A 55,668-nucleotide genomic window follows, 5' to 3' on the forward strand; every position below is an offset into this window, starting at 1 on the left:
CGGCGCTCTTCGCTTACCGTTACAACCTCGATTGTTTGCTTGTTCCTAGTCATATGCACAGTCCTATTCCTATCCGTAAGAATAGCGCATAGGCCGTGTACGGTGAATCAGGGGGCTATCTCATCCCGTAGCTTCATTATTTCGCTCTTGAGACGTCGTTAGCCCAGATTGGAATCTCGGTCGCAGGCGTACTTTGGAGCAGATGCCGGAGCGAGGAAAGTGTCAATGGCGGATGTAATCCGGCTCTTCAGTTGTTCGCTGCCTTCATCTTGCATATCGTTGTGGCGCGAGCCTTCAATGTGAACCACGCAGCTGCCATATCGGCTCCGCTCTTCCTCGGTTGGCAAAACGCCCGAGTCCGCCGTGGTATCGCTGGCGCGGATCGTGAGGACGTGGGTCTTGGACGAACGGGGAAGCGCGAGCCGCCGGTTATCCAGTGTGATCAAACCGAAAACGCGTTCGGTGTTCTCGGTAGCGAACAAGGCCGAGCTATCGCCCCCGAGCGAGTGACCGACAAGCAGCAACTGCCGCCAATTAAATTGCGGATATCTCACCGAGGTTGCATCGAGCGCGGTCGCGAGAGACTGGGCCCCCAATCGGGCCAGCGCGTGCAGTTGCGTCACGCGATCGGCATCCGGATCCATCATCTTGCCGCCACCGGATTGCTCCAACGCGACGACCATGTAACCCATTGCGGTCAGTCGGGTAGTGATGAAAGAATAGTCGGCGCCCTTGAGTCCATACCCAGGACTGAGGACCGCGACTGGGCAGGGCGCGGCGCTGGTGCAGGTCCTGTCATTGGCTGGAAGGTGAATATCGACCGGGACTGCTGCAATCGCCATAGGCATAGCCAGGAGCAGTGACGACAGGGCGAGCAGGCGGCGCATGGTATCGGTCTGGTGATTGAAAACCTGTTAATTATATTACTGTTGAGACTGGATAATGGTGGCTATAGTGCGTATCTCATCGAGACCTATCACCTCAGCCACTTTGGCCCGGCCAAACCGTACGTTTTCGCCTGTGTTGGTCGCTTCAGATTCCAATATGAGAATGTCGTCAGGTATGCCCAGCCTCACTAATTCCTCTGCTATGACGTCTGCCTCAGATCGAGAAAGGTTCGCCGTTTGACCACCAGACACTAGCAGGTGCCGGAACATACCTTCCTGCCAGAGCTTATATGTCGCCTCGCAGAACCTTTTACGCCATGCCTTACTTTAATGTCTCTCGTTCTTACAGCGAACGGCAGCTACTGGTCTGTTGGCGTCTAAACCAAAGAGCGAACCGAAGGCTTCACGCCCTCTGCTTCGCACCGGAATCGATATAGACTCTGGACAAGGGAATGTTCCCCAACGGGATTGAACAATTCCAAGCGGCGCTTACCATATCGAGCATCAACAACTGCCAAGCCACGAATCACAGGATTTCGATGTTCTAGCATTTCCTCAATGGTTTGACTTAAGCTGCAAAACAGGTCCTTGTTGATTTCTTCCAGCAGCATGACGCCCTTATTTTCCAAGACCGGCCAAGCTTGTTTGTATGCTTCGGCTAACGGTGCACCAGTTGCACGATTGTCGCTTACTACTTGTCCTAGTGTGGACAGGTAAGTCAGCGATCCTGCGCTAAAAATGCGCTCCTTGCCGAAGGTGATCCAGAACTCGCCTTCCTGATCATGCGAATGACGATATCGCGTCTGATTTATTTCGATGCGACTAGCAAGGCTTTCGGCGATACGATCCTTGACATGCTTTTTAAGCTTTGACCATTGCATACATTTCTCAAAATTCTCTTAGTACAAGCGACGGCTTATGGCCGAACTCTGGCAGCGTTATTCAGGATAACATCTCGTCAAAGAGGAAGACTCACTCTTTGTAACGACAGCGCTACCAATGATAGTGGAAGTTGAGACAGACAACGCGCTTAGACTCGCTTGGTCGCGCAGAGTTTTTCAGCGACAGCAGAATCTGCTGGTAAAAATTTAAGGCACGGTTATAATCGACGGGCTGCCGCAAGGCGGCAAACGCTAGGGGTCCTGCAAGTCGCAACGCGATGCGCGGGTGAGAAATACCCTCCGAACCTGATCTGGATAATGCCAGCGAAGGGAAGCTTAGGATAACGCCGCCGCCCATCCATTCCGGGCGCGGTGCCGTCCAACCTCCTTTGCTGGCTCCTGTAGCCACCCAAGGAGCCAAAATGAACGCCAACCCGAAATTCCTGTCCGCCACCGCCACCGTGGACGAGGCAGCGATCAAGCCACTACCCAATTCCCGCAAGGTCTACGTCGAAGGCAGCCGCCCCGATATCCGCGTGCCGATGCGCGAAATCACGCAGTCCGACACGCCGGCGTCGTTCGGCTTCGAAGCCAATCCGCCGATCTACGTCTACGACACCTCCGGCCCATACACCGACCCGGACGCCGAGATCGACATCCGCTCCGGCCTGGCCGCAACGCCGCGCCTGCCGTGGATCCTGGAGCGCGACGACACCGAGGAACTCGACGGCCCGACCTCCGACTACGGCAAGCAACGCCTGGCCGATCCAGCCCTGGCCGAGCTGCGTTTCAACCTGCACCGCAAGCCACGCCGCGCCCGCGCCGGCAAGAACGTCACCCAGATGCACTACGCCCGCCAGGGCATCATCACGCCGGAAATGGAATTCGTCGCGATCCGCGAAAACCTGCGCCGCCAGGAATACCTGGAAAACCTGAAGACCTCCGGCCCGATGGGCCAGCGCCTGGCCGAGCTGATGGGCCGCCAACATCCAGGCCAATCGTTCGGCGCCAGCATCCCCGCCACCATCACGGCCGAATTTGTGCGCGAGGAAATCGCCCGTGGCCGCGCCATCATCCCGGCCAACATCAACCACCCGGAAATCGAACCGATGATCATCGGCCGCAACTTCCTGGTCAAGATCAACGCCAACATCGGCAACTCCGCCGTCACCTCGTCGATCGGCGAAGAGGTCGAGAAGATGACCTGGGCCATCCGCTGGGGCGGCGACAACGTCATGGACCTGTCGACCGGCAAGCATATCCACGAAACCCGCGAATGGATCATCCGCAACAGCCCCGTACCTATCGGCACCGTGCCGATCTACCAGGCGCTGGAAAAGGTCAACGGCAAGGCCGAGGACCTGACCTGGGAAATCTACCGCGACACGCTGATCGAACAGGCGGAGCAGGGCGTCGACTACTTCACCATCCACGCCGGCGTGCTGCTGCGCTACGTGCCGCTGACGGCCAAGCGGCTGACCGGCATCGTCTCGCGCGGCGGCTCGATCATGGCCAAGTGGTGCCTGGCGCATCACAAGGAATCGTTCCTGTACACGCACTTCGAAGAGATCTGCCAGATCATGAAGGCCTACGACGTCTCGTTCTCGCTGGGCGACGGCCTGCGCCCCGGCTCGATCTACGACGCCAACGACGAGGCGCAGCTGGGCGAACTGAAGACCCTCGGCGAACTGACCCAGATCGCCTGGAAGCACGACGTGCAGGTGATGATCGAAGGCCCCGGCCACGTGCCGATGCAGCTCATCAAAGAGAACATGGACCTGCAACTGGAACAATGCCACGAAGCGCCGTTCTACACGCTGGGCCCTTTGACCACCGACATCGCCCCCGGCTACGACCACATCACCTCCGGCATCGGCGCGGCGCAGATCGGCTGGTACGGCACCGCGATGCTGTGCTACGTGACGCCGAAGGAGCACCTCGGCCTGCCGGACAAGAACGACGTCAAGGACGGCATCATCACGTACAAGATCGCCGCCCACGCGGCCGACCTGGCCAAGGGCCATCCCGGCGCGCAGATCCGCGACAACGCACTGTCCAAGGCGCGCTTCGAGTTCCGCTGGGACGACCAGTTCAACATCGGCCTCGATCCCGATAAGGCGCGCGAGTTCCACGACGAGACCCTGCCCAAGGACTCGGCCAAGGTGGCGCATTTCTGTTCGATGTGCGGCCCGCATTTCTGCTCGATGAAGATCACGCAGGAGGTGCGCGAGTACGCGGCGGCCAACGGCATGTCGGACGGCGCGGCGCTGCAGCAGGGCATGCAGGTCAAGGCGGTGGAGTTCATCAAGAACGGCGCCGAGCTGTATCGCAAGCTGTGAGGCCGGCATGATCAGCATCGAATTGAACGGCGCGCCGCACCAGGTGCCGCCGCAGCAAACGCTGGATCAGCTGGTGGACGCGCTGGCGTTGACGGGGCAGGCGCTGGCGCTGGCGGTCAACCGCTCGGTGGTGCCGCGCCAGCAGTGGCCGCAGCGCGTGCTGCAGCCGCAGGACAAGGTCGACATCGTGCGCGCCATCGGCGGCGGTTAAACATATCAGGAGACATTATGAGCAATACGGATTTACTCACCATCGCGGGCAAGAGCTACACATCGCGGCTGCTGGTCGGCAGCGGCAAGTACAAGGACTTGCCGCAAACGCGCGAGGCCACCGATGCCGCCGAGGCGGAGATCATCACGGTGGCGATCCGCCGCGTCAACATCGGCCAGGATCCGAAGGCGCCAAGCCTGCTGGACTTCCTGCCGCCGTCGCAGTACACCATCCTGCCCAACACGGCCGGCTGCTACACCGCCAAGGACGCGGTCTACACCTTGCAGATGGCGCGCGAGCTGTTGAACGGCCATAAGCTGGTCAAGCTGGAGGTGCTGGGCGACGAGAGGACGCTGTTCCCGCACATGCCGGAAACGCTGGTCGCGGCCGAGGCGCTGGTCAAGGATGGCTTCGACGTCATGGTGTATTGCAGCGACGATCCGATCCAGGCCAAGATTTTGGAGGACATCGGTTGCGTCGCGGTGATGCCGCTGGCGTCGCTGATCGGCTCCGGCATGGGCATCCTCAATCCGTGGAACCTGTCGCTGATCATCGAGCAGGCCAGGGTGCCGGTGCTGGTGGATGCCGGCGTCGGCACCGCGTCGGATGCGGCCATCGCGATGGAGCTGGGCTGCGACGGCGTGCTGATGAACACCGCCATCGCCGGCGCGCGCGATCCGGTGCGCATGGCGCGCGCCATGAAGCTGGGCGTGCAAGCCGGCAGGGAGGCATACCTGGCCGGCCGCATCGCCCGCAAGTTCGCCGCCTCGCCATCGTCGCCGATGGCGGGCCGGTTGGCATGACGGCGCCGGCCACAAGCTCGCGTCCCTGCGTGCTGGTGTTCGCCGGGCTGGATCCGTCGGGCGGCGCCGGCATCGTCGCCGATGCGCAGGCGGTGGCGGCGCAGGGCGCGCATGCGCTCACCGTCGCCACCGCGTTGACGGCGCAGGACAACGATCGCGTCTACGGCGTGTGGCCGGTCGATCCCGAGCTGCTGCTGCGGCAGGCGCAGGCGCTGATCGACAAGATGCACATCGGCGCGGTCAAGATCGGCATCACCGGCAGCGCCGCCAACGCGCAGATGATCGCACAGGTGATCGCCGGTTTGCGCCGGCGCCAGCCGGAGCTGCCGGTGGTGCTGGACCCGGTGCTGGCCAGCGGCCACGGCGACCTGCTGTCGCGCGACGACGCGGCGCAAGCCCTGTCGCCGCTGCTACCGCTGACGACCGTGCTGACGCCCAACGGCCCCGAAGCGCTGGCACTCGCCGGCGCTCGGCCGCACGCCGCGCCGTCCGACGCCCAGGCGCAAATCCTGCGCGCGCGCGGCTGCCGCCATGTGCTGATCACCGGCGGCCATGGCGACGGCAACGAGGTGGTCAACCGCTGGTTCGGCCCCGGCGCCGGCCCCGCCTTTGCCGACCCGGCGGCGTCCGGCCAGCGCGTCTGGCGCTGGATGCGGCTGGACGGTGCCTTCCACGGCAGCGGCTGCACGTTGGCGTCCGCCATCGCCGGCCAACTGGCCCTGGGCCTGCCGACCGCCGCCGCGCTTGAGCAGGCGCAGCACTACGTCTACGCCGCCTTGCGCGACGCCTACACCGTCGCGCCGGGACAACGCATCCCGCTGCGCTAACCGTTAGAAAAGGAGCACACCATGCAAGGACTCTACCTGGTCACCCCCAACTGGGACGACACCGCCCGCCTGCTCGACCTGAGCGAACAGGCGCTGGCCGCCGGTCCCGGCATCGCCATGCTGCAATACCGCCACAAGGAAGCCGCGCCGGCGCTGCGCGAGGAACAAGCCGGCGCGCTGCTGGCCTTGTGCCGGCGCTACCGCGTCCCCTTCATCGTCAACGACCACCTCGACCTGTGCGCGCAGCTCGACGCCGACGGCGTCCACGTCGGCGGCACCGGCACCGACGTCGCCGAAGTGCGCGCCCGCCTCGGCCCGGACAAGATCGTCGGCGCCTCCTGCTACGGCGACCTGCAACTGGCGCTGGACGCCCAGGCCGCCGGCGCCAGCTACGTCGCCTTCGGCGGCTTCTACCCGTCGCGGGTGAAAAAATACGCAGTGACTACCAAGTTGGAACTCCTCGACCACGCCCGCGCCGCGATCCGCGTCCCGAGCGTGGCGATCGGCGGCATGACCCCGGACAACGCCGCCCCGCTGGTGGCGCGGGGCGTGGACATGGTGGCCGCGATCAGCAGTGTCTATCAGGCTGAAAGTGTGGCGGCCGCGGTGCGGCGTTTTCAGGCTCTTTTTGCAAAGCAATAAAACGCTTGAAGTGCGGAGGGTTTTCCGCTTTATAATTGGGGCGTTAGTAATAGCCAAAGGTTGCCGCCCCCATGCCCTTAACTTCCAGCCCGAAGCGTCTGATCCTTATCGTCGACGACGATCAACTGCTGCTCGACTTCCTCGGTGAAGTCCTCGGCCACGCCGGTTACGACGTGCTCAAAGCCGCATCGGCGGAACAAGCGCTGCAACTGATCGCGCAGCGCGAGCCCGACCTGGCCCTGCTGGACATCCACATGCCGGGCATGACCGGCCTGGAACTGGCCAAGCAACTGCACGCCACCAGCTCGGTGCCGTTCATGTTCCTGTCCGGCCGCGGCGACGCCGACGCCGGCAAGCAAGCCGCCTCCTATGGCGCGGTCGGCTTCCTGGTCAAACCGGTCGACGAAAAGCACCTGATGCCGGCGTTCGCCGCCGGTCTGGCGCGCGCCGACGAAATCCGCCAGCTGCGCCGCACCGAACTGAATCTGAACGCCGCGCTGGCCGCCGGCCGCGAGACCAGCCTGGCCGTCGGCCTATTGATGTGCAAGTTCCAAACCGACCGCAACACCGCCTTCGAGGTGCTGCGCGACCACGCCCGTTCCAACCGGCGCAAGGTCAACGAAGTGGCCGATCAGCTGCTGGCCGCCGAGGAAACCCTGAACAGTTTGCACACCGCGTTCAGCCAGCGTCTCAAAAAGTAAACGCCGTCGGCAATTTTTCTTGTTCTCCGGCATTTTTGTTATACACTTCTCTCTGTCGGCGGCGGATACACAATATCCGCCGGCCCGATAAAGCGGCGGGGCCTCCAACCTGCACCTGCCGCCTCCCGGCTGCCTTTCCCCTGCGCCACCCCCGATTCCTTCGGCCCAACTCCGCCGAGCTTGTATTTTGTGCGGAGAGCTCCCATGACCAATGATTTCACCACTAGCACCTATCGTCCCTTCAGCGACCAAGAAGGCGGCGCCATCGGATTTTCCATCTTCGCGGCCGCGCCGCGCGTGTTGCACATCGATAGCGACCACGACGCGGCGCTGGTGCTGGCCGCGCTGCTGGTGCCGGAAACCCAGGTGACCCACGTGCCGACCATGGCCGCCGCGCTGGAACTGCTGGAAAAAGAGCAGTTCGCGCTGGTGGTGATGGACCCCGACCTGCCCGATGGCGACGGCGCCGAGCTGCTGCCGCAGCTGCGCACCCAGCAGTCCGAGGCCCGCTTGCTGGTGTATTCGGCGCGTCATCCGGACCAGCACAACGCCGGCAGCGCTTTCCTGCCGAAGCCGTGGACTTCGCCGCGCCAGCTGTGGCGCACCGTGTCCGAGCTGCTGGGCATCGGCCCGACCATGCCGCTGGAACCGCAGTAACCGCGCAGGGCCGACACGCCCACAGATCGTCCCCGGCTTGCTATCATGGCGGATCACCGGAACGGCCCGCCGTTCCGGATTCCCCGAATAACGCAGCCACAGGACGAACAATGAAAACCAAAGCAGCCGTAGCATGGCAGGCGGGCAAGCCGCTGACGATCGAAGAAGTCGAGCTGGGCGGTCCGCGCGAAGGCGAAGTGCTGGTCGAGATCAAGGCCACCGGCATTTGCCACACCGATTACTACACGCTGTCCGGCGCCGATCCGGAAGGCATCTTCCCGGCCATTCTCGGCCATGAAGGCGCGGGCGTCGTGGTCGACGTCGGTCCCGGCGTCAAGACGCTGAAGAAGGACGACCACGTCATTCCGCTGTACACGCCGGAATGCCGGCAGTGCAAATTCTGCCTGTCGCAAAAGACCAACCTGTGCCAGTCGATCCGCTCGACCCAGGGACGCGGCCTGATGCCGGACGCCACCAGCCGCTTCTCCATCGACGGCAAGCCGATCTTCCACTACATGGGCACGTCGACCTTTTCGAACTATATCGTCGTGCCGGAGATCGCGCTGGCCAAGATCCGCGAGGATGCGCCGTTCGACAAGGTTTGCTACATCGGTTGCGGCGTCACCACCGGCGTCGGCGCGGTGCTGTTCACCGCCAAGGTGGAGGCGGGCGCCAACGTGGTCGTGTTCGGCCTGGGCGGTATCGGCCTGAACGTGATTCAGGCGGCCAAGATGGTCGGCGCCGACAAGATCATCGGCGTCGACATCAACCCGGCGCGCCAGGAAATGGCGCGCAAGTTCGGCATGACCCACTTCATCAACCCGAACGAAGTGGAAAACGTGGTCGACACCATCATCCAGCTGACCGACGGCGGCGCCGATTACTCGTTCGAGTGTGTCGGCAACACCACACTGATGCGCCAGGCGCTGGAGTGCTGCCACAAAGGGTGGGGCAAGTCGATCATCATCGGCGTGGCGGCGGCCGGGCAGGAAATCTCCACCCGTCCGTTCCAGCTGGTGACCGGGCGCGAGTGGAAGGGTTCGGCCTTCGGCGGCGCGCGCGGCCGCACCGACGTGCCGAAGATCGTCGACTGGTACATGGAGGGCAAGCTCAACATCGACGACCTGATCACCCATCGCCTGAAGCTGGAAGACATCAACCAGGGCTTCGATCTGATGAAGAGCGGCGAGTCGATCCGCTCCGTGGTCCTTTACTAACGGTCCGTCGCGACGACCTGCGCTTTGGTGCGCCAAAGCTGCAGTTCGTCGCAATCCGCGCGCGTTGCGCGGGGTGTTTGTCTACAGTGGAGTCATCGAAACAAGGCCCACCACTGAAGGAGAAACATCATGAACGTACTGAAAAACATGGAAGTCATCTTCATCGCCAGCGCCGTCATCCTGTGCGCCACCAGCTACGCCAGCGCCGCGGTGCGCGCCACTCCGGCCATCGATGCCGGCTCGGTCAAGATGGCGGTGGTCGACGGTGTCAAGATGCCGGTCGTGACCATCAGCGCCAAGCGCCCGCGTTAAACCATGATCGCCGCCGCCGCATGGATGTAGAAAAAAAGTTCTAGACAACGCAATCTAGATAATTTATTCTACATCCATCGACTGGGAGTGCGGCATGAAACCACCACGCATCAACAACAACACACGGCGGGCGGGCGCTCATGAGTAGCCTGCTATCCGCCCTGGTGCCCGCCATCGGCTGGGCGCTGTTGCACTTCGTCTGGCAAGGTCTGCTGATCGGCTGGGGCGTGACGCTGGCGATGTACCTGCTGCGCGGCGCCCGTCCGCAGACGCGCTACGCCGTCTGCTGCGCCGCCATGCTGCTGTGCGCCGCGCTGCCGCTGAGCGCGATCCTGATGTCGCTGGCCGACACCGGCGGCGGCGCCGCCGCGAGCGCCGCCAACGCCGCCGGAGTTGCCGGCAGCGCCGCCAACGCCGCCAACGCCGCCAGCAATGCCGCCAACGCCAACGCCGCCGTCGGCGCTTCCGCCGCCGGGCAAGGCATCGCCGCCTCGCTGTGGCAAGGCGCGGCCGCGATCATCCCCGTCATGTTCGACGACGACACGCTGGCCGCCGCCGAAAGCGTGCTGCGCCGCCAATTGCCGTGGGTGGTCGGCCTGTGGCTGGCCGGCGCCGCGCTGATGTCGCTGCGGCTGGCGATCGGCCTGAAGTGGGTGGCCGAGCGCACCCGTCCCGACGAATACACGGTCAATCATTACTGGCAGCGCCGTTTGTCCGAACTGGCGCGCCGTTTCGACATCGAGACCCACGTGCGGCTCGGCGTGGCAGACAAGCTGGACAGCCCGATCACCGCCGGCTGCTGGCGCCCGATCGTGCTGGTGCCGACCGCGCTGGTGACCGGCATGCCGCCGGAGCTGCTGGAAGCGCTGCTGGCGCACGAGCTGGCGCACATCAAGCGGAACGACTATCTGGTCAATCTCATACAAAGCGCGATCGAGATCGTGCTGTTCTATCACCCTAGTGTTTGGGCCTTGTCGCGCAGGATACGGATCGAGCGGGAACAAATCGCCGACGACCTCGCAGTCGCCAAGCTGGGCCAGCCGCAAAGGCTGGCGCAAGCCCTGTCGGAACTGGATCGTTTCCAGTTCGCCACCACACAACTAGCCCACGCGGCTCATGGAGGAAATCTCATGTCACGAATCAAACGCCTGCTGCGTCCCGATGTCGAACCGGTGAGCTGGAAGATGGCGATGCCGCTGCTCGGCCTGTTCGCCGCCGGCGCCGTGTTCTACGCCCACGCCGCGCCGCCACCGCCGGCCGTGCCCGAGCCGCCCGAAGCGCCGGCCATGATGGAAGTCGCCGAACCGCCGGCGCCACCGGCCGCACCCGAAGCGGCCGAAATGCGCGCCATGCCCGAACCGCCCGCCGCACCGGCACCCGTTGCACCAGTCGCACCGGCTGCTCCGGCCGCTCCGGCCGCCGCATCCGCAGCCATCGCCCCGGCCGCGCCAGCCGCCCCAGTGGCCGCCGAAGCCGCACCGGCGGCCCCCGCAGCCCCGGCCGCCCCGGCGGTGCCTGCGCTCCCCGCCGTCCCGTCCACCCCGGCCGCTCCCGCGATTGCCGCCGCCCCTGCCATGCCAGCGATATCCCCCGCGCCGACGGTGCGCGTGATCTCGACGGTCAGCGCCACGCCGGCCATTCCCGCCAGCCGCACCATGCGTTTCGAACGCTTGAGCGTGAATCAGCGCGATGCCGGCCTGACCTACGCGCTGGTGCCGCACGACAGCGACCGCATGATCGTCTCCGTCAACCACAAAGACCTGCCGGTGATCGAAGACATGCGCCGCACGCTGAAGAGCGACTTCATCTGGTTCCGCGAAGGCGAAAAGTCCTACGTCATCCGCGACCCGGCGGTGCTGGCCAAGGCCAACGAAGCGTGGGCCGAATCGAACCGCATCAGCGCGGCGATGGACGAGCAGGGCAAGAAAATGGACGTGCACGGCAAAGTGATGGAAGCGATCGGCGCCGAGATGGAAGCCAAAACCCGCGTCACCGACATCGGCCAGAACCGCGAAATCGAGCGCGTGCAGCGCAAGATGGAGGAAGTGGGGCGCCAGCAGGAATCGATCGGCCGCCGCATCGAGCAAGCGGTGCGCGAGATGGAGCGTGACGGTAGTCAAGAGCGCATCGCCAAATTCCGCGAAAAGCAAGAAAAGCTGATGGCCGACATGGAGCCGCTGAAGCAGCAGATGGCGCAATACAGCCGCGAGATGTCGGCGCAGCACGCGCAACTGGCGGCGGCGCAAGGCCCGCTGCGCGAGCTGAGCGCCAGGATGTCCGAAGCCAGCAAGCCGATGGCCGAGCTCAGCAAGCGGATGCAAGAGCTGGGCCGCGAGCAGGGCCGCGCCAGCCGCGAAGCCGAGCGCGCCCTCAAAGAGCTGATCCGCGACTCGGTCAAAAACGGCAAAGCCACCCCGGCCCCGGCCCCCGCCTAAGTCCTAAACTCCGGGGTCAGAGCTAAAAACTGGACACGGGCTCAACCGTAGCGGCCGCTACGGTTGAGCCCGTGTCCAGTTTTTAGCTCTGACCCCGGAGTGCGTATAATCACGGGATGCAAAATCTTCTTCATAATCTCAACGACGAACAACTCGCTGCCGTGACCCTGCCGGCCCAGAGCGCCCTGATTCTCGCCGGCGCCGGCTCCGGCAAAACCCGCGTTCTGACCACCCGCATCGCTTGGCTGATCCAGACCGGCCAGGTGTCGCCGTCCGGCATCCTGGCGGTGACCTTCACCAATAAAGCCGCCAAGGAAATGCTGACGCGTTTGTCGGCGATGTTGCCGATTAATACGCGCGGCATGTGGATCGGTACCTTCCACGGCCTGTGCAATCGCTTGCTGCGCACCCACCATCGCGACGCGGCCCTGCCGCAAACCTTCCAGATCCTCGATTCGCAGGATCAGTTGTCGGCGATTAAGCGCTTGCTGAAGGCGAACAATGTCGATGATGAGAAGTTTCCGCCGAAAGAGGTGATGTACTTCATCAACGGCGCCAAGGACCAGGGCCTGCGCGCCAACAAGATCGAGCCCTACAACGCTGATGAGCGCAAGAAGTGCGAGCTGTACCAGATGTACGACGATCAGTGCCAGCGCGAAGGCGTGGTCGATTTCGCCGAGCTGCTGCTGCGCACCTATGAATTGTTGAGCCGTAACCAGCCGCTGCGCGAACACTACCAGCAACGCTTCCAGCACATCCTGGTCGACGAGTTCCAGGACACCAACGATCTGCAATACAAGTGGCTGAAGCTGCTGGCCGGCCACGGCGAACGCGGCGGCGGCGTGCTGTTCGCGGTCGGCGACGATGACCAGAGCATCTACGCCTTCCGTGGCGCCAACGTCGGCAACATGAGCGCCTTCGAGCGCGAGTTCAACGTCAAGAATCTGATCAAGCTGGAGCAGAACTACCGCTCGCACGGCCACATCCTCGACGCCGCCAACGTGCTGATCGCCAACAACAGCAAGCGCCTGGGCAAGAACCTGCGCACCGACGCCGGCCACGGCGAGCCGGTCCGCATCTTCGAGGCCAGCTCCGACCTGGCCGAGGCGCAGTGGATCATCGAGGAAACCAAGAACCTGATCGCCGACGGCGCCGCCCGCAGCGAGATCGCGGTGCTGTACCGTTCCAACGCGCAATCCCGCGTGATCGAGCATGCGCTGTTCTCGGCCGGCATTCCGTACCACGTCTACGGCGGCCTGCGCTACTTCCAGCGCGCCGAGGTCAAGCATGCGATCGCCTATCTCCAGTTGATGGACAATCCGCACAACGATTCGGCCTTCCTGCGCGTGGTCAATTTCCCGACCCGTGGCATCGGCCTGCGTTCGATCGAGGCCTTGCAGGCGGCCGCCGACCAGCACCGCATCTCGCTGTACGCGGCGGTGCCGTATGTGGCCGGCAAAGCCGGCTCGTCGCTGGGCGGCTTCGTCAAGCTGATCGAGGGTGCGCGTTTCGAGACCCAGCAGATGGCCTTGCCGGAACTGGTGCGCGTGGTGCTGGAATCCAGCGGCCTGCTGACGCATTATCAAACCGAAAAAGAAGGCGCCGACCGCATCGAGAACTTGGAGCAGATGGTCAGCGCGGCCACCCAGTTCGTCTCGGAGGAGGGCTTCGGCCATGGCGCGCCGGCGCATCTGGGACCGCAGTCGCAGGCCCAGTCCGGCGTGCCGATCGTCAACGAGGATGGCTTCGAGATCATCGACGCCGACGCGCCGCTGGCCACCGTGATGTCGCCGCTGTCGGCCTTCCTGTCGCACGCGTCGCTGGAGGCGGGCGACAACCAGGCCACCGTCGGCCAGCAGGCGGTGCAGATGATGACGGTGCACTCGGCCAAGGGGCTGGAGTTCAACAATGTCTTCATCACCGGGCTGGAGGAGGGCTTGTTCCCGCACGAGTCGAGCTCGCGCGAGCATGACGGCGTCGAAGAGGAGCGCCGCCTGATGTACGTGGCGATCACCCGCGCGCGCCAGCGCCTGTACATGTGCTTCGCGCAGACCCGCATGCTGCACGGCCAGACCCGCTACAACATGAAGTCGCGCTTCTTCGATGAGTTGCCGGAGGAGTCGCTGAAGTGGCTGTCGCCGAAGGTGCAGTCGCACTGGTCCGGCAACAAGAAGTCGGCCTGGGACGCGGCGCCGCTGGTCGGCTCGGACAACGCCATCGCGCAGAAGATCGCGCAAAAGTCGCCGGCCGGCGCCGGCTGGCGCATCGGCGAGTCGGTCGAGCACGGCAAGTTCGGCGAGGGCGTGATCGTCAATATCGAGGGCAGCGGCAGCAACGCCCGCGCCCAGATCAACTTCGGCAGCGCCGGCATGAAGGTGCTCGACCTGAGCATCGCCAAGCTGGAGCGGCTGGGCCGCTAACGCTTATTCGGGTTTGCTCAGATCCACCGCCGCCGGCTGCTCCGCCTGCGGCGGTCCGAAGATCTGGCGGTAGCTGGCGTACAGCGTGCAGTGCATCAGCACGATCATCATCAGGAAGATGGTGAAGATGGCCGTCACTTCGATCTGCGGCGAGTCGAACAGCAGCACCGGGATTGCGGTCAACACCTGGAACATCAGGAACAGCAGCACCGCCGTGGTCAGGAAGGCCTTCAGGTCGCGCGTCACCGTGACCACGCTAAAGAACAGCGCCTTGGCCAGCGTCATCTTCTGCCAGTAGATCAGCGGTGCGGCCAGGCAGGTCAGCATCCACCCCACCATGTACACCGCCGACGAGACGAACAGCGCGCTGCGCGAGTTCTCCAGCATGCCCTGGTCCATCGGGATCTGGCGTGTGGCCATCTGCACCAGCACGCCGCCGTCCAGCATGCTCAGCACAGCGACCGACACCATCATCACCAGCAGGTACAGCACGCCCAGCAGCAGCAACGGCTTGCGCACCGGCTTGCGGAAGCCGATGAACACCAGCCCCGGCATGGCGCGCTTGCCCTGGTCGATGTCGGCGCAGGCCTGCAGCAGCGCGACGCTGAACATCGGCGCCATCAGCAGCGGCGCCATGCCGCCGACCAGCGGGATGAACAGGGAAAACAGCGACAGGAACATGCAGCTGAAGAACAGCGCCATCAGCGCGCCCGGCTGCTTGCGGAACACCTCCAGCCCTTGCTTGACCCAGTGCCAGCCGACGCGTGCGGGAATATTGGCCATCAGAACAGCTCCGGCGCCGGCTTGGCGATGCGTTCGCGCAGGATGCGCTCAAAGTGGGTGGGATCGTGCGGCGTCAGCATTTCGGCCTCGCGCGGCAGGTAGAAGTCGTACAGCCGCGACAGCCAGAAGCGCAGCGCGCCGGCGCGCAGCATCGGTTGCCAGGCGGTCTGCTCGGCGGCGGTGAACGGCCGCACCGCGTGGTAGGCGTCCAGCAGCGCGCGCACACGGGCCTCGTCCAGCACGCCGGTGTCGACGTCGATGCACCAGTCGTTGACGGTGACGGCGACGTCGAACAGCCAGGTGTCGCAGCCGGCGAAGTAGAAGTCGAAGAAGCCGGTCAGGCGCTCGCCGTCGAACATCACGTTGTTGCGGAACAGGTCGGCGTGCACCGGGCCGCTTTGCAGCTGCTGGTAGGTGTCGCAACCGGCGAAGGTTTCCTGGAAGTGCATCTCGGCCCGCAGCAAATGCGCCTTGTCGTCGGACAGGAAGGGCAGCACCAGCGGCGTGGTCTGGTTCCACCACGCCAGGCCGCGCAGGTTCGGCTGCTCCAGTTCGTAGTCGACGCCGGCCAGGTGCATGCGCGCCAGCATCGCGCCCACTTCGGCGCAGTGCGCCGGCCGCGGCGACATTTGCGAACTGCCTTCCAGCTTGGTGACGATGGACGCCGGCTTGCCGTGCAGGGCGACGATCAGCTCGCCCTGGTCGTTGGCGACCGGCGCCGGCACCGCCACGCCGCGATCGGCGAGGTGGCGCATCAGGTTGAGGTAAAACGGCAGCTGCTCGAAGGACAGGTTCTCGAAGATCGTCAGCACGAACTCGCCGCGTTCGGTCGTCAGGAAGAAGTTGCTGTTCTCGATGCCGGAACTGATGCCTTTGAGCTCCAGCGCTGATCCGAGGGGGAATTGCTTGATCCACTGGGTGACATCGTCCAGGGTGACCGGGGTAAAGACTGCCATGTGCAAGCTTGAATGGGTTCGGTGGGCCGGCGCCGCCTTCAGTCAGGCGCGCGCCGCAGGTGCCTGCCGGAGCAGGCGCGTTTGGGTTACTTCGCGGTCGGCGGTGGCGGCGTATTGGTGTCCGGCGCGCTGTCCTCGTCCACGGTCTTCTTTTTCTTCTTGCCGAGGTCGAATTCCATCACCGTCCATTGCGGACCGCGGTTGTTACCGCTGGTCATATCGCCCGGCAGCGAGGTGCCCGGCGGCCGGTTCGGCTTCAGGGTGTAGGTGCTGGGACCGCTTTTGACGGTCGCTTCGGTCACATTGCCGCTGTTGTCGCGCTTTTCGGTGATTTTGCTTTCCGGCGCCGGCTTGGCCGTGACGGTGATCGGATCGTCGGCGACTTCCTCGATCCGCTCCAGTTTCGGCGGCGCCTGGCTCGGGGTCGACTGCGCGAACGCGGTATGCGACACCAGCGTCAGCAGGAGGGCGGGCCAGAGGGGGGAAAGACGCGTCATGATGGATCACCTAAGAGGTAAGTAGCCGTGAAATTTTTATGTATGATCCATTGTAACAAACAGACACCCATCGCTGTGTTTAATGGGCTGTTTCCTTAGGGAGAGTGTGGGAATTGTCATTTTGAAAATGCTCCCCGGCCAGGCGGACGCGGGGTCAAAACCTGCGATAATGCGGCATTCGTGGCAAAGCGGTCACTGTTTTGTCCTCACCATTATTTCGTTCCTATGCAAAATACCCTGTTGTTAGTAGACGGCTCCAGCTACCTTTACCGCGCCTTCCACGCGCTGCCCGACCTGCGCAGCCCGGACGGCCATCCGACCGGCGCCATGCACGGCATGGTCAACATGCTGCGCCGCTTGCGCATGGATTACCCGGCCGCCTACATCGCCTGCGTGTTCGACGCCAAGGGCAAGACCTTCCGCGACGACATGTATCCCGAATACAAGGCCACCCGCGCCTCGATGCCGGACGACCTGCGCCTGCAGATCGAGCCCATCCATGAGGCGGTCAAGGCCATGGGCTGGCCGATCCTGATGGTCGACGGCGTCGAGGCCGACGATGTGATCGGCACGCTGTCGCTGTCGGCGGCGCAGGCCGGCATGAACGTGGTGGTGTCGACCGGCGACAAGGATCTGGCGCAGCTGGTCAACCCGCAGGTCATGCTGATCAACACCATGACCAACGAGAAGATGGACGAGGCCGGCGTGCTGGCCAAGTTCGGCGTGCCGCCGAACCGCATCATCGATTACCTGACTCTGATCGGCGATACCGTCGACAATGTGCCGGGCGTGTCCAAGTGCGGCCCGAAGACGGCGCTGAAGTGGCTGACCCAGTACGATACGCTGGACGGCGTGATGGCCAACGCCGACAAGATCACCGGCGCGGTCGGCCAGAACCTGCGCGATGCGCTGGAATGGCTGCCGAAGGGCCGCGAGCTGATCACCGTGAAGCTCGATTGCGACCTGACCGAACACATGGCGTCGATCGGCGAATCGCTGGTGGCGCGCGCCGAGGACAAGGAGACCTTGCAGGCCTTCTTCGCCAAGTACGGCTTCAAGACGCTGCTGCGCGAGCTGGGCGCGACCACGCCGCAGGCGCCGGTCGGTTTCAAGGCGCCTGCCGCCGAGCCTGCCGCCGGCGGCGCGGTCTCCGCCAACGGCGACCTGTTCGGCGAGCCGGCCAAGGTCAGCACCAACTACGAAACCGTGCTCACCGACGAACAGCTGGACAAGTGGATCGCGCTGATCAGCGCCGCGCCGTTGACCGCCGTCGACACCGAAACCACTTCGCTGGAGCCGATGAACGCGCAGATGGTCGGCATTTCGCTGTCGGTCGAGCCGGGCGTGGCCTGTTACATCCCGGTGGCGCACTCCTACCAGGGCGCGCCGCAGCAGCTGGAGCGCGAATACGTGCTGGCGAAGCTGAAGCCGTGGCTGGAGGATGCCGCCAAGCTCAAGGTCGGACAGAACCTGAAGTACGACAGCCACATCTTCGCCAACCACGGCGTCAGCCTGCAGGGCATCCACCACGACACGCTGCTGGAATCGTATGTGTTCGAGTCGCACCGTCCGCACGACATGGACAGCCTGGCGCTGCGCCACCTGAACCACACCACCATCCCGTTCGTCGACGTGTGCGGCAAGGGCGCCAGCATGATCACTTTCGACAAGGTCGAGATCGGCCGCGCCACCGAGTACGCGGCGGAGGACGCCGACATCACGCTGCGCCTGCACCAGGCGATGATAGCCTCGGTCGAAGACGACGCCAGGCTGAACTTCATCTACCGTAACATCGAGCTGCCGACCGCCGTGGTGCTGCAAAAGATCGAACGCAACGGCGTGCACATCGACGCCAATCTGCTGGAGATCCAGTCGGCCGAGCTGGGCGCGCGCATCATCGAACTGGAGGCCAAGGCGCACGAGCTGGCCGAGCAACCGTTCAACCTCGGCTCGCCGAAGCAGATCGGCGAGATCTTCTTCGAGAAGCTGAAGCTGCCGGTGGTGAAGAAGACCCCGAGCGGCGCGCCGTCCACCGACGAGGAAGTGCTGCAAAAGCTGGCCGAGGATTATCCGCTGCCGAAGGTGCTGCTGGAATACCGCAGCCTGTCCAAGCTGAAGTCGACTTACACCGACAAGCTGCCGAAGGGCATCAACAAGGACACCGGCCGCGTCCACACCAACTACGCGCAGGCGGTGGCGGTGACCGGGCGTCTGGCGTCCAACGATCCGAACCTGCAGAACATCCCGATCCGCACCAAGGAAGGCCGCCGCATCCGCGAAGCCTTCATCGCGCCGCCGGGCAGCCACATCGTCTCGGCCGACTATTCGCAGATCGAGCTGCGCATCATGGCGCACATCTCGGAGGACGAGAACATGCTGCGCGCCTTCGCCGAAGGCGTCGACATTCACCGCGCCACCGCCGCCGAGATCTTCGGCGTCGCGCCGGAGAGCGTCGAGAGCGAGCAGCGCCGCTACGCCAAGGTGATCAACTTCGGCCTGATCTACGGCATGAGCGCGTTCGGGCTGGCCGCCAACCTGGGCATCGAGCGCGGCGCGGCGCAAAGCTATATCGAGCGCTATTTCGCGCGCTTCTCGGGCGTCAAGCAGTATATGGACGACACGCGCCTGCAGGCCAAGGCGCGCGGCTATGTGGAGACGGTGTTCGGCCGCCGCCTGTGGCTGCCGGAGATCAATTCGCCGAACGGCCCGCGCCGCCAGGGCGCCGAACGCGCCGCGATCAACGCGCCGATGCAGGGCACGGCGGCCGACCTGATCAAGCTGGCGATGGTGGCGGTGCAGGGCTGGCTCGAAGAAGCCAAGCTCGGCACGCGCATGATCATGCAGGTGCACGATGAACTGGTGCTGGAAGTGCCGGACGCGGAGCTGGAACTGGTCAAGCAAAAACTGCCGGAGCTGATGGCCGGCGTGGCGCAATTGAAAGTACCGCTGACGGCGGAAGTCGGCGTGGGTAAAAATTGGGAGGAAGCACATTGAGAATGTGCTTCCGCACACCTAACTAAGGAGGTTGCATGGATGATTTGAAACGGGATGCTGAAAGCTTGCTGACGAAAACCTCGCTGTCGGACGGCGTCGACCGCCGCGACTTCCTCAAGGTCGCCTTGGGCACCGGCTTCGCCGCCGCCGCGATGCCGGTGGTGGCGCAGGGCGTGGTCAAGACCGACAGCGCCGGCCTGACCGCCGGCACCATCACCATCAGCGTCAACGGCCAGACCGTGCCGGTGTATCGCGCCCAGCCGGAAGGCGGGAAGAACCTGCCGGTGGTGCTGGTGATCTCGGAAATCTTCGGCGTCCACGAACACATCGCCGACGTCGCGCGCCGCTTCGCCAAGCTGGGCTATCTGGCGCTGGCGCCGGACCTGTTCGTGCGCCAGGGCGATCCGCAAAAGGTCTCCTCGATCGCCGACCTGCAAAAGGACATCATCGCCAAGACCCCGGACGCGCAAGTGATGACCGACCTCGACGCGGTGGTCGCCTGGGCCAAGGCCAACGGCGGCGACGGCGACAAGATCGCCATCACCGGCTTCTGCTGGGGCGGCCGCATCACCTGGCTGTACGCCGCGCACAACCCGGCCATCAAGGCCGGCGTGGCTTGGTACGGCCGCCTGATGGGGGAATCGAACGCCAACTTCCCCAGGCATCCGATCGATATCGCTGGCACTCTGACGGTGCCGGTACTCGGCCTGTACGGCTTGAAGGATACCGGCATCAGCCAGGAATCGATCGAGATCATGAAGGCGGCCCTGGCCAAGGGACCGAACAAGTCCACCTTCGTGATTTACCCGAACTCCGGCCACGCCTTCCACGCCGACTACCGCCCGAGCTACGTCGAAGCGGACGCCAAGGACGGCTGGGGCCGTTTGCAGGCCTGGTTCAAGCAAAACGGCGTCTTTTGACCTGAAATAGCCATAAATAAGCAGAAATGCGGGCTGGGCGGTAAAATAGCGCCCCCGGCCTGCGCGCGGCACGGCTCCAGGTACAAGAGGCTATAACATCGATCCCATACTCATCTCCATTTTATTGGCGACCACGCTTGCCGGCGTCGTCAGCATCACCGCTGCCGCCGTGTTCTCGTTTACGCTGCTGTCGAAGGTGGTGGAGCGCATGGTCAGCCTGTCGGTCGGCATCATGCTGTCGACGTCGTTGCTGCACGCCCTGCCGGAAGCGTTCGAATCGCAGGCCAGCGCGCGCAGCCTGTTCGCCACCTTGCTGGCCGGCTTGCTGGCCTTCTTCCTGCTTGAAAAACTGGCCATCTTGCGCCATTCGCATCACCACGAGGGCGACGGCCACCACCACCATCACGGCCACGACAAGCACGAGGCGGGCAAGGCCGGCTGGATGATCCTGGTCGGCGACGGCATGCACAACTTCACCGACGGCATCCTGATCGCGGCCGCCTTCCTGGCCAACCCGGAGCTGGGCCTGGTGACCGGCCTGGCCATCATCGCGCACGAGATTCCGCAGGAGATCGGCGACTTCATCGTGCTGCTGAACGCCGGCTTCTCGCGCACGCGGGCCTACATCTACAATTTGCTGTGCAGCCTGTTGGCGATCGCCGGCGGTTTGCTGGGTTACTACACGCTGGACCGCGCCAGCAGCCTGATCCCGTATGTGCTGGTGTTCGCCTCGTCGGGCTTCATCTACATCGCCGTCAGCGACCTGATGCCGCAAATGCAGCGCCGCGCCACGATGCGCGAAACCATCCCCCAGGTGCTGCTGATCGCCGCCGGCGTCGTCATCGTCCTGTTCCTCACGCACGGCCACTGATAAAAAAAAGCCGCGTTCCCGAAGGAGCGCGGCTCTTGTCGCGGCCGGTTGCAGTTATTGCGCGGCGCTGAGGCGCTTGCGCGCGGCGGTCGCGGCTGGCGGCGTGACGTCGCGGGTATCGATGCCGATTTCGGTCAGCGACACCGCGCGGCCGGCCGGATTCAGCAACTGCAGGCCGCCCAGGTAGCGCTTGCCTTGCTCCAGGCCGCTCCAGCTGACGCCCACGCTGCTCGAACCGCCTTGCTTGACCACGCCCGGCAACGCCACCTTCAGATTACCCTTGGTATCGTTCGGTATCGCGGTGGCGTACGACATCGTGTAGCTGGTCGACGCGCCGTTCTTCAACTGGTAGCCCAGCACGCAGACTTTCACCACGCCCATCGGCGGCGTGGTCAAGGTCACGCTTTCGTTGGCGCCGCCGTGGCCGCTGTAGGCGATCAGGTTGTTGCGCTGGTCCAGCAGCGCCAGATCCAGGTCGTCGTCCTCGCCGCCCGCCGTGTCGCGGTTGGACAGTTCGAAACGCGCGATCATGGTCTGGTTCGGAATCCCCAGCGTGACCGCCTTGACCCCGGCGCCGCGCGCGACGCAGGCGTTGACCACGCCCTCCAGCGTGTCGAGCGAGCCCGGCGCGGCCTGGGTCACGGTCTGCGCCAGCCGCGTGTACTCGCGCATGCCGGCCTTGACCGCGCCCATGGCGCCGTCGAAGCCGGTGAACACGTCCAGCTGGCGGCTGCCGCTGACGGTGGTGGCCGACACCAGCGCCGGTGCCTCGGCGCCGCTGTTGTAGCGCGCCTGCAGCGGGCTGCGCACCTTGTGCTCGCCGTCGTTCCACACCAGCTCGCCGAATTTCCATACGCCGTCCACCGCGTCGGTGCGCGACAGCGTCACGGTGTAGCTCTGGGTTTCGCCCGGCGCCAGGTTCAGCGTCGACGGCGCGACCGTGACGGCGAAGCCGTCGATGCCGGCGCTGGCGTTATAGATAGCCGTGCGTTCGCCGACGTTGGTGACGCTGCGGCGGATGGTCTGGTTGCCGACCACGCCCGGCAGCGAGATCGACGCCAGGTTCAGCGCATAACCCTTCAGCGCGCCGCCGGCGCAATCGCTGGTTTCGCCGGTGATGCCGCACAGGTATTGCTGATAGTCGGACGCGGCGATGTCGTACACCAGGCCCGGATCGGCGGCGAGGTTCGGCGCCACATGGCCGGCGCCCTGGCCCCATGGCAGCGTGCCGTCCTCGTCGCCGGCCAGCGCGGTCGGCAGCACCGAAGTGGTGCTGGTCATCAGCGCCGACTTGACGGCGGCCGGCGTCCAGAGCGGATGCCGCTGTTTCAGCAGCGCGGCCAGGCCGGCCACATGCGGTGTCGCCATCGACGTGCCCGACATATACGACGACGTGCTGTAGCTCGGCCCGGTGCCGGCGATGACCGCCTGGTGCTGCGCGGCGCTCAGGCTCGGCGCGACGCCGGCCAGGATGTCGACGCCGGGCGCGGCCAGGTCGGGCTTCAGCACGCCCATGTCGAAGTTGTTCGGACCGCGCGACGAGAAGTCGGCCAGCACCGGACCGGTCATCGGCGTCAGCGCGCTGGCCGACAGCGCGGCGGTGGCGCCGGGCGCGGCGGCGTAGGCGTCGATCGCCTCGCCGTCGGCCTGGTTGACGTGGACGGTCGGCAGGTTGTAGATGTCGACCACCGGACCGTTGCCGTCGTCCAGCATGATCATGCCGATGCCGCCGGCCGCCTTGACCGCGTTGGCCTTGTCGGTGCGGGCGGTGCTGCCGCGCTTGCAGGCGACGATCTTGCCGGCCACCTTGGCCGGGTCGAGCTGGGCGATCGGATGCACCGCGATCACGTCCTCCAGCCGGTAGCAATACGCCGCCTGGCTGGCGTCGGCGCCGGGCGCGACCGCGTCCTCGCCACGGATCACCGCCGCCGCCGGCAGCAGCGCCGGATTCAGCGAGGCGCCGCTGTAGTGCTGGCCGTTGCCCAGCGTGACGGTGGCGCTGTGGGTCTTGTCGTGGGTCGACGCCGCCACCGTGGTCAGCCACGGGCTGATGTGGGCCACGGCGTTGGCCGGACCGGAATTGCCGGCGGCGGCGGCCACGAATACGCCGGCCTCGACCGCATGGCGGAACGCCTGCTCGACCGGATCGAGCGGGCTGCCGCCGCCGCTGATCGAGTAGTTCAGCACGTCGACGCCGTCCGCCACCGCCGCCTCGATCGCCGCCAGGCTGTCGCTGTTGTAGCAGGTGTTGGCGACGCCGGTGGTGCTGGGGAAGCCCTCGTTGTAGCTCCAGCAGATCTTGTACATGGCGACGCGGGCGCGCGGCGCCATGCCGCTGCGGCTGCCGAGCAGGTTGCCGTTGCCGGCGCGCGCCGGCACGCCGCTGTTGCCGGCGGCGGTGGACGAGGTGTGGGTGCCGTGGCCGCCATCGCCGGACGGGGCGCCGAGCGAATCGCGCGGCGAACGGAATTCGCTCCAGTGGATGGTGCTGCCGCCGGCGCGGAAGCCGTCGTCGAAGTAGCGCGCGCCGATCAGCTTGTTGTTGCAGTCGGCGGCGGTGAAGCCTTCGCCGGTTTGGCACACGCCTTTCCAGCGCGCCGGCGGCGGACCGTAGGCCAGCGTGCCGGCGGGGTCGAAGGTCGGCACGCCGGCGCCGTCGACGCGGTCGGCGTACGACAGGTTTTCCGGCCAGATGCCGGTGTCGATGACGCCGACGATGATGTCGTCGCCCGCGTGCGCCTTGCCGCCGAGCTGCTCCCACAGGCCGCCCGGCTGGTCCAAGCCGAGGAAGGTCGGGGTGTAGTTGGTCACCACGTGCTGGCGTTCGTCGGGCGTGATGCTGACGGCTTTGCCGCTGGCCTTGAGGGCGCGCACTTCGGCGTCGGTCAGGCGCGCGGCGAAGCCGTTGAACACCACCTGGTACTGGCGGGTGACGGCGGTGGCCGACAGCAGCGCCTTGGCCTGGTTCTGTTGCGCACCCAGGTAGTTGCGGTACTGCAGCGCGGCGCCGCTGGTCAGGTCGAGACGCTGGCCGGCGCCGGCCTTGGTGGCGCGCAGGCCGCTGAGGTTGCCGGTGTAGGCGGCGACCGGCTTGTCGGCCAATTGCACGATGTAGGGCCGGCGAAGGTCGTCGGCATGGACCGGATTCAGGGCGGAAAACAGCGGTATCGCCGCCATCAGCAGCAAGGTGTGACAGCGGAGTTTCGGTACTCTGTTCTTTGCCATAAAAGCGCTCCCATTAGTGGTTGGTGATGCTTGTTGCTCGAAAGTAGCGCCAAAAACTATAGCAATTTAATTACGAAATATGGAAATAAATTCAATTAAATTTGTAACATCGTTGAGAAAATACAACGAATAAATTTTTCTTTTTCTCAATAAATGAATAATAAAAACATACGAAATTTTCCGGTTCTCATAGGAGGAATTGTATGGAAACGTTAATTCAACTTGACTTGAATTTTTTACCATTGGAAAAATAATAAATAAGCAATTGTCTAGACGAACTTAATCGTGCTGTGCATACTTGGTTACTTGTTAACTCAAGGGAGGAACGATGAAACTCGCCGCACTCAACGCGTTGGCAGTCGCTTGTCTGGCAGCATTTGCCAGCCCGGCATACGCCGACGCCTACAGCACCGCCACCTTCGGCAACGTCACGGTGACGCTGATCGACCTGGATCCGAACGACGGCGTCGCCGCCAGCATTTCATTCCTGCCCAACCCGAACAAATTTGCCGGCGGCGCCTACGTCTACGGCGAGGCCGAGACCGGCCAGGTCGGCGGCTACGATCCCGGCCACCAGCTGGGCCGCTTCGATAAAAGCGGCGCCTGGCAGACCACCAACGTCAGCGGCAGCACCAGCACCAATCTGGCGACCTCGTCCGCCAGCGTCACCGGCGCGGCCGACGGCGTCGGCTTCAGCGGGCTCAGCCTGTCAGGCGCGGCCCACAGCACCAGCGACCAGCATTCGCGTTTCTATGCCTACGCCGGGGTGCCGAACACGCACGACAACAAGGGCTTCACGCTGTCGGCCAACACCATGGTCAGCTTTTCGGTCAACACCACGATGAGCGCCAGCACCACCATCGGCTATACCCCCGGCGCGCTGGAAGGCGAGGCCGCTTCCGTGCTGATGTCGCTGTATGCCGGCGGACTGAGCCCGGACGGCGGTTCGATGGTCGACGACCTGCAGCAACACAGCGTCAGCGTGTATTACGTCGACGGCGATCCGCTCGGCGGCGCCTCCGACAGCTGGAGCGGCATCATGACCGCGAGTTTCAGCAACCTGAGCAATCACTCCACGCAGGGCGAATTCTTTGCCGACGCCAGCATCGGCGGCCGCTCGGTGATCTCGGCCGTGCCGGAGCCGGGCACCTACGGCATGCTGCTGGGCGGGCTGGGACTGATGGGCGCGCTGGCGCGCCGCCGCCGCAATCGCGGCCAATAACGTGATCCGTTGCTTACCATTGGAGATTTCATGAAGCGCTATGTAATGCATACCCTGGCGGCGGCCTGCCTGGCCGCCGCAGTCGGCCCGGTGTTCGCCAACGCCAGCAGCAGTGCGACCTTCGGCAACCTGGTCATCACGCTGACCGATCTGAATACCGGCGACGGCGTCGCGCCGACGCTGTCGTTCAGCGCCAACGGCCATGCCTATGTGCTGGGCGAGACCCTGGGCTGGGGCGACACCGCCGATGACAATCTATACGCCTACACCGCGCCGCAGCAGCAAGGCGTGCTGTCCGGTCAGACGCATACCGACTGGTCGTCGGCCAGTTCCAGCGTGACGGCGGCCAACACTGTGGCGGGCTTCACCGCCTTGTCGGCCAGCGGCGCGGCCGCCAGCGGACTGGATGGCTACGGCGCCTACCGCAGCTACGCCACCGGCGCCGATCCCTTCTTCAACACCTTCACCTTGTCGGCCAACACCAAGGTCACCTTCAGCACCATCGCCTCGGCGCAGGTGGCGACCAGCATGGGCTATAACCTTGATGCCGACCAGGATGAGTATGCGTATGCGCACATGCTGCTGGCTGTGAGCGGCAGCGTGGCGGGGCAGGAGCAGTTCGATGGTCAGGAGCGCGAGCTGTTCGCCACCTTCAATGTGCGCGACGACGGCACCACCGAGGGCGTGCGCGACAGCTGGAGCGGGTTGCTGTCGGCCAGCTTCAGCAACACCAGCGGGGTGAACGCGTTCGGCGAGATGCAGGCCTTCGTTTCCACCGAGGGTTACTCGGCGGTGTGGGATGGCGTGACGCCGGTGCCGGAGCCGGAAACCTACGCGATGCTGCTGGCCGGGCTGGCGTTGGTGGGCGGCGTGGCGCGCCGCCGCAAGACGGCAGGCGATCAGGCCTGAGCCGAAGCCCCAGCCCCGCCGGCGCCTTGAATCAGGCGCCGGTCGCCACCGGGCGCGCCGGGTCGGCGACCCATTCGCTCCACGAGCCGGGGTACAGCGCCGCGCCGGGCAGGCCGGCGATTTCCAGGGCCAGCAGGTTGTGGCAGGCGGTCACGCCGGAGCCGCATTGCATGATGGCCTTGGCCGCGCTGTCGAACAGCGGCGCGAAGTCGGCCTTCAACTCTTCGGCGTTCTTGAAGCGGCCGTCGACGCTCAGATTGTCCTTGAAGAAGCGGTTCTTCGCGCCGGGAATGTGGCCGCCGACCGGGTCGATGGTCTCGTTCTCGCCGCGATAGCGGTCGGCCGCGCGGGCGTCGACCACGGTGCGCGCCTGCGACTGCAGATTCGCCACCACGTCCTCGGCCGACACCGTCGCCACCAGCGATGCATGCTCGGCGATGGCGCCCGGCGTGCGGCGCTCGGCGTGCGTCACCATCGGCAGGCCTTGCGACTGCCAGGCCACCAGGCCACCGTCCAGCACCGCCACCGCCGGATGGCCGACCCAGCGCAGCAGCCACCACACGCGCGCCGCGAACATGCCGCCGTGCGCGTCGTAGGCCACCACTTGGGTGTCGTCGTTGATGCCCCAGCCGCGCAGCGTGTCGATCAGCGCGGCGCGTCCCGGCAGCGGATGACGGCCCTGGAACTTGCCGTCCGGCCCGATCTTCGCGCCGGACAAATCCGTATCCACATTGGCGAACTGGGCGCCGGCGATATGGCCGATGGCGAAGCCGTCGCTGCCCGCGTTCGGATTCATCAGGTCATGGCGGCAATCGAGGATGACCCAGTCGGGATCGTCCAGATGGCGGGACAGGGTGGTGGCGTCGATCAGGGTGGTGTGCATGTTCGGGCTCCTTAAACTTCGCTGGCGATCGGATCGGTGGTGGCGATGGCCTTGCCACGTTCGGTGTTGCGCGTATTGTAGAACGTCGCGGCGATGCCGGACGCGAGAATGATGGCGATGCCCGCCCAGCTGTGCCAGCTGAACACGTCGCCGAACACGAACACGCCCCAGATACTGGAAAACACGATGCCGGTGTACTGAAGATTGGCCACCACCAGCGTGTTGCCGAGGCGGTAGGCGCGCGTCATCGCGATCTGCGCGCTGGTGGCGCAGACGCCGATGCCCAGCAGCAGCATGATGCTGCGCGGGTTGTCGATCGGATGCCACACCGGGCCGCCGCTGCCGGCGGTCAGGTAGACGCCGACGATGCCGGCCAGCAGGTTCATCACGGTGAAATAAAACACCACGCGGTTTTCCGGCTCGCCGGCCAGGCCCAGCTTGCGCACCTGCATATAGGCCATGGCGGTGATCATGCTGGAACTGAGCGCGATCAGCGCCGGCGTCAGCTGGTTGGCGTGGAAGGCCGGCCGCAGCAGCAGCGTGACGCCGACGAAGCTGAAGCCCACCGCCAGCATCAGCGGCCACTTGACGTCGCCCTTGGCGTGCCACCAGCCGATGGCGAACAGCCACACCGCGATCCAGATCGGCGACATGTAGTTGAGCGTCATCGCGGTTGCCAGCGGCAGCTGGCCGATCGAGTAATACCACAGCCACAGCGAAATCACGCCGATCACGCCGCGCCACAGGTGGGCGCCGGGCATGGTGGTGCGGAACGAGCCACCCTGCAATTTGATCACCGTGGCGAGCACGGTCACGCCGACCACCCCACGGTACATCACCAGCTCAGATGTTGAAAACTCTTCCGAGGCCAGCTTCACGCACACCCCCATGACGGCGAACATGAAACTTGCGAACAACATCCAAAGTGATTGCATTCCGTACCTTATAAGTCGATGTTGGCTCTATACCATTCGTGGAAGTGCTGCATCCCGTCTTCCATCGGCGATTGATAGGGGCCGGCGTCGCTGGTGCCGCGTTGCATCAGCACCTTGCGGCCGGCATCCATGCGCAGGGCGATCTCGTCGTCCTCGGCGCAGGTTTCCATGTAGGCCGCGCGCTCCGCCTCGATGAACTCGCGCTCGAACAGCACGATCTCCTCGGGGTAATAGAACTCGACCACGTTGCGGGTGCGCTGCGGGCCGTCCGGCCACAGCGTCGAGACGATCAGCACATGCGGATACCACTCGACCATGATGTTCGGATACAGCGTCAGCCAGATGGCGCCGTACGGCGGCGGCTCGCCGCCACGGAACTTGAGCACCTGCTCCTGCCAGCGCTGGTAGATCTCGGAGCCCGACTTGAGCAGGCCCTTGTTGACGCCCACCGTCTGCACGCTGTAGTCGCGGCCGAATTCCCAGCGCAGGTCGTCGCAGCTGACGAAGCCGCCCAGGCCCGGATGGAACGGCTCGACGTGATAGTCCTCCAGATAGACCTCGATGAAGGTCTTCCAGTTGTAGTTGCAGGTCTGGACCACGGCGTGGTCGAACATATAGCCGGAGAAATCCAGGTCCTTGGTCACCGACAGATTGTTCAGCGACTCCATGACGTTGTAGCCGTTTTGCTCGAACAGCAGGCCGTTCCAGCTTTGCAGCCGGGTCTTGGGCAGGTTCAGGCAAGGCGTCTCGGGGAAGTGCGGCGCGCCGATCAGCTCTCCCTTGAGGTCATAGGTCCAGCGATGCAGCGGGCAGACGATGTTGTTGGCGTTGCCGCGACCGTTGAACATCAGCGCCTGGCGGTGGCGGCAGACGTTGGACAGCAGCTCCAGGCCGTTCGCGTTACGCACCAGCATACGCCCTTCGTTTTCGGAAACGAGGGTCGCGAAGTCGCCGACATTCGGCACCATCAGTTCATGACCCACGTACTGCGGGCCCGCCTGGAATAATTGCTTCATTTCGCGCTGCAACAGCGCTTCGTCGAAGTAGACGTTAACCGGAAGTTGCGCGTTCGGACGCGCCAGCTTGGCGTGGGTACCCAGATCGGACATCCCAACCCCCCTTAATATGTACATCAAACCAAAGAGAGACAGAATCCGTAAAGACCCGCATTCGAATGCGTTGAGGTGGTATTTCGGACGGAACCGGCGATTATACCGGGTTTTACCTCTGCCATGCGGACCGCTGTGCTGGTTTTCTGTGCGAAAAATTGTATAAATCATATGACTTGATGGAAAATGGCGATGATTGCGATAAAATCCATAGTCCGCCGCGCAGGTGGCCGGTCATCGACCGCTATAGTTCCACCGGATAAGGTGGTTTGTTCTAAAATATCGGACTACACTGCGCTGGCACGTGTTTTTTGCCTTGAAACCTGAGTGACTATGTCTAAGAAATTAACTGCCGACGCGACCGCCGCCGCCCTCGCTCCCGCTTCGTTCGAAGAAGCGATGGCGGAGTTGGCACAACTGGTCGCGCAAATGGAGGCAGGACAGCTGCCGCTGGAGGCTTCGGTCGCCGCCTACGCGCGCGGCTCGGAGCTGGTGAAGTTCTGCGCCGCCCAGCTGGAAAAAGTGGAATCCCAGGTCAAGGTGCTGGAGGGCGAGATGCTCAAGCCCTTCGTCGACACCGGCGAGGCGCAGCAATGAGCGCCGCCTTCGACGACTGGATGAAGACCGTGCAGGCCGGATCCGAAAACGATTTATCCGCTTTCCTGCCGCCGGCCACCGCGATCCCGACCAAGCTGCACGCGGCGATGCGCTATGCGCTGCTGGGCGGCGGCAAGCGGGTGCGCCCGCTGCTGGTGTACGCCGCCGGCGCGCTGTTCGGCGCCGACGCCGCCATCCTGGCGCGCGCGGCGGCGGCGGTGGAAATGATCCACGCCTATTCGCTGGTACACGACGACATGCCATGCATGGACGACGACGAACTGCGCCGCGGCAAGCCGACGGTGCACGTGGCCTACGACGAAGCGACCGCGCTGCTGGTCGGCGACGCGCTGCAATCGCAGGCCTTTTTGGTGCTGGCGGAAGCGGCGGCCGACGCCAACCCGGTGCCGCTGGCGCGGCTGGTGGCGATGCTGCGGCTGCTGGCGCACGCCTCCGGCTCGGCCGGCATGTGCGGCGGCCAGGCGATCGACCTCGATAGCGTCGGCATCAGCCTGACGCTGGAGCAGCTGGAACAGATGCATCAACTGAAGACCGGTGCGCTGCTGCGCGCGTCGGTGGTGCTGGGCGCGCTGGCCGGCAAGCAGCTGGAGCAGGATGAGCTGGACGCGCTGAATGTCTACGCGCGCGCCATCGGCCTGGCGTTCCAGGTGGTGGACGACGTGCTCGACGCGACGGCCGATTCGGCCACGCTGGGCAAGACCGCCGGCAAGGACGCCGCCGACAACAAGCCGACCTATGTTTCGATACTGGGGCTGGAACCGTCGCGCGCGCTGGCGGAAAAATTGCGGCTCGACGCGCACGCAGCGCTCGCGCCGTTTGGAGATAAAGCTCTGCGGTTACGCGAACTCGCGGACTTGATCGTGCAGCGGAAGGCATAAATGAACTTGCTCGAAAAAATAGAATCCCCGGCCGATGTACGCAAGCTGGCGTACACCCAACTGACGCCGCTGGCGAACGAACTGCGCGCCTACCTGCTCGATTCGGTGTCGAAGACCGGCGGCCATCTGTCGTCCAACCTGGGCACGGTCGAGCTGACGGTGGCGCTGCACTACGTGTTCAACACGCCGCACGACCGCATCGTCTGGGACGTGGGCCACCAGACCTACTCGCACAAGATCCTGACCGGCCGGCGCGACCGCATGCACACGCTGCGCCAGCTGAACGGCATCTCCGGCTTCCCCAAGCGCGACGAAAGCGAATACGACACCTTCGGCACCGCGCACTCGTCGACCTCGATCTCGGCGGCGCTGGGCATGGCGCAGGCGGCCAAGATCAAGGGCGAGCATCGCCACGCCATCGCCGTCATCGGCGACGGCTCGATGACCGCCGGCATGGCGTTCGAAGCGTTGAACAACGCCGGCGTGCAGGAAGACGTGAACCTGCTGGTGATCCTGAACGACAACGACATGTCGATCTCGCCGCCGGTCGGCGCCTTGAACCGCTACCTGGCGCGCCTGATGTCGGGGCAGTTCTACGCCGCCGCCAAGAACGTCGGCAAGTCGGTGCTGCCGGGTCCCGTGCTGGAACTGGCGAAGCGGCTGGAGGAACACGCCAAGGGCATGGTGGTGCCGGCCACGATGTTCGAGGAATTCGGCTTCAACTACATCGGCCCGATCGACGGCCACGATCTCGATTCGCTGATCCCGACGCTGCAGAACATCAAGCAGCTCAAGGGACCGCAGTTCCTGCACGTGGTGACCAAGAAAGGCCAGGGCTACAAGCTGGCCGAGGCCGAGCCTATCCTGTACCACGGCACCGGCAAGTTCAACCCGGCCGAAGGCATCAAACCGGCGGTCGCGCCGGGCAAGAAGACCTACACCGAAGTGTTCGGCGACTGGCTGTGCGACATGGCCGCCGCCGACAAGAAGCTGGTCGGCATCACGCCGGCGATGCGCGAAGGTTCGGGCATGGTGCGTTTCGAACAGGAATATCCGGAGCGCTACTTCGACGTCGGCATCGCCGAGCAGCACGCGGTGACCTTCGGCGCCGGCCTGGCGTGCGAGGATCTGAAACCGGTGGTGGCGATCTACTCGACCTTCCTGCAACGCGGCTACGATCAGCTGATCCACGACGTCGCGCTGCAAAACCTGGACGTCACGTTCGCGCTGGACCGCGCCGGCCTGGTCGGCGCCGACGGCGCCACCCACGCCGGCAACTACGACCTGGCATATCTGCGCTGCATCCCGAACATGGTGGTCATGGCCGCCTCGGATGAGAATGAGTGCCGGCAGATGCTGACCACCGGCTACCGCCACAACGGACCGGCGGCGATCCGCTATCCGCGCGGCGCCGGCATCGGCGCGGCGATCAAGCAGGAGCTGACCAGCATCGAAATCGGCAAGGGCGAGATCAAGCGCAAGGGCCAGAAGATCGCGATCCTGGCGTTCGGCTCGATGGTCGCGCCGTCGCTGACGGCCGGCGAGGCGCTGGACGCCACCGTCGCCAACATGCGCTTCGTCAAGCCGTTGGACGTGGAACTGGTCAAGCAGCTGGCCGCCGACCACGATTATTTCGTGACGGTGGAAGAGGGCGCGATCATGGGCGGCGCCGGCGCCGCCGTGGCCGAAGCGATGGCCGCCGAGGGCATCGTCAAGCCGCTGCTGATGATCGGCCTGCCCGACAAATTCATCGACCACGGCGACCCGGCCAAGCTGCTGGCCGGCGTGGGCCTGGACGGCGCCGGCATCACGGCGTCGATCAAGAAGCGCTTCGGCAGCGAGGAGCCGCGACTGGTCGTGGTGAATAAAGGCTGATAATCGTCGTTTTTTTGATCAAAGCCGCCTTCGGGCGGCTTTTTTCTTGCCTATCGAACGGGTGCGTCCTATATTGGTATAAACAGTTTATGCCATTTATATGCCATGAATGCCGCCGCCTCCCTGCTTGCCGGTTTGCTGTTCCTCTGCGGGACGGCGTGGGCGCAGGTGCCGGAGTCCGGCCGGGCGCAGGAGTTGCGCTTCAGCGCGGAGGAGGTCGACGCCCGCATGGAGGACCGCTATATCGACCGCACGGTCGATCTGGCGGCGGCCGGCAAGCTGGATGAGGATCGCGCCCTGCTGGCGCGGTTGCAGCGCATCGGCGATGGCCTGATCCGCGCCGCCGTGGCGTTGAAGCCGGAGGCGGCGCAATGGCAATGGGAGGTGCACACCACCGGCGATGCCGAGGTGGACGCGATCTGCATGGCCGGCGGCAAAATCCTGGTCGGCAGCGTCTTCGTGCATCAGCTGGCGCTGAGCGACGGCGAGCTGGCGACGCTGCTGGCGCACGAAGTCGCGCACGCGGTGGCCGAGCATCATCGCGAGACGTTCTCGGAGGCGCTGTTCCTGAATCGTTTTCCTGCGGTGCCGCTGGAGGTGGTGATGGAGCGGCTGGACAGCGACCTGTCGCTGCAAATCCGCCTGTCGACCTTATCCAGCCTGCAGGAGTCCGAGGCCGATCAACTGGGCATGGTGCTGGCGCACCGCGCCGGATGGCCGCCGGCCGCGATGGTCAGCTTCTACGGCAAACTGGCGGGCGCGGAGCAGGGCGGGCTGATCTCCAGCGCCTATCCGGCGACCGCCTCGCGGCTCAGCATGGCCAAGGGCATGGCGCGGCTGTTCGGAGAGAATTAGCCGCGCTTGCGCTCATGCTGCCACAGCACATCGCTGCCGCCGCCGAAGCGGTTCAACACGCGCGACAGCACGAACATCAGGTCCGACAGGCGGTTCACATACTGGCGCGGATGCTCGTGGATGGTTTCGGTCTTGCCTAAGGTGACGATGGCGCGTTCGGCGCGGCGGCACACGGTGCGGCAGATGTGCGCCTGCGACGCCGCGCGCGAGCCGGCCGGCAGGATGAATTCCGTCAGCGCCGGCAGCGTGGCGTTGTACTTGGCCAGCAGCGTGTCCAGACGCTCGACGTGCGCCTCGGTGATCATCTGGTAGCCGGGGATGCACAACTCGCCGCCCAGGTCGAACAGGTCGTGCTGGATCGTCACCAGCTCCTCGCGCAGATCGGGCGGCATCTCTTCGCACAACAGCAGGCCGATATGCGAATTGAGCTCGTCGACTTCGCCGATCGAGTGGATACGCACGCTGTCCTTGTCGGTGCGGCTGCCGTCACCGAGGCCGGTGGTGCCGCCGTCGCCGGTGCGGGTGGCGATTTTCGAGAGTCGGTTGCCCATGGTGGCTCCTGGTTATTTGCCGGCGATGCTGGCGCGGGTCGGATCGTAAGGGTGGAAGCCGGGCGTGTTCCAGAACTCCTTCAAACCCTTGGCCTCGTACATGGCCACTTCCTCGTCGTACATCGGGAACAGGCCGGCCAGGTAGATGGTGCGGTCCGGCAGCTCGAACTTGATCTGCTCGTCGTCCATGAATTGCGGGCGGTAGACGAAGCAGGCGTTCATCGCGCTGTCTTTCGACATCGGCACATCCAGCTTGAACGAGGCCTGGTAGTTGAACGGGCTGTCGCCGTAGAACGATTGCGCGATGTAGGCGGCCGCGCTGCCCCAGCCGGTGTCCTTGGTCTTGAGCGTGAAGCTCAGTTCCGGCTTGCCGTGCTTCCAGACCGGATGCTCGGCGTTGGACAGCCCGGCGGTCACCGCCGTCAGCATGTCCTTCTCCGGAAAGTCGGGGAAGTAATAGATCAACATGCGCGGACGATTCTCCAGCGCCACCTCGGCGATCTGCGCCGGCACGCCGAAGCGCTGCTCCAGCGCCTCCAGCCAAGCCTGTTCAAATTTGTATTCCATACCTGTTCCAATGAAGTGATGATGCTTTGCCCGGAAGATTATACGCTGCGGGTTTACCAAAGATGTCGCCGCCGCTGGCGTTTGTGCTTACAATCGAAGCTCATTCGTGTTTTCAGGCGCCGGTCCCATGAACACTGCCATTCCCGAAGCGGCCTTGCTGGCCGATCTCGCCGCCCGCCGCGCGCAGGTCGCTGCTGCGTTGCACCATGTGCTGCCGGCGCGCGCCGTGTTGTCGGCGCCGGAAGATACCCGCCCATATGAGTGCGACGGCCTGGCCGCGTACCGGCAGATGCCGATGATCGTCGTGCTGCCCGACAGCGAGGCGCAGATCGTCGCGGTGCTGCAGGTGTGCCGCGAGCTGAAGGTGCCGGTGGTGCCGCGCGGCGCCGGCACCGGCCTGTCCGGCGGCGCGATGCCGATCGCCGACGGCGTGGTGTTGTCGACCGCGCGCCTGAACCGCATCGTGCGCATGGACGCGTACTCGCGGACGGCGGTGGTGCAGCCGGGCGTGCGCAACCTGGCGATCTCGGAGGCGGCGGCGCAGCATGGCTTGTACTACGCGCCCGATCCGTCGTCGCAGATCGCCTGCACCATCGGCGGCAACGTGGCCGAGAACTCCGGCGGCGTGCATTGCCTGAAGTACGGCCTGACGGTGCACAACGTGCTGCGCGTGCGCATGGTCACGATCGACGGCGACGTGGTGGAACTGGGCAGCGAGGCGCTCGACGCGCCGGGGCTGGACCTGCTGTCGGTGTTCATCGGCTCCGAGGGCATGCTCGGCATCGTCACCGAGGTGACGGTCAAGCTGGTGCCCAAGCCGGCGACGGCGCGCGTCATCATGGCCTCGTTCAACGAGGTGGTCTCCGGTTGCCACGCGGTGGCGGCGTTGATCGCCGCCGGCATCATCCCGGCCGGACTGGAGATGATGGATCAGACTTCGTCGCGCATGGTCGAGCCGTTCGTCAAGGCCGGCTACGATACCGACGCCGCCGCGATCCTGCTGTGCGAGGCCGACGGCACCATCGAGGAGGTGGAGGAAGAGATCGCGCGCATGTCTGCGGTGCTGAACCTGGCCGGCGCCAGCGCGATCGCGGTGTCGCAGTCGGAGGCGGAGCGGCTGAAGTTCTGGTCCGGCCGCAAGAACGCGTTTCCGGCGGCGGGCCGCATCTCGCCCGATTACTACTGCATGGACGGCACCATCCCGCGCAAGCGCCTGGGCGAAGTCCTGGCCGGCATCGCGGCGATGGAGGTCAAGTACGGCCTGCGCTGCGCCAACGTGTTCCATGCCGGCGACGGCAACCTGCATCCGCTGATCCTGTTCAACGCCAACATCCCGGACGAGTTCCATCGCGCCGAAGCCTTCGGCGCCGAGATCCTGGCGCTGTGCGTCGCGGTGGGCGGCACCATCACCGGCGAGCATGGCGTCGGCATCGAGAAGATCGACTCGATGTGCGTGCAGTTCGCGCCGGCCGAGCTGGAGGCCTTCTTCTCGGTCAAGCGCAGCTTCGACACGCATGGCCTGCTCAATCCCGACAAGGCCATCCCCACGCTGAACCGCTGCGCCGAATTCGGCAAGATGCGCGTCAGCGGCGGCGCGCTGCCGTTTGCCCATCTTCCGCGTTTTTGACATGACCGATTCCCATACCGACATCGCCACGCAGTTCAGCGCGCGCATCCGCGCCGCCACCGCCGCCAATACGCCGCTGCGCATACGCGGCGGGGGCACCAAGGAATGGTACGGCCAGGCGCTCGATGGCGAGGTGCTCGACACGCGCGCCTACGCCGGCATCGTGTCGTATGAGCCGACCGAACTGGTGGTGACGGCGCGTTGCGGCACGCCGCTGGCCGAGATCGAGGCCTTGCTGGCGCGGCATAACCAGATGCTGGCGTTCGAGCCCCCGCGCTTCGGGCCGGAATCGACCATCGGCGGGGTGGTGGCCAGTGCCTTGTCCGGGCCACGTCGCGCCAGCGCCGGGGCGGTGCGCGATTTCGTGCTGGGCGCGGTGCTGATGGACGGCCACGGCGAGGCGCTGCGCTTCGGCGGGCAGGTGATGAAGAATGTCGCGGGCTACGATGTGTCGCGGTTGCTGGCTGGGTCGCTTGGCACGCTGGGCTTGATCCTTGAAGTGTCGCTAAAGGTGCTGCCGGTGCCGCTCGGTGGCGCCAGCCTGCGCTTCGAGATGAGCGAGATCGACGCGCTGCGTCGGCTCAACGAATGGGGCGGCCAGCCCTTGCCGATATCGGCCAGCTGCTGGCACCAGGGCGTGCTGTCGCTGCGCCTGTCCGGCGCCGAGGCGGCGGTGGTGGCGGCGCGGCGCAAGCTGGGCGGCGAGTCGTTCGGCGACGCGGAGGCAAGTGCCAGCGGCACCATGGCCGGCGGCGCGGGGACCAACGCCAACAGCGCTGCGGCGGAGGGCACGGGCGGGGGAGGGCTCGCCACGCATCGGACGACGGATCAGGCCGACGACGGCCCGGACGACCACGCGGCGGGGCGAGCGGACGATGGCGCCGCGTTCTGGGCCGCGCTGCGCGACCAGACGCACCCGTATTTCAGCGGCGGCAGCTTGTGGCGGCTATCGGTGCCGTCGGCCGCCAGCGCCATCATTCTGCGCGGCGAGCAGCTGATCGAGTGGGGCGGCGCGCAGCGCTGGCTCAAGGTCGACGGCGGCGACGCCGCGCAGGCGGAAGGCATCCGCCGCACGGTGTCGGCGGCCGGCGGCCACGCCACGCTATTCCGTGGCGGAGACAAAAGCGTCGGCGTGTTCCACCCGCTGGCGCCGGCCGTGATGAAAATCCATGAGCGCCTGAAACACTCCTTCGATCCCGCCGGGATCTTCAACCCCGGCCGCATGTACTGACCGACGCCATGCAAACCAATCTCGCTGACTTCATCAAGAACACACCCGAGGGCGAAGAGGCCGACGCCATCCTGCGCGCCTGCGTGCACTGCGGCTTCTGCACCGCCACTTGCCCGACCTACCAGCTGCTGGGCGACGAGCTGGATGGCCCTCGCGGCCGCATCTACCTGATCAAGCAAGTGCTGGAAGGCGCGCCGGTCACGGTCAAGACGCAGACCCACCTGGACCGCTGCCTGACCTGCCGCAATTGCGAGACCACCTGTCCGTCCGGCGTCAAATACGGCCGCCTGATCGACATCGGCCGCAAGGTGGTCGAGCAGCGGGTACAGCGCCCGCTGGCGGAGCGCCTGAAACGGCTGGTGCTGAAGGAAGCCTTGCCGCGCAAGGCGGTGTTCACGCCGGCGCTGCGCGCGGGGCAGCTGTTTCGTCCCTTGCTGTCTCCCGCCTTGCAGGACAAGATCCCGGCCCGTAAAAGCGCCGGCGCCTGGCCGTCACGCCAGCACGCCCGCAAGATGCTGGTGCTGGAAGGCTGCGCGCAGCCGGGCATGGCGCCCAACATCAACGCCGCCGCCGCGCGCGTGCTCGACGCATTGGGCGTGCAGCTGATGGTCGCGCCCAGGGCCGGCTGCTGCGGCGCGGTGCGGCACCACCTCAACGACCAGGACGCGGCGCTGGACGACATGCGCCGCAACATCGACGCCTGGTGGCCGCAAGTCAGCGACGGCGCTGTGGAGGCGATCGTCATGACGGCCTCCGGTTGCGGGGTGATGGTCAAGGAATACGGCCACCTGCTGGCGCACGACGCCGGGTACGCCGACAAGGCACAACGCATCTCCGCGCTGACACGCGACCTGAGCGAAATCATGCCGGAATTCGAAACGGAGCTGGCGCGCAAGGCCAGCATCACCGAGCGTGTCGCCTACCATCCGCCATGCACGCTGCAACACGGCCAGCAGATACGCGGCAAAGTGGAGGGCGTGCTGCGCGCGGTCGGCGTCGACGTGGTGCTGTGCGCCGAGAGCCACCTGTGCTGCGGCTCGGCCGGCACCTATTCGCTGCTGCAGCCGGAACTGTCGCTGCAACTGCGCGACCGCAAGCTGGCCAACCTGGCCGACACCGGCGCCACCACCATCGTCTCGGCCAACGTCGGCTGCAGCGCGCATCTGCAATCGGGCACCGAGACGCCGGTGATGCACTGGATCGAACTGGTGGACCGCGCGCTGCTCTAAGTTTGCACGAACAAGGGCATCTGCGACGTGCCCGCCGCGGGCTCCTCGTGCAGGCTGACGATCGGCGGCAGGCTGGCGGCCGCCTGCCATACCGGCGCCGCGTCGAAGCCCGCGACCCATGACAGCACATCCTCCGCCGGCATCGGCCGCGCGATGCCATAGCCCTGCGCCAGGTCGCAACCGAGGCGCATCAGCATGGCGCCGTGTTCCATCGTCTCCACGCCCTCGGCGATGACGCCCAGGCCGAAAGCCTTGGCCAGGCCGATGACGGCGCTGACCAGATGCAGGTCGTCGCGGTCCACCAGCATATTGCGCACGAAGCTCTGGTCGATCTTGAGGATGTCGGCCGGCAGCCGCTTCAGGTAGGACATCGACGAATAGCCGGTGCCAAAATCGTCCAGCGCGAAGCTGATGCCCAGCGCCTGGCAATCGAGCATGATGGCGCGTACCTGGCTGATATCGCTCAGCGCCGACGATTCCAGGATCTCCAGCTCCAGCATATGCGGCGGCACGTCCTCGAATTCCGATAGCATGGTCTTCAAGCGCGCCACGAAATCGGCACGCTGGAAGTGACGCGCCGCGATGTTGACGCTGATGACCCAGCGCGGATCGAAGACGCGCCACGACTGCAGCTGGCGCAGCGCCTCACGGATCACCCACTCGCCGATGTCGACGATGACGTCGCTGTGTTCGACGATGGGCAGGAAGTCCATCGGCCCGACGATGCCGCGCTGTGGATGCTGCCAGCGCAGCAGCGCCTCCATGCCGACGATGTGGCCCTTGCGCATGTCCAGCTTGGGCTGGTAGTACAGCCGCAGCTCGCCATCGCGCAGCGCCGCGCGCACCTCGGTGCGGCGGTTGTGGTGGGTGCGCACCTGTTCATCCAGGTCGGCGTCGAAGAAGTGATAGCGGTTGCGGCCCGTGATCTTGGCCTGGTACAGCGCCTGGTCGGCGTGGCGCAGCAGGCTGTCGGCGCTGACGTCGGTGCCGGTATAGACCGCGATGCCGACGCTGGCCGACATGGCGACCGCCTCGCCTTCGCAGATGTAGGTGCGCGACAGCGCCGCCATCAGGCGTTCCAGCGCGTGCTCGATGGCGCCGCGATGATTCAGGTCCGGCAGCAGCAGCACGAACTCGTCGCCGCCAAGACGCGCCACGTAATGGCGCTGGCCGGCGAAGTCGTGCAGGCGGCTGGCGACCTGCTTGAGGATCTCGTCACCGACGGCCTGGCCCCGGCTCTGGTTCACATGCTGGAAATGATCGAGGTCGAACAGGCACACCGCCAGCAGATAGCCCTCGTTCCTGGCGCGCGTCACTTCCTGTTCGAAGCGCGAGGCCAGCGCGGCGCGGTTGGGCAAGCCGGTCAGGATGTCGTGGTTGCTCTGCCACGAGATCTGCTGCATCAACTGGCGGCGTTCGGTCACGTCGCGGAACACCAGCACCGAGCCTTGCACCTCGCCGCGCGCGGTGCGGATGGCGTTGGCGGTGTACTCGACGGTGCAGGTGGCGCCGAGGCGGTTGCGCAGGCTCTGGTTGCCGACCTTGATCACATCGCCGCCGGCGTAGATCGCGCTCATCGACTTGAGCAGCGAGTGCTGGCCGAAGTTATTCGCCAACACGAACACCTGGTGCAGCTCCATGCCGCGCGCGCGCGACTCGGACCAGCCGGTGAGCTGCTGCGCGACTTCGTTGATGGTCGCGATTTTTCCGGTCAGGTCGGTGGTGATGACCGCATCGCCGATCGACGCCAGCGTGACTTCGATGCGCTCCTTCTCGGCTTGCAGCTGCTGCTGCGCCAGCAGCGTGCGCTCCAGCTGCGCGCTCAATTGCGACTGGCTCTGTTGCAGCTTGTGCACCAGCGCCTGCACCCGCTGCGCCATGTTGTTGAAGGTGGAGGCCAGCATGCGCGCCTCCAGCGTGCCGCGCAGCGGCAGGCGCACATCGTGGTCGCCGGCCTGGAATCGGTTGGTGGCGTCGGCCAGGCGGCCCAGCATGCGCTTGTTGGCGAAGATGATGATGCCGAGTAGCGTGTAGATGATCAGCACATTCAGCGCCGAGATCACGCCTTGCTGGTGCACGGTGCGCCAGACCTGGGCCAGCGGCAGTGCCGGTTCGAACGTCAGCGCGATGCTGGCGTCGCCGATGGCGATGGCGCGTTGCAGCGGCGCCAGCGTGACCAGCTTGGCGAACCAGGCCGGCGCCGGTTGCGCCGCGGGCGCGGTGCGCAGCGCTTCGAGGTGGCCGCCGGCGTAATCGAGCCGCGCCGCAGACAGGTCGGCGTTGAGCAGCAAGGCGCCGGACAGCGCGCTATCGATGCCGGCGCGGTCGCGCGCGGCCAGCGCCGGTTGCAGCGCCTTGCGCAGATGGACGGCCAGATCGGCGGCATCTTGCTGATAGCGCGTCTGGGCGTACGAGGTTTCCGATTGCAGCAGCAGGCTGTAACGCACGCCGACCACCAGCGCGATGATCACGAAGATGGGCAGGAATAAACGCGAGTAGATTCCCATCCGCATCCAGGGCGACAGCAGTTTTCCAAATAATGACATAGGTAACTAATTCGATTTGGAAATGACCAAAGGGCATTATTACCGAAAAGTCAAGCCAAAGCACGGCTTTTGGAAATCGTTTTCAGATATTTACTCGGCCAACAACTTTTCGATGTCGGCGATGAGTTCCTCCGGCTTGGTGGCCGGGGCGTAGCGGTTGAACACGGTGCCGTCCTTGCGGATCAGGAACTTGGTGAAATTCCACTTGATCGCCTCGGTGCCGAGGATGCCGGGCGCATCCTTTTTGAGTTGCTTGAACAGCGGATGGGCCTGGTCGCCGTTGACATCGATCTTGGCGAACAGCGGGAAGGTGACGCCGTAGTTTTTCTCGCAGAAGGCGCCGATCTCCTCGGCCTGGCCCGGCTCCTGGGCGCCGAACTGGTTGCAGGGGAAGCCCAGCACCGTCACGCCCTGGTCCTTGAACTGCTGGTAGACCGCCTCCAGCCCCTTGTACTGCGGGGTGAAGCCGCACTTGCTGGCGGTATTGACGATCAACAGCACCTGACCCTGGTACTGGCTCAGATTGACGGGCTGGCCCGACAGGCTGTCGGCGCTGATGTCGAAGATAGTGTTTGCCATTAGACGATTCCTAAATGTTCGGTTCCGGCCGAGAGATCCCGGTTCTTGGCGTCCTTGCCTTCGAGCTTGATGGCCAGGCGCAGATCGTTGACGGAGTCGGCGTTGCGCAGCGCGTCCTCGTAGGTGATCATATCAGCCTCGTGCAGTTCGAACAGCGACTGGTCGAAGGTTTGCATGCCCAGCTCGCGCGATTTCTTCATCAGCTCCTTGATCTCGTGCACCTGGCCCTTGAAGATCAGGTCGGAGATCAGCGGCGAGTTCAGCAGGATCTCGATCGCCACCGCGCGGCCCTTGGACTCCTTCTTCGGAATCAGGCGCTGCGAAATCATGCCCTTCAGGTTCAGCGACAAGTCCATCAGCAGCTGCTGGCGGCGTTCCTCGGGGAAGAAGTTGATGATGCGGTCGAGCGCCTGGTTGGCGCTGTTGGCGTGCAGCGTGGCCAGGCACAGGTGGCCGGTTTCGGCGAAGGCGATGGCGTGGTCCATGGTCTGGCGGTCGCGGATCTCGCCGATCTGGATCACGTCGGGCGCCTGGCGCAGCGTGTTCTTCAGCGCCACTTCCCAATCGTCGGTGTCGACGCCGACCTCGCGCTGGGTGACGATGCAATTCCTGTGCGGATGGACGTACTCGACCGGATCCTCGATGGTGATGATATGGCCGTAGCTGTGCTCGTTGCGATAGCCGACCATGGCCGCCAGCGTGGTCGACTTGCCGGAGCCGGTGGCGCCGACCATGATCACCAGGCCGCGCTTGGACATGACCACATCCTTGAGCACCTCGGGCAGGCCGAGGTCTTCGAGCTTGGGGATTTCGCTGGTGATGGTGCGCAACACCATGCCGACCGAGCTCATCTGCACAAACGCCGACACGCGGAAGCGGCCCAGGTCGCCGGGACTGATGGCGAAGTTGGCCTCCTTGGTCAGTTCGAACGACGCGGTCTGCTTGTCGTTCATGATGGAGCGGGCGAGGTCGGTGGTATGGGCGGCGGTCAGCACCTGCGACGACACCGGCGTCATCTTTCCGTCAATCTTGATAGCCGGCGGAAAGCCGGCGGTGATGAACAAGTCCGAGCCCTTCTTGGCGGTCATCAACCGCAGCAGGTCGAACATGAACTTGGAGGCCTGGTCGCGTTCCATGAGATTCCTTTGAAATGTCCTACTCCGGGGTCAGAGCTCAAATCTGGACACGGGCTCTACCGTAGCGACTGCTAAGGTAGAGCCCGTGTCCAGATTTGAGCTCTGACCCCGGAGTTTTGGGTCACGGGCTCAGCCGGGGAAGTTGTCGGGCGTCTTGGCGGCGCTGCGGGCGGCGCCGGCGCTGATGACGTTGCGCCGCACCAGGTCGGTCAGGTTCTGGTCCAGCGTCTGCATGCCGACGTTGCTGCCGGTCTGGATCGCCGAATACATCTGCGCGATCTTGGCTTCGCGGATCAGGTTGCGGATCGCCGGCGTCGCCACCATGATCTCGTGCGCGGCGACGCGGCCGGCGCCATCCTTGGTCTTCAGCAGCGTCTGCGAAATCACCGCCTGCAGCGATTCCGACAGCATCGCCCGCACCATCTCCTTTTCATCGGCCGGGAATACGTCGACGATACGGTCGATGGTCTTGGCCGCCGACGAGGTGTGCAGCGTGCCGAACACCAGGTGGCCCGTCTCCGCCGCCGACAGGGCCAGGCGGATCGTCTCCAGGTCGCGCAGCTCGCCGACCAAAATGCAGTCCGGATCCTCGCGCAACGCCGAACGCAGCGCGTTGTTGAACGACAGCGTGTGCGGTCCGACTTCGCGCTGGTTGATCAGGCATTTCTTCGATTCGTGCACGAACTCGATCGGATCTTCGATCGTCAGGATGTGGCCGTACTCGCTTTCGTTGAGGTGGTTGACCATCGCCGCCAAGGTGGTCGACTTGCCGGAGCCGGTCGGGCCCGTCACCAGCACCAGCCCGCGCGGCTTCAGCGCGAAGTCGGCGAAGATCTTCGGTGCGTTCAGGTCTTCCAGGCTGAGTATCTTGGACGGAATCGTGCGCAGCACCGCCGACGCGCCGCGCTCCTGGTTGAAGGCGTTGACGCGGAAACGCGCCAGCCCGGGAATCGCGAACGAGAAGTCGACCTCCAGCATCTCCTCGTAGGCTTTGCGCTGGCCGTCGTTCATGATGTCATAAATCATGCCGTGCACGTCCTTGTGCTCCAGCGGCGGCAGGTTGATGCGGCGCACGTCGCCGTGCACCCGTATCATCGGCGGCAACCCTGCCGACAGGTGCAAGTCCGAAGCCTTGTTCTTGACCGAGAATGCGAGAAGTTCGGAGATGTCCATTTATAATCCCTGTGCCTGCGTTGAGGTAGACGCTGTTTTGATGTTTTTTACTCGATGATTATGTCCCTGATCCCCCAAAACTTGCAAGCAATCACCGCGACAATTGTTGCCGCAGCCCAAGAAGCGGGCCGTCCGCCACAATCCGTGCAACTGCTGGCCGTGTCCAAGACCTTCGGGCCGGAGGCGGTGCTGGAGGCGGTCGAGGCCGGCCAGCGCGCCTTCGGCGAGAATTACCTCCAGGAGGGCCTGGACAAGATCCGCAGCCTGCAGGAGGCCGGTGCGCCGGCGCTGGAGTGGCATTTCATCGGTCCTATCCAGAGCAACAAGACCCGTCCGATCGCCGAGCACTTTTCTTGGGTGCACACGGTCGAGCGGGAAAAGATCGCGCAGCGCCTGTCCGAGCAGCGGCCGGCCGGCATGGCGCCGTTGCAGATCTGCCTGCAAGTGAACATCAGCGGTGAGGCCAGCAAGAGCGGCGTCGCCCCCGAGGAACTGGCGGCGCTGGCCCACAAGGTCGCCGCGCTGCCCAACCTGACCCTGCGCGGCCTGATGGCGATCCCCGAGCCGGCCGTGGAATTCGAGCAGCAGCGCGCGGCCTTCGCCCGGCTGCGGAGTTTGTACGAGCAACTGCGCGCCGACGGCCTGGCGCTCGATACGCTGTCGATGGGCATGTCGGCCGACCTGCGCGCGGCGGTGGTCGAGGGCGCCACCATCGTGCGCGTCGGCAGCGCTATTTTTGGATCACGGCACTATTCCTGAAGGACATTATGAAGATTGCATTTATCGGAGGCGGCAACATGGCCGCCGCGCTGATCGCGGGACTGGCCAACAAGCTGACGCCGGGGGCCGACATCCATGTGGTCGATCCCAACGCGGACGCGCTGGCGCGCCTGCACAAGCAGTTCGGTGTGACCACGGCCAACGCGATCGATGCGCCGGTGTCGGCCGCCGACGTGATCGTGCTGGCGGTCAAGCCGCAGAGCATGCGTGAAGTGGCGGCGCAGCTGGCGCCGTTCGTGGTCGCGGCCAGGCAGCCGCTGATCGTGTCGATCGCGGCCGGCATCCGTGGCGCCGACCTGTCGCGCTGGCTGGGCGGCTACGGCGCCATCGTGCGCTGCATGCCGAATACGCCGGCGTTGATCGGTCTCGGCGTCACCGGCATGGTGGCGATGGCCGGCGTCGGCGAGCAGCAGCGCGCGCTGGCCGACGATATCCTGCGCGCGGTCGGCGCCACCGTGTGGCTGGACGATGAGGCGAAGATCGATGCGGTGACGGCGGTGTCGGGCAGCGGTCCGGCCTATGTGTTTTACTTCATCGAGGCGATGCAGCAGGCGGCGGCCGAGCTGGGCTTGAGCGAGGAGCAGGGCAAGCAGCTGGCGCTGGCGACCTTCAACGGCGCGGCGCAACTGGCGACCCGCTCGGTGGAGCCGGTGTCGCTGCTGCGCGAGCGCGTCACGTCGAAGGGCGGCACCACCTACGCCGCGCTGACCAGCATGGAGGTCGGCGGCGTCAAGGCGGCGATCGTCAAGGCGGTGCACGCCGCCGCCCGGCGCGGCAAGGAGATGGGCGACGAGCTGGGCGCGGCGGACTAGGCATCGCAGCCCTGTTGCATCGCCGCGATCCAGGCGCGGATCAGCGCCACGCCTTCCTTGTGCACCGATCCGCGCCCCAGTTCCGGCATCATCACGCCGGGCTCGGCCGACATCAGACGGTACAACATGATCGACTGGTCCGGCTTGCCCGGGGCGATGTCGTAGCCGTGGCCGCCGGTGCCGGCGCCGGCGGCGACCGGCGGTTTGCACAAGCCCAGATGCAGATCGGCCGGCGCGCCCAGATTCAGGTGTAGCGCCGTGGTGTTGGCCGCGCCCTTGTCGTTGTGGCAGTGGGCGCAGTTGACGTCCAGATAGGCGCGGGCGCGCGCGTCCAATGGCTGCGACGGATCGCGCCAGTCGGCGTTGCGCGGCGCGGTCCTTGCGGCGTCGGCCGGCGCACCGCTCAGGTAGCCGATGCGCGCCAGATAATCCAGCTGGTTGACGCTGACTCCTTCATACCCGTAACTGCGGTTCATATGCCGCGCCTTGGTTCCGATCGGCTCGAACTTGCGCGACTTGACGTCGGCCACATGGCAGGAGGCGCACTGATTTACGTTCGGCACCACATAGGTCAGCGGCTTGACCGACTTGTCCTCATGGATGACCTTGAGCGGCACCTGGTCGCCGGTGCGCGCCAGCACCGCCTCGGTCTGGTCCGCGTTCCACACATAGGGCAGGGCGATCCAGCCGTCGGCACGCCGCACCAGCAGGCGGGTTTCGATCAGGCGCACGGTGGCCAGGTCCAGCTTGTCGCCGCCGTTCTTGCTGCTGTCGTAGGTGGCCAGCACCGCGCGGTCGGTGCCGGCGGCCTTGGGAAAGTAGAAGGTCTTGCTGATGATGGTGCCGACCGGGAAATCGAACGCGGTCTCGCCGTTGTAGACGGCGCCGTGACCTTTCGGCATCCAGATCGTGCGCAACTTCTGCGCGTAGTCGGAGAACAGCGGCGTGTTCAGCTCGTAGGGCACCACCTCCTTGTTGAGTTTGAGACGGCCGCCGGCGACGGCCATCAGATGCCAGTCGCTGAGTTTCTCGGGATTGCCTTCGGCGATAAAGGTGACTGGGGCCGGGCGCTGCGTGCACGCCGCCAGGGCGAGCACGCACGCGAACATGGCCGCCGCCCGCAGCGGACGGTAAGCGGTTGACGACATCATCGGAACTACCTTTTCAAGACGTTCAGGTTTGCGCGGCCAGCTGGGCGATCGTCACGGGCGGCAGCTTGGCCAGCGCGCAGCGGAACGGCGCCGCATCCTTGCTCGGATTCTTGTATTTGTTCGGCCCGTCGGCGTTCAGCACTTCGACGCCGTCCTGGATACAGATGCGCTGCTCGGCCGGCAGCTGTCCCTTGACCATCAGCTTGGTGTCGACATAGCCGTCCCACAGCACGTCCGGCAGGTGGCCGCTGATGCCGTACATCGCGATCTTCAGCGCCTTCAGGTCGAGGCCGTCCGGCGAATCACCGCCGCCCTTGAAGCGGTTGCCGTAGACGTAGATCGCCTTCGGATACGGATCGTAGTTCGCCGCCACGCCTTTTTCGGTGAAGTAGCCGGTCGAGTGGTAGCTGGAGATGATGACGTTGGCGGTCTTGTTGTCGGCGACGTCGTTGTCGAAAATCTCCACCTTGGAGTTGGAATTGATGATGATGCCGGACCCGGCCGGCACGCTCGCCACCGCCGTGCCCTTGGCGGCGAAGTTGCCGAGGTTGTTCTTCTCCACCTTGTTCTGGTAGACGCGGGTGCTGTGCCCCGGCTGCGACAGGTTGGGCATGTTGAACACCAGGATGCCGCCGGTATTGTTGGTGGCGACGTTGTCGTAGACGTCGGCGTTGATGGTGTTCTCGATCTCGATGCCGGCCACGTTGGCCTCGGCGCGCGAGCGGCGCACCACCACGCCGTTGGACTGGCCGACATAGATGCCGGCGTCGGAGGCGGCGAGCGCCACGCAGTCCTCGATCAGCACGTTCCTGGTCTTGACCGGGTAGATGCCGTAGGCGCCGTTGCTGACCTTGGAGCCGCCGGTCCATTGCACCTTGACCTTGCGGATGGTGACGTGGTCGCCGTCGTTGATCTTCAGCCCGTCGCCCTTGGAATCCTCGATGGTCAGGCCTTCGATGGTGAAGTTGTTGCCATAGACCAGCATGCCTTCCGGTCCGGTGATCTGGTTCTTGAACGACAGCACGGTCTGCTCCATGCCGGCGCCACGGATGGTGACGCCGTCGCCGCGCAGCGTCAGGCCCGAGGTCAGGTGATAGGTGCCGGCCGGAATCTCGACCACGCTGCCGGGTTTAGCGTCCAGCAATTGCTCCTGGAGTTTCTTCTGGAACGCGGCGTCGGCGGCGTATTTCTCCCGCGTCACCGGCGCCTCGGTCCTGCCGCAGGCGCCCAGCAGGGCGCAGACGGTGCCGCATACCGCCATCGTTTTTATTGCCTTGTACATGTACTTGTCCCCTCATTTTTATTTTATGTAGAGTGTCTGGCAAGATTGAGTATATCTTTCACTTGTTGTTTTATAACATCGAATTTCGGCCAAAATTACTGCTACTATCGGCCGCATGATCAAGGTCGCCGTGTATATCGATGACAACTGCTGGGCCGGGCTGGCGATGCTGGTCAAGGAGGCGTTCGCCGTCGCCGGCACGCTGCACGCGCGCAATGCCGACCTGAAGGCGTCGGCCTTGTTCGAGGTGCGGCTGGCGGCGCGCGGCAAGCGTCCGGTGCGCAGTTTCACCGGACCGGCGCTGCTGCCGGAAGCCACGCTGGACGAGGCGGCCGGGTCGGACATCGTGGTGGTGCCGCCGTTCTTTTTCGCCGATGAGCAGCGCAAGACGATAACGCCGCGTCTGCGGCGCTGGCTGATCGACGCCTACGACAACGGCGCCACCTTGCTGAGCATGGCCAGCGGCGTGCGGCTGCTGGCCGAGACCGGCCTGCTCGACGGCCACGAAGTCACCGGCAATCCGTCGGACCAGCGGGTGTTCGCGCGGCACTATCCGCAGATCCGTTTCACGCCGGAGGCGCCGCTGGTGATCGACGGCCGCATCCTCAGCGCCGCCTCGATCAATCCCTGCATCGACGCCTGCGCCTACCTGGTCGGGCAATTCGTCGGCGACGGTGCGGCGCGCAAGTTCTCGCGCTACACCAACTCGGTGCGGCATCCGACCTATGAGCGGATGGCGCTGAAGAACGCGGCGCACAAGCAGCACGCGGACCAGCGCATCAAGCAGGCGCAGGAGTTCATCGAACGGCATTTCAAGCGGGAGATTTCGGTGGAGGAGGCGGCGCGGTGTTCGGCGATGAGCCTGCGGAATTTTTCAAGGCGCTTCCAGCAGGCGGTGGGGATGGCGCCGCACAGCTACATCGCCCGCTGCCGCGCCGAGTACGCCAAGGATCTGCTGGCGCGGCCGGGCATGTCGATTCTGGAAGTGGCGCAGCAGTCAGGCTTCCGCAACGAAGTCACGCTGCGGCGCGCCTTCGATCAATTGCTGGGGACGACGCCGACCGCCTACCGCAGCGCCAACGGCAGCGCCCTGGCCCAGCGGTTGGAGGACAGCGAGAAAGTCAGCGCGCGCACCTGGTGATACCAGCCGGCCGGCACGTACAGCATGTCGCCTGGATGGACGATGACTTCGATCATCGTCGCCTGGCGGGCCAGCGGGAATTGCGCGAAGTCCGGCGCCTCGGGATCGAACGGCGAGCCGAACAGGATGGCGTTGGCTTCGCGCGGATACAGGAATTCATCGTGGTGCGGCGGCGACAGGAAGATGCGCTTGGTGCCCCAGATCTGCGCGAAGATATTGTCGTCGTAGTCGCAATGCAGCGGCGTCACCGTGCCGGCCGGGCCGATCCAGAAGCGGGGCGGGCCCATCTTGTCGAACCAGGTGGGCCAGTGGCACAGGCTGTTCAGTTCGCGTAGCTCCAGGTTGCCGAGGTAGGGCGGCAGGTCGTGCCGGCCGGAGTCGGCCAGTTCAAGATACTCCAGCATCGACATGTCCTGCATCGCGCGGTCGGGGGCGAAGGCGGTGTTGATGTAATCGCCGACGCGGGCGCGGACTTGCAGGTGGCTGTAGCGTTCGCGCAGCGTTTGCGGCGTGAGCGAGGTCAGCGGCCAGCGCTTGACCAGGCCGCTGGTCAGGAAGGGCAGGCCATGCGCGGCGCGGGCGCGGAAGGCGGCGGCGTCGAGCAGACCGAGGCGCGGTACTTCGGAAATGGCGGGAAGATCGCGCGCGGCGAGCTTGATCGCGTCGCGCATTTCATGGATGGAGCTGACGCCGCGCACCAGCGCATCCCGCTCCTCGCGCGCCTGCTTCTTGGCGACAACCTCCTCCGGCGACAACCGAGGCGGCAATCGCGGCGCCGTACTTTTCTCTTTTGACATCGTGCTTTAACTATCTTCTTATTACCATCGGGCAGTTTACCATTTAACGCTATGAGCACGGTCAAGCGACCGCCGAGCTGCGACGTCATATCGGAGGCGTAATGGTAGACTGGCGAACTCAAAGGAGTACATCATGAAAGATGATTTACTGCATCAAGTAGCTGAGTTGACGGTCGAGGATCAGCTCGCACTAGTGGAAGCAATCTGGGACGGCATCGTTCACGACGATGCGGCATCTCTGCCGACAGAGGCGCACAAAGCTGAATTGGATCAGCTGCTCGCGGAGCATGAGGCGAACGCGGATCATGTTTTAAGTTGGGATGAAGTGGAAGCCGCCGCGCTTGCCCGCATGCGGCAATGACGCTCCCCGTCACATTCACCACCGCCGCAAGCGGCCACATCGCCGACGCCGCGCGTTGGTATGAGCAGAAACGAAAAGGGCTCGGCAGCGAGTTTTTAGCTGAGGTGAAGCGTCGAACCTCGCTTGCCGCTACCCATCCACTTCAATGTCCTTACTTTCACAAAGACATTCGTCGAATTCCTTTGAAGCGCTTTCCCTACCTGATTTATTTTCGACTAAGCGCAGATCGGCTGCTTGTCGTGGCTGTACTGCACGTTCGAAGAAATCAGGCTTCCGTAGTTCCCTAAGCTTATTCGCGTTGAATTTTTCTTAGCCACGTGTCCCATGATGCGACTCGTCTTGGAGGATGGGTAGATCGGCAAATGCCATCTCGGCGGTACCGCGTGCTGTGGGAAAACGATGGATGAAGTCGCTGATTTTCATGATGTCGACAATCGATATCGGACGCGCGAAAAATGTGGGTTATTTCCGTGAGATCAGCATGCCGACGATAATGCCTACCGCTGCGCCGAGGCTGACGGCTTTCCATGGGTTTTCGTGGACGTATGCGTCGGTGGCTTTGGCGGCGTCGCGGCTGCGGCCGATGATGCTGTCCTCCAGCTTGCGCAGGTCGATCCGGGCGGTGCGCAGCGTGTCGTCGAAGCGCGCCCGCGTCTCCGACGGGACGATGCTTTCCTGCGAGGCCGCGTCCTTGAGCCAGGTCTCCGCTTCGCCGATGGCGTTCTTTAATTCATCCATCAGCTTGTCGCGCGCGGCGCCGCTGGCGGCCTGGCTGCCGGCGATCTCGTCTTTGCCATTCTGTTGCGTGTGATCCATGATGAGGTCCTCTGGTTGGGGATGAAGGTTAGTTAGTGTAAGTATCCCTCATGCCCCCGCTTTGCGCGCGCTCAATTGTGCTAGCGCAGAGCGTAGTCCAGCGCCACCCCGGCGAACACCGCCGCGCCCAGCCAGTTGTTGTGGCGGAAGGCGTAGAAGCAGGCGTCGCGCTCGCGGTTGCGGATCAGCGTGTAGTGGTAGACGGCGATCCCGGCCGCCACCGCCAGTCCGGCGACGAACCAGAGACGCAGCCCCTGCTGCCAGCCGCACAGCAGCAGCAAGGTCAAATGCATGGCGTAGCAGAACATGACGATCGCGACGTCGTAGCGGCCGAAGGTGATGGCCGAGGTGCGGATGCCGATCTTCAGATCGTCGTCGCGGTCGACCATGGCGTATTCGGTGTCGTAGGCCAGGGTCCAGAACACGTTGCTGATCAACAGCACCCAGGCCAGCAGCGGCACCGTGCCCTGGATCGCGGCGAACGCCATCGGGATGCCGAAGCCGAAGGCGATGCCGAGATACGCTTGCGGAATCGCGAAGAAGCGCTTGAAGTACGGATAGGTGCCGGCGATGACCACGGCGGCGATCGACATCTGCTTGGTCAGCGTATTCAGCGGCAGGATCAGGCAGAACGCCAGAATCGCCAGCACGGCGGCGATCGCCAGCGCTTCCTTGCCGCTGACGCGGCCGCTGGTGATCGGACGCTGTTCGGTGCGCTTGACGAATTTGTCGATGTCCTGGTCGGCATAGTCGTTGATGGCGCAGCCGGCCGAGCGCATCAGCAGCGTCCCCAGCGAGAAGATCAGCAGCAGCTTCCAGTCCGGCACGCCGTTCGAGGCCAGCCACATGGCGCTCAACGTCGGCCACAGCAGCAGCACGGTGCCGATCGGTTTGTCCAGCCTGACCAGGCGAAAATAGAGCGCCAGCTTGTTCATGGGATGCGTCGCGTAGAAGGAAAGAGGGGATTATCGCAAATCCTGCGCCGGCCCGTGCGGCGGCGTCGGCACGGCGCCGGTCAGGCGTCGCTGGCGCAGAGCGTGGTGATGCCGGGCAGGTTGCAGGCCGAGACCACCTCGCACACGGCGTCGATGGCGGCCTTGCGGGTGAAGCTCTTGCGCCACAGGATCACCACCCGGCGCGACGGCACCGGCGCGTCGAACGGGCGGAATTGCAGCATGCCTTCCTTGGGATCCATGTCCGGCACCGAGGCGCGCGGCAGCACGGTCAAGCCGATGCCGCTGGCGACCATGTGGCGGATGGTTTCCAGCGACGAACCTTCGAAAGTGCGCTGCATGCCGTTGCCCGGCGCCGAGAAGCGCGCCATTTCCGGGCAGACTTCCAGCACCTGGTCGCGGAAGCAGTGGCCGTTGCCGAGCAACAGCATGTTTTCGGTCTTCAGGTCGTCGGCGGCGATGCTCTGGCGCTTGGTCCACGGATGCTGGGCCGGCATCGCGACCACGAACGGTTCGTCGTACAGGACTTGCATCGCCATGCCGTGTTCCGGCAGCGGCAGCGCCATGATGGCGGCGTCGAGCTCGCCCTGGCGCAGCATCTCCAGCAGCCGCACGGTGAAGTTTTCCTGCAGAATCAGCGGCATTTGCGGCACTTTGGCTATCATGCCCTTGACCAGCGGCGGCAGCAGATACGGGCCGATGGTGTAGATCACGCCCAGCCGCAACGGGCCGGCCAGCGGATCCTTGTTCTGTTTGGCGAGTTCCTTGATGGCGGCGGTCTGCTCCAGCACGCGCTCGGCCTGGGCGACGATCTGCGCGCCCAGCGGCGTGACCGAGATTTCGGCGCCGCCCCGTTCGAACAAGACCACGCCCAGCTCGTCCTCAAGTTTCTTGATGGCGACCGACAGCGTCGGCTGCGCGACGTAACAGGCTTCGGCCGCGTGCCCGAAGTGTTTCGCTCTAGCAACGGCGACGATGTATTTCAGTTCGGTCAGAGTCATGAATGTATTTGAACACAGGCGATGCTGGGATGCAATAATTGTGGACCAAGTTGAGCTATTGTAGCGGAATGATGTCGATATAATGCGGCATATCCAACGAAAGGCGCGTATGTCCTCCACTTTTGGTCCCGAAGAAGCGCAAGCCTACCTGCACAAGCTGCTGAAGGTGATGCACCACACCGGCGGTTCGGATTTGTTCATTTCCGCCGATTTTCCGCCCAGTATGAAGTCGCAGGGCGCGATGAAGCCGCTGAGCCAGCAGAAGCTGACCGGTGCGGTGACGCGGGCGCTGGCGCTGTCGATCATGAACGACAAGCAGAAACGCGAGTTCGAGACTGAGCTGGAATGCAACTTCGCCATCTCGCTGCCCGACGTGTGCCGTTTCCGCGTCAACGTCTACGTGCAGCAGCAGAACGTGGCGATGGTGATCCGCACCATCGCCTCGGAAATCCCCAACTTCGAAAAGCTCGACCTGCCCGAGGTGCTGAAGGAAGTGATCATGACCAAGCGCGGACTGGTGCTGGTGGTGGGCGGCACCGGCTCCGGCAAGTCGACCACGCTGGCGGCGATGATCGATTACCGCAACGCCAACTCGGCCGGCCACATCATCACGGTCGAGGATCCGGTCGAGTACGTGCACAAGAACAAGGGCTGCCTGATCACCCACCGCGAAGTCGGCGTCGACACGCTGTCGTGGCACAACGCGCTGAAGAACACGCTGCGCCAGGCGCCCGACGTGATCCTGATCGGCGAGATCCGCGACACCGAAACCATGGAGCACGCGATCGCGTTCGCCGAGACCGGTCACCTGTGCCTGGGCACGCTGCACGCGAACAACTCCAACCAGACCATGGACCGCATCATCAACTTCTTCCCGGAGGAGCGGCGCAACCAGCTGCTGATGGACCTGTCGTCGAACCTGCGCGCCATCGTCTCGCAGCGGCTGGTGCGCACCGAGGACGGCAAGGGCCGCAAGGCGGCGATCGAGATCCTGCTGAACACGCCGACCATCGCCGAGATGATCTTCAAGGGCAATTTCCAGGCGATCAAGGAAATCATGCACAAGTCGCGCGAGCTGGGCATGTGCACCTTCGACCAGGCGCTGTACGAACTTTATAATAAGGGCTACATCGCCTACGAAGAGGCGATCCGCAACGCCGACTCGGCCAACGGCCTGCGGCTGCAGATCAAACTGCGCGGCGACCGCCGCGAGCCGGGCGATACCGCCGGCTCGGCTTCCGATGCGCTCAGCATGCAGATCGACGACGAAGCCGAAGACGAACAATCCAAATAAACCGAAAAGACCGCCATGCCTCAATTTGAAGACAAGCTCTGCACCCGTGAACAACTGGCCGCGCGCGTGGCCGCGCTGCCCAAGCCGGTGGTGCTGACCAACGGCGTGTTCGACATCCTGCATCGCGGCCATGTCACCTATCTGGCGCAGGCGCGCGCGCTCGGCGCCTCGCTGGTGGTGGCCGCCAACACCGACGCCTCGGTCAAGCGGTTGGGCAAGGGCGACGACCGGCCGCTGAACCAGTGCGCCGACCGCATGGCGGTGCTGGCCGCGCTGGAATCGGTGAGCCTGGTGGTCGACTTCGACGAGGACACCGCGCTGGAAGTGGTGCAGCAGGCGCGCCCGGAAATCTACGCCAAGGGCGGCGACTACCAGATGGACGCGATCCCGGAAGGCAAGGCGGTGCTGGCCTACGGCGGCCAGGCGATCGCCATCGATTTCGAGCACGACCGCTCGACCACCAAACTGCTGACCAAGGTGCGCGCGCAGCGTCCCGCATGAGGATACTGCTGATCCTGGTCGCGACGCTGGTGTTCCTCGGCGTCTTGTGGGGGCCGGCCTTCATGGTCGCGCTGCGCTACTGGCGGCGCGGCGACGCCGGCGCGTTCCGCCAACTGCGCTATTTATATCCGGCGCAGCTGATCGTCGCGGTGGCGCTGGCGTTCACCGCCGATCTGCTGGGCTTGCGTCAACCGGCCGCGCTGCTGGCCGGCTCGACCGTGTGCGCCGGCGCCTGCGGCGCGCTGTTCGTCTGGCTGTATCAACTGCTGAGCAGCAAA

At 64.7% G+C, this 55,668-nt stretch carries 51 protein-coding genes, 2 pseudogenes and 1 riboswitch (1 of these 54 only partly in view); of the genes and pseudogenes, 31 read left to right on the forward strand and 22 right to left on the reverse strand.

Translation table 11 applies throughout. The features are described 5' to 3' along the window. Nucleotides 1-158: 158 nt before the first annotated feature. The 3 genes and pseudogenes from GW587_RS17590 to GW587_RS17600 all read right to left on the reverse strand — a co-directional run bounded on the left by GW587_RS17590 (nt 159) and on the right by GW587_RS17600 (nt 1,768). Nucleotides 159-887, reverse strand: a complete 729-nt coding sequence (locus tag GW587_RS17590; protein ID WP_166105628.1) for a serine aminopeptidase domain-containing protein — start codon at nt 885-887, stop codon at nt 159-161. Nucleotides 888-923: 36 nt separating this feature from the next. Further along, nucleotides 924-1,175, reverse strand: a pseudogene (locus GW587_RS31860) (YdcF family protein); the annotation flags it as partial. An 89-nt stretch (nt 1,176-1,264) separates the two neighbouring features. Beyond that, on the reverse strand, nt 1,265-1,768 hold the full coding sequence (locus GW587_RS17600) for an SF0329 family protein (RefSeq protein ID WP_166105632.1): 504 nt from the start codon (nt 1,766-1,768) through the stop codon (nt 1,265-1,267). A 244-nt stretch (nt 1,769-2,012) separates the two neighbouring features. Continuing rightward, nucleotides 2,013-2,118: riboswitch (TPP riboswitch) on the forward strand. A 72-nt stretch (nt 2,119-2,190) separates the two neighbouring features. On the opposite strand from GW587_RS17600, the gene thiC reads away from it, so the two are divergent. From thiC to GW587_RS17655, 11 genes are all read left to right on the forward strand, one after another. Next, nucleotides 2,191-4,107 carry a phosphomethylpyrimidine synthase ThiC gene (gene thiC / locus GW587_RS17605; RefSeq protein ID WP_166105634.1) on the forward strand — a complete coding sequence of 639 codons (1,917 nt, stop codon included), beginning with the start codon at nt 2,191-2,193 and terminating at the stop codon, nt 4,105-4,107. A gap of 7 nt (nt 4,108-4,114) precedes the next feature. After that, nucleotides 4,115-4,318, forward strand: a complete 204-nt coding sequence (gene thiS, locus GW587_RS17610; RefSeq protein ID WP_166105635.1) for a sulfur carrier protein ThiS — start codon at nt 4,115-4,117, stop codon at nt 4,316-4,318. A gap of 17 nt (nt 4,319-4,335) precedes the next feature. Next, nucleotides 4,336-5,121, forward strand: a complete 786-nt coding sequence (locus tag GW587_RS17615) for a thiazole synthase (RefSeq protein WP_166105637.1) — start codon at nt 4,336-4,338, stop codon at nt 5,119-5,121. Further along, entirely contained in the window at nt 5,118-5,948 is an 831-nt protein-coding gene (gene thiD / locus GW587_RS17620) for a bifunctional hydroxymethylpyrimidine kinase/phosphomethylpyrimidine kinase (RefSeq protein ID WP_166105639.1), read from the forward strand. The genes GW587_RS17615 and thiD overlap by 4 nt, the downstream gene beginning before the upstream one ends. Before the next feature lie 21 nt (nt 5,949-5,969). Next, on the forward strand, nt 5,970-6,590 hold the full coding sequence (gene thiE / locus GW587_RS17625; RefSeq protein ID WP_166105641.1) for a thiamine phosphate synthase: 621 nt from the start codon (nt 5,970-5,972) through the stop codon (nt 6,588-6,590). A 71-nt stretch (nt 6,591-6,661) separates the two neighbouring features. Beyond that, nucleotides 6,662-7,291 (forward strand): ANTAR domain-containing response regulator, encoded by a 630-nt coding sequence (locus tag GW587_RS17630; RefSeq protein WP_166105643.1) that lies wholly within the window; start codon nt 6,662-6,664, stop codon nt 7,289-7,291. Between the two features lie 204 nt (nt 7,292-7,495). Beyond that, a complete protein-coding gene (locus GW587_RS17635; RefSeq protein ID WP_166105644.1) occupies nt 7,496-7,948 on the forward strand; it encodes a response regulator in 453 nt (150 codons plus the stop codon). Nucleotides 7,949-8,058: 110 nt separating this feature from the next. Next, nucleotides 8,059-9,165 carry an S-(hydroxymethyl)glutathione dehydrogenase/class III alcohol dehydrogenase gene (locus GW587_RS17640; protein WP_166105646.1) on the forward strand — a complete coding sequence of 369 codons (1,107 nt, stop codon included), beginning with the start codon at nt 8,059-8,061 and terminating at the stop codon, nt 9,163-9,165. A 129-nt stretch (nt 9,166-9,294) separates the two neighbouring features. Further along, nucleotides 9,295-9,477, forward strand: coding sequence for a hypothetical protein (locus GW587_RS17645; protein ID WP_166105648.1), 183 nt, complete (start codon nt 9,295-9,297; stop codon nt 9,475-9,477). 140 nt (nt 9,478-9,617) lie between these two features. After that, complete coding sequence (locus GW587_RS17650; protein WP_166105650.1) at nt 9,618-11,912, forward strand: M56 family metallopeptidase; 2,295 nt, start codon at nt 9,618-9,620, stop codon at nt 11,910-11,912. Between the two features lie 116 nt (nt 11,913-12,028). Then, the gene (locus GW587_RS17655) at nt 12,029-14,332 is read left to right on the forward strand and encodes a UvrD-helicase domain-containing protein (RefSeq protein ID WP_166105652.1); all 2,304 of its coding nucleotides are present in this window, start codon (nt 12,029-12,031) and stop codon (nt 14,330-14,332) included. Nucleotides 14,333-14,335: 3 nt separating this feature from the next. Here the strand turns inward: GW587_RS17655 and GW587_RS17660 are convergent, their stop codons facing one another. The 3 genes from GW587_RS17660 to GW587_RS17670 form a co-directional block, all read right to left on the reverse strand. Continuing rightward, a complete protein-coding gene (locus tag GW587_RS17660; protein WP_166105654.1) occupies nt 14,336-15,115 on the reverse strand; it encodes a BPSS1780 family membrane protein in 780 nt (259 codons plus the stop codon). Continuing rightward, entirely contained in the window at nt 15,115-16,071 is a 957-nt protein-coding gene (locus GW587_RS17665; protein ID WP_166105656.1) for a homoserine kinase, read from the reverse strand. Before GW587_RS17665 ends, GW587_RS17660 begins: the two co-directional genes overlap by 1 nt. Before the next feature lie 86 nt (nt 16,072-16,157). Beyond that, nucleotides 16,158-16,568: a hypothetical protein gene (locus GW587_RS17670; RefSeq protein WP_166105657.1), complete on the reverse strand. Its 411-nt coding sequence runs from the start codon at nt 16,566-16,568 to the stop codon at nt 16,158-16,160. 225 nt (nt 16,569-16,793) lie between these two features. On the opposite strand from GW587_RS17670, the gene polA reads away from it, so the two are divergent. The 3 genes from polA (at nt 16,794) to GW587_RS17685 (ending at nt 21,353) form a co-directional block, all read left to right on the forward strand. Further along, complete coding sequence (gene polA, locus GW587_RS17675) at nt 16,794-19,562, forward strand: DNA polymerase I (protein WP_166105659.1); 2,769 nt, start codon at nt 16,794-16,796, stop codon at nt 19,560-19,562. Nucleotides 19,563-19,597: 35 nt separating this feature from the next. Continuing rightward, nucleotides 19,598-20,482 carry a dienelactone hydrolase family protein gene (locus GW587_RS17680; RefSeq protein ID WP_166105660.1) on the forward strand — a complete coding sequence of 295 codons (885 nt, stop codon included), beginning with the start codon at nt 19,598-19,600 and terminating at the stop codon, nt 20,480-20,482. A gap of 169 nt (nt 20,483-20,651) precedes the next feature. Further along, nucleotides 20,652-21,353 (forward strand): ZIP family metal transporter, encoded by a 702-nt coding sequence (locus GW587_RS17685; RefSeq protein ID WP_166106186.1) that lies wholly within the window; start codon nt 20,652-20,654, stop codon nt 21,351-21,353. A gap of 54 nt (nt 21,354-21,407) precedes the next feature. On the opposite strand, the gene GW587_RS31765 is transcribed toward GW587_RS17685, so the two are convergent. Then, nucleotides 21,408-24,578 (reverse strand): S8 family serine peptidase, encoded by a 3,171-nt coding sequence (locus GW587_RS31765; RefSeq protein ID WP_308495388.1) that lies wholly within the window; start codon nt 24,576-24,578, stop codon nt 21,408-21,410. 1,117 nt (nt 24,579-25,695) lie between these two features. Between GW587_RS31765 and GW587_RS31865 the strand changes: the two are divergent. Both GW587_RS31865 and GW587_RS31395 read left to right on the forward strand, forming a co-directional pair. Further along, nucleotides 25,696-25,800: pseudogene (locus GW587_RS31865) on the forward strand (PEP-CTERM sorting domain-containing protein); the annotation flags it as partial. A gap of 30 nt (nt 25,801-25,830) precedes the next feature. Further along, nucleotides 25,831-26,709: a PEP-CTERM sorting domain-containing protein gene (locus tag GW587_RS31395; RefSeq protein WP_166105661.1), complete on the forward strand. Its 879-nt coding sequence runs from the start codon at nt 25,831-25,833 to the stop codon at nt 26,707-26,709. A gap of 31 nt (nt 26,710-26,740) precedes the next feature. Here the strand turns inward: GW587_RS31395 and GW587_RS17705 are convergent, their stop codons facing one another. Genes GW587_RS17705 through GW587_RS17715 form a run of 3 tightly spaced genes read right to left on the reverse strand, consistent with a single transcriptional unit; the run spans nt 26,741 to nt 29,636 of the window. Next, complete coding sequence (locus tag GW587_RS17705) at nt 26,741-27,592, reverse strand: sulfurtransferase (protein ID WP_166105662.1); 852 nt, start codon at nt 27,590-27,592, stop codon at nt 26,741-26,743. An 11-nt stretch (nt 27,593-27,603) separates the two neighbouring features. After that, nucleotides 27,604-28,527, reverse strand: a complete 924-nt coding sequence (locus tag GW587_RS17710; RefSeq protein WP_166105663.1) for a DMT family transporter — start codon at nt 28,525-28,527, stop codon at nt 27,604-27,606. Nucleotides 28,528-28,535: 8 nt separating this feature from the next. Beyond that, a complete protein-coding gene (locus tag GW587_RS17715; RefSeq protein WP_166105664.1) occupies nt 28,536-29,636 on the reverse strand; it encodes an aromatic ring-hydroxylating oxygenase subunit alpha in 1,101 nt (366 codons plus the stop codon). Between the two features lie 333 nt (nt 29,637-29,969). Here GW587_RS17715 and GW587_RS17720 point away from each other — a divergent pair, with 333 nt between their 5' ends. The 4 genes from GW587_RS17720 (at nt 29,970) to GW587_RS17735 (ending at nt 33,862) form a co-directional block, all read left to right on the forward strand. Then, entirely contained in the window at nt 29,970-30,233 is a 264-nt protein-coding gene (locus GW587_RS17720; RefSeq protein WP_166105665.1) for an exodeoxyribonuclease VII small subunit, read from the forward strand. Next, a complete protein-coding gene (locus tag GW587_RS17725; RefSeq protein ID WP_166105666.1) occupies nt 30,230-31,132 on the forward strand; it encodes a polyprenyl synthetase family protein in 903 nt (300 codons plus the stop codon). Before GW587_RS17720 ends, GW587_RS17725 begins: the two co-directional genes overlap by 4 nt. Further along, nucleotides 31,133-33,007, forward strand: coding sequence for a 1-deoxy-D-xylulose-5-phosphate synthase (gene dxs, locus GW587_RS17730; RefSeq protein ID WP_166105667.1), 1,875 nt, complete (start codon nt 31,133-31,135; stop codon nt 33,005-33,007). It begins immediately after the preceding gene. Between the two features lie 105 nt (nt 33,008-33,112). Next, on the forward strand, nt 33,113-33,862 hold the full coding sequence (locus tag GW587_RS17735; RefSeq protein WP_166105668.1) for a M48 family metalloprotease: 750 nt from the start codon (nt 33,113-33,115) through the stop codon (nt 33,860-33,862). On the opposite strand, the gene GW587_RS17740 is transcribed toward GW587_RS17735, so the two are convergent. Next, nucleotides 33,859-34,413: a cob(I)yrinic acid a,c-diamide adenosyltransferase gene (locus GW587_RS17740; protein WP_166105669.1), complete on the reverse strand. Its 555-nt coding sequence runs from the start codon at nt 34,411-34,413 to the stop codon at nt 33,859-33,861. The two genes, GW587_RS17735 and GW587_RS17740, sit on opposite strands and share 4 nt — an antisense overlap. Nucleotides 34,414-34,425: 12 nt before the next feature. After that, complete coding sequence (locus GW587_RS17745) at nt 34,426-34,980, reverse strand: suppressor of fused domain protein (RefSeq protein ID WP_166105670.1); 555 nt, start codon at nt 34,978-34,980, stop codon at nt 34,426-34,428. A gap of 127 nt (nt 34,981-35,107) precedes the next feature. Between GW587_RS17745 and GW587_RS17750 the strand changes: the two genes are divergently transcribed. The 3 genes from GW587_RS17750 to glcF are packed head-to-tail and all read left to right on the forward strand — an operon-like array spanning nt 35,108 to nt 39,067. Next, a complete protein-coding gene (locus GW587_RS17750) occupies nt 35,108-36,607 on the forward strand; it encodes an FAD-linked oxidase C-terminal domain-containing protein (protein WP_166105671.1) in 1,500 nt (499 codons plus the stop codon). A gap of 1 nt (nt 36,608) precedes the next feature. Then, complete coding sequence (gene glcE, locus GW587_RS17755) at nt 36,609-37,838, forward strand: glycolate oxidase subunit GlcE (protein ID WP_166105672.1); 1,230 nt, start codon at nt 36,609-36,611, stop codon at nt 37,836-37,838. An 8-nt stretch (nt 37,839-37,846) separates the two neighbouring features. Further along, the gene (gene glcF, locus GW587_RS17760; RefSeq protein ID WP_166105674.1) at nt 37,847-39,067 is read left to right on the forward strand and encodes a glycolate oxidase subunit GlcF; all 1,221 of its coding nucleotides are present in this window, start codon (nt 37,847-37,849) and stop codon (nt 39,065-39,067) included. On the opposite strand, the gene GW587_RS17765 is transcribed toward glcF, so the two are convergent. From GW587_RS17765 to GW587_RS17780, 4 genes are all read right to left on the reverse strand, one after another. Next, nucleotides 39,064-41,574: a putative bifunctional diguanylate cyclase/phosphodiesterase gene (locus tag GW587_RS17765; protein ID WP_166105676.1), complete on the reverse strand. Its 2,511-nt coding sequence runs from the start codon at nt 41,572-41,574 to the stop codon at nt 39,064-39,066. The two genes, glcF and GW587_RS17765, sit on opposite strands and share 4 nt — an antisense overlap. A 129-nt stretch (nt 41,575-41,703) precedes the next feature. Beyond that, on the reverse strand, nt 41,704-42,192 hold the full coding sequence (locus GW587_RS17770) for a glutathione peroxidase (protein WP_166105679.1): 489 nt from the start codon (nt 42,190-42,192) through the stop codon (nt 41,704-41,706). Beyond that, on the reverse strand, nt 42,192-43,328 hold the full coding sequence (locus tag GW587_RS17775; RefSeq protein ID WP_166105680.1) for a PilT/PilU family type 4a pilus ATPase: 1,137 nt from the start codon (nt 43,326-43,328) through the stop codon (nt 42,192-42,194). The genes GW587_RS17770 and GW587_RS17775 overlap by 1 nt, the downstream gene beginning before the upstream one ends. A 129-nt stretch (nt 43,329-43,457) precedes the next feature. Then, nucleotides 43,458-44,501, reverse strand: coding sequence for a type IV pilus twitching motility protein PilT (locus GW587_RS17780; protein WP_166105682.1), 1,044 nt, complete (start codon nt 44,499-44,501; stop codon nt 43,458-43,460). A 60-nt stretch (nt 44,502-44,561) separates the two neighbouring features. Between GW587_RS17780 and GW587_RS17785 the strand changes: the two genes are divergently transcribed. Together GW587_RS17785 and proC are read left to right on the forward strand one after the other, a co-directional pair. Beyond that, the gene (locus GW587_RS17785) at nt 44,562-45,260 is read left to right on the forward strand and encodes a YggS family pyridoxal phosphate-dependent enzyme (protein WP_166105684.1); all 699 of its coding nucleotides are present in this window, start codon (nt 44,562-44,564) and stop codon (nt 45,258-45,260) included. A gap of 8 nt (nt 45,261-45,268) precedes the next feature. Beyond that, the gene (gene proC / locus GW587_RS17790; protein ID WP_166105686.1) at nt 45,269-46,093 is read left to right on the forward strand and encodes a pyrroline-5-carboxylate reductase; all 825 of its coding nucleotides are present in this window, start codon (nt 45,269-45,271) and stop codon (nt 46,091-46,093) included. On the opposite strand, the gene GW587_RS17795 is transcribed toward proC, so the two are convergent. Together GW587_RS17795 and GW587_RS17800 are read right to left on the reverse strand one after the other, a co-directional pair. Beyond that, complete coding sequence (locus GW587_RS17795; protein ID WP_229259521.1) at nt 46,090-47,244, reverse strand: SO2930 family diheme c-type cytochrome; 1,155 nt, start codon at nt 47,242-47,244, stop codon at nt 46,090-46,092. The two genes, proC and GW587_RS17795, sit on opposite strands and share 4 nt — an antisense overlap. A 22-nt stretch (nt 47,245-47,266) precedes the next feature. Further along, nucleotides 47,267-48,526, reverse strand: a complete 1,260-nt coding sequence (locus GW587_RS17800; protein WP_166105687.1) for a parallel beta-helix domain-containing protein — start codon at nt 48,524-48,526, stop codon at nt 47,267-47,269. A 115-nt stretch (nt 48,527-48,641) separates the two neighbouring features. Here GW587_RS17800 and GW587_RS17805 point away from each other — a divergent pair, with 115 nt between their 5' ends. After that, complete coding sequence (locus tag GW587_RS17805; protein WP_166105690.1) at nt 48,642-49,667, forward strand: GlxA family transcriptional regulator; 1,026 nt, start codon at nt 48,642-48,644, stop codon at nt 49,665-49,667. Here GW587_RS17805 and GW587_RS17810 read toward each other — a convergent pair. Further along, the gene (locus GW587_RS17810) at nt 49,592-50,464 is read right to left on the reverse strand and encodes a cupin-like domain-containing protein (RefSeq protein WP_166105691.1); all 873 of its coding nucleotides are present in this window, start codon (nt 50,462-50,464) and stop codon (nt 49,592-49,594) included. The two genes, GW587_RS17805 and GW587_RS17810, sit on opposite strands and share 76 nt — an antisense overlap. 133 nt (nt 50,465-50,597) lie before the next feature. Between GW587_RS17810 and GW587_RS17815 the strand changes: the two genes are divergently transcribed. After that, a complete protein-coding gene (locus GW587_RS17815; RefSeq protein ID WP_166105693.1) occupies nt 50,598-50,825 on the forward strand; it encodes an addiction module protein in 228 nt (75 codons plus the stop codon). Beyond that, nucleotides 50,822-51,112, forward strand: coding sequence for a type II toxin-antitoxin system RelE/ParE family toxin (locus tag GW587_RS17820; protein WP_166105695.1), 291 nt, complete (start codon nt 50,822-50,824; stop codon nt 51,110-51,112). The genes GW587_RS17815 and GW587_RS17820 overlap by 4 nt, the downstream gene beginning before the upstream one ends. 175 nt (nt 51,113-51,287) lie before the next feature. On the opposite strand, the gene GW587_RS17825 is transcribed toward GW587_RS17820, so the two are convergent. The 3 genes from GW587_RS17825 to GW587_RS17835 all read right to left on the reverse strand — a co-directional run bounded on the left by GW587_RS17825 (nt 51,288) and on the right by GW587_RS17835 (nt 53,595). After that, the gene (locus tag GW587_RS17825) at nt 51,288-51,641 is read right to left on the reverse strand and encodes an ElaB/YgaM/YqjD family protein (RefSeq protein ID WP_166105697.1); all 354 of its coding nucleotides are present in this window, start codon (nt 51,639-51,641) and stop codon (nt 51,288-51,290) included. An 80-nt stretch (nt 51,642-51,721) separates the two neighbouring features. After that, complete coding sequence (gene ubiA / locus GW587_RS17830) at nt 51,722-52,576, reverse strand: 4-hydroxybenzoate octaprenyltransferase (RefSeq protein WP_166105699.1); 855 nt, start codon at nt 52,574-52,576, stop codon at nt 51,722-51,724. Between the two features lie 80 nt (nt 52,577-52,656). Further along, on the reverse strand, nt 52,657-53,595 hold the full coding sequence (locus GW587_RS17835) for a hydrogen peroxide-inducible genes activator (RefSeq protein WP_166105701.1): 939 nt from the start codon (nt 53,593-53,595) through the stop codon (nt 52,657-52,659). 109 nt (nt 53,596-53,704) lie between these two features. On the opposite strand from GW587_RS17835, the gene GW587_RS17840 reads away from it, so the two are divergent. The 3 genes in view from GW587_RS17840 to GW587_RS17850 are tightly spaced (at most 15 nt apart) and all read left to right on the forward strand, a layout consistent with a single transcriptional unit that may run on beyond the window. Next, nucleotides 53,705-54,889, forward strand: a complete 1,185-nt coding sequence (locus GW587_RS17840) for a PilT/PilU family type 4a pilus ATPase (protein WP_166105703.1) — start codon at nt 53,705-53,707, stop codon at nt 54,887-54,889. Nucleotides 54,890-54,904: 15 nt separating this feature from the next. Next, the gene (gene rfaE2, locus GW587_RS17845; RefSeq protein ID WP_166105705.1) at nt 54,905-55,390 is read left to right on the forward strand and encodes a D-glycero-beta-D-manno-heptose 1-phosphate adenylyltransferase; all 486 of its coding nucleotides are present in this window, start codon (nt 54,905-54,907) and stop codon (nt 55,388-55,390) included. Continuing rightward, nucleotides 55,387-55,668, forward strand: the 5' portion of a protein-coding gene (locus GW587_RS17850; protein WP_166105707.1) for a hypothetical protein. Its footprint extends 9 nt past the window's final position; the window shows 282 of its 291 coding nt (coding positions 1-282); it begins with the start codon at nt 55,387-55,389; its stop codon lies beyond the right edge, outside the window. Before rfaE2 ends, GW587_RS17850 begins: the two co-directional genes overlap by 4 nt.

Source organism: Duganella aceris (genome assembly GCF_011090165.1).
Classification (GTDB): Bacteria; Pseudomonadota; Gammaproteobacteria; order Burkholderiales; family Burkholderiaceae_D; genus Rugamonas; species Rugamonas aceris.

What these genes read in the sequence shown, in the direction of transcription:
- GW587_RS17780 (WP_166105682.1), bottom strand. Translation starts at nt 44,501, where the DNA reads ATGGACATCTCCGAACTTCTCGCATTCTCGGTCAAGAACAAGGCTTCG.
- GW587_RS17785 (WP_166105684.1), top strand. Translation starts at nt 44,562, where the DNA reads ATGTCCCTGATCCCCCAAAACTTGCAAGCAATCACCGCGACAATTGTT.
- rfaE2 (WP_166105705.1), top strand. Translation starts at nt 54,905, where the DNA reads ATGCCTCAATTTGAAGACAAGCTCTGCACCCGTGAACAACTGGCCGCG.
- GW587_RS17650 (WP_166105650.1), top strand. Translation starts at nt 9,618, where the DNA reads ATGAGTAGCCTGCTATCCGCCCTGGTGCCCGCCATCGGCTGGGCGCTG.
- GW587_RS17770 (WP_166105679.1), bottom strand. Translation starts at nt 42,192, where the DNA reads ATGGCAAACACTATCTTCGACATCAGCGCCGACAGCCTGTCGGGCCAG.
- GW587_RS17750 (WP_166105671.1), top strand. Translation starts at nt 35,108, where the DNA reads ATGAACACTGCCATTCCCGAAGCGGCCTTGCTGGCCGATCTCGCCGCC.
- GW587_RS31395 (WP_166105661.1), top strand. Translation starts at nt 25,831, where the DNA reads ATGAAGCGCTATGTAATGCATACCCTGGCGGCGGCCTGCCTGGCCGCC.
- GW587_RS17710 (WP_166105663.1), bottom strand. Translation starts at nt 28,527, where the DNA reads ATGCAATCACTTTGGATGTTGTTCGCAAGTTTCATGTTCGCCGTCATG.
- GW587_RS17820 (WP_166105695.1), top strand. Translation starts at nt 50,822, where the DNA reads ATGACGCTCCCCGTCACATTCACCACCGCCGCAAGCGGCCACATCGCC.
- GW587_RS17725 (WP_166105666.1), top strand. Translation starts at nt 30,230, where the DNA reads ATGAGCGCCGCCTTCGACGACTGGATGAAGACCGTGCAGGCCGGATCC.
- GW587_RS17720 (WP_166105665.1), top strand. Translation starts at nt 29,970, where the DNA reads ATGTCTAAGAAATTAACTGCCGACGCGACCGCCGCCGCCCTCGCTCCC.
- GW587_RS17735 (WP_166105668.1), top strand. Translation starts at nt 33,113, where the DNA reads ATGAATGCCGCCGCCTCCCTGCTTGCCGGTTTGCTGTTCCTCTGCGGG.
- GW587_RS17660 (WP_166105654.1), bottom strand. Translation starts at nt 15,115, where the DNA reads ATGGCCAATATTCCCGCACGCGTCGGCTGGCACTGGGTCAAGCAAGGG.
- glcE (WP_166105672.1), top strand. Translation starts at nt 36,609, where the DNA reads ATGACCGATTCCCATACCGACATCGCCACGCAGTTCAGCGCGCGCATC.
- GW587_RS17715 (WP_166105664.1), bottom strand. Translation starts at nt 29,636, where the DNA reads ATGTCCGATCTGGGTACCCACGCCAAGCTGGCGCGTCCGAACGCGCAA.
- GW587_RS17665 (WP_166105656.1), bottom strand. Translation starts at nt 16,071, where the DNA reads ATGGCAGTCTTTACCCCGGTCACCCTGGACGATGTCACCCAGTGGATC.
- thiE (WP_166105641.1), top strand. Translation starts at nt 5,970, where the DNA reads ATGCAAGGACTCTACCTGGTCACCCCCAACTGGGACGACACCGCCCGC.
- thiC (WP_166105634.1), top strand. Translation starts at nt 2,191, where the DNA reads ATGAACGCCAACCCGAAATTCCTGTCCGCCACCGCCACCGTGGACGAG.
- GW587_RS31765 (WP_308495388.1), bottom strand. Translation starts at nt 24,578, where the DNA reads ATGGCAAAGAACAGAGTACCGAAACTCCGCTGTCACACCTTGCTGCTG.
- GW587_RS17645 (WP_166105648.1), top strand. Translation starts at nt 9,295, where the DNA reads ATGAACGTACTGAAAAACATGGAAGTCATCTTCATCGCCAGCGCCGTC.
- GW587_RS17800 (WP_166105687.1), bottom strand. Translation starts at nt 48,526, where the DNA reads ATGTACAAGGCAATAAAAACGATGGCGGTATGCGGCACCGTCTGCGCC.
- thiD (WP_166105639.1), top strand. Translation starts at nt 5,118, where the DNA reads ATGACGGCGCCGGCCACAAGCTCGCGTCCCTGCGTGCTGGTGTTCGCC.
- GW587_RS17795 (WP_229259521.1), bottom strand. Translation starts at nt 47,244, where the DNA reads ATGATGTCGTCAACCGCTTACCGTCCGCTGCGGGCGGCGGCCATGTTC.
- polA (WP_166105659.1), top strand. Translation starts at nt 16,794, where the DNA reads ATGCAAAATACCCTGTTGTTAGTAGACGGCTCCAGCTACCTTTACCGC.
- GW587_RS17840 (WP_166105703.1), top strand. Translation starts at nt 53,705, where the DNA reads ATGTCCTCCACTTTTGGTCCCGAAGAAGCGCAAGCCTACCTGCACAAG.
- GW587_RS17600 (WP_166105632.1), bottom strand. Translation starts at nt 1,768, where the DNA reads ATGCAATGGTCAAAGCTTAAAAAGCATGTCAAGGATCGTATCGCCGAA.
- GW587_RS17815 (WP_166105693.1), top strand. Translation starts at nt 50,598, where the DNA reads ATGAAAGATGATTTACTGCATCAAGTAGCTGAGTTGACGGTCGAGGAT.
- GW587_RS17835 (WP_166105701.1), bottom strand. Translation starts at nt 53,595, where the DNA reads ATGACTCTGACCGAACTGAAATACATCGTCGCCGTTGCTAGAGCGAAA.
- GW587_RS17740 (WP_166105669.1), bottom strand. Translation starts at nt 34,413, where the DNA reads ATGGGCAACCGACTCTCGAAAATCGCCACCCGCACCGGCGACGGCGGC.
- GW587_RS17810 (WP_166105691.1), bottom strand. Translation starts at nt 50,464, where the DNA reads ATGTCAAAAGAGAAAAGTACGGCGCCGCGATTGCCGCCTCGGTTGTCG.
- dxs (WP_166105667.1), top strand. Translation starts at nt 31,133, where the DNA reads ATGAACTTGCTCGAAAAAATAGAATCCCCGGCCGATGTACGCAAGCTG.
- GW587_RS17615 (WP_166105637.1), top strand. Translation starts at nt 4,336, where the DNA reads ATGAGCAATACGGATTTACTCACCATCGCGGGCAAGAGCTACACATCG.
- GW587_RS17630 (WP_166105643.1), top strand. Translation starts at nt 6,662, where the DNA reads ATGCCCTTAACTTCCAGCCCGAAGCGTCTGATCCTTATCGTCGACGAC.
- glcF (WP_166105674.1), top strand. Translation starts at nt 37,847, where the DNA reads ATGCAAACCAATCTCGCTGACTTCATCAAGAACACACCCGAGGGCGAA.
- ubiA (WP_166105699.1), bottom strand. Translation starts at nt 52,576, where the DNA reads ATGAACAAGCTGGCGCTCTATTTTCGCCTGGTCAGGCTGGACAAACCG.
- thiS (WP_166105635.1), top strand. Translation starts at nt 4,115, where the DNA reads ATGATCAGCATCGAATTGAACGGCGCGCCGCACCAGGTGCCGCCGCAG.
- GW587_RS17670 (WP_166105657.1), bottom strand. Translation starts at nt 16,568, where the DNA reads ATGACGCGTCTTTCCCCCCTCTGGCCCGCCCTCCTGCTGACGCTGGTG.
- GW587_RS17680 (WP_166105660.1), top strand. Translation starts at nt 19,598, where the DNA reads ATGGATGATTTGAAACGGGATGCTGAAAGCTTGCTGACGAAAACCTCG.
- GW587_RS17590 (WP_166105628.1), bottom strand. Translation starts at nt 887, where the DNA reads ATGCGCCGCCTGCTCGCCCTGTCGTCACTGCTCCTGGCTATGCCTATG.
- GW587_RS17805 (WP_166105690.1), top strand. Translation starts at nt 48,642, where the DNA reads ATGATCAAGGTCGCCGTGTATATCGATGACAACTGCTGGGCCGGGCTG.
- GW587_RS17640 (WP_166105646.1), top strand. Translation starts at nt 8,059, where the DNA reads ATGAAAACCAAAGCAGCCGTAGCATGGCAGGCGGGCAAGCCGCTGACG.
- GW587_RS17705 (WP_166105662.1), bottom strand. Translation starts at nt 27,592, where the DNA reads ATGCACACCACCCTGATCGACGCCACCACCCTGTCCCGCCATCTGGAC.
- proC (WP_166105686.1), top strand. Translation starts at nt 45,269, where the DNA reads ATGAAGATTGCATTTATCGGAGGCGGCAACATGGCCGCCGCGCTGATC.
- GW587_RS17745 (WP_166105670.1), bottom strand. Translation starts at nt 34,980, where the DNA reads ATGGAATACAAATTTGAACAGGCTTGGCTGGAGGCGCTGGAGCAGCGC.
- GW587_RS17765 (WP_166105676.1), bottom strand. Translation starts at nt 41,574, where the DNA reads ATGGGAATCTACTCGCGTTTATTCCTGCCCATCTTCGTGATCATCGCG.
- GW587_RS17635 (WP_166105644.1), top strand. Translation starts at nt 7,496, where the DNA reads ATGACCAATGATTTCACCACTAGCACCTATCGTCCCTTCAGCGACCAA.
- GW587_RS17825 (WP_166105697.1), bottom strand. Translation starts at nt 51,641, where the DNA reads ATGGATCACACGCAACAGAATGGCAAAGACGAGATCGCCGGCAGCCAG.
- GW587_RS17655 (WP_166105652.1), top strand. Translation starts at nt 12,029, where the DNA reads ATGCAAAATCTTCTTCATAATCTCAACGACGAACAACTCGCTGCCGTG.
- GW587_RS17775 (WP_166105680.1), bottom strand. Translation starts at nt 43,328, where the DNA reads ATGGAACGCGACCAGGCCTCCAAGTTCATGTTCGACCTGCTGCGGTTG.